The sequence below is a fragment of the Leucobacter ruminantium genome, from assembly GCF_017565705.1.
Taxonomy (GTDB): domain Bacteria; phylum Actinomycetota; class Actinomycetes; order Actinomycetales; family Microbacteriaceae; genus Leucobacter; species Leucobacter ruminantium.
In genome coordinates this window covers 1-56,035 of the sequence record NZ_JAGDYL010000006.1, presented here as the reverse complement: position 1 = coordinate 56,035, position 56,035 = coordinate 1, and the positions used below count along the sequence as shown (strand labels likewise).

Here is a 56,035-nt window from a genome sequence, read left to right as displayed (position 1 = left end):
AGTAGACCTTATCGCGCAGTTCGTCGGGCAGATACTGCTGGGTCGAGACCCCGCGCGGGTCGCTGTGGGGGTAGCGGTAGCCCTTGCCGTGCCCCATGCGCTTCGCTCCCGGGTAGTGGGCGTCGCGCAGATGCTTGGGCACGAGGCCGAAGCGGCCGGCCTTCACGTCGGCGATCGCCGCGTCGATCGCCGTGATGATGGCATTCGACTTCGGCGCGGTCGCGATGTAGACGGTCGCCTCGGCGAGCGGAATCCGTGCCTCGGGCAGCCCGATGAGCTGCGTGGCCTCGGCCGCGGCGACGGCGACCTGCAGCGCACGGGGATCGGCCATGCCCACGTCTTCGGCGGCGTGTACCATGAGACGACGGGCGATGAAGCGCGGGTCCTCCCCCGCCTCGATCATGCGGGCGAGATAGTGCAGCGCGGCGTCGGGGTCGGATCCGCGCATCGATTTGATGAAGGCGCTGATCACGTCGTAGTGCTGATCGCCGTTGCGGTCGTAGCGCAGCAGCGCGCGGTCGACCGACGCCGACACGATCTCGGCCGTGACGAGTGCGGGAGCAGCGGTTCCCTCGCCGCCCGCGCGAGCGCCGCTCCGCTCCTCCTCGTCGCCCTCGTCGTGCTCGTCGTCGCGGTTCTCGCCCGACTCGTCCTCGCCGGACGCGTCGCGAGGCCCAGCCGCGGTGCGCGCCGACATCGCGGCGGCCTCGAGGCTCGTGAGCGCGCGTCTCGCGTCTCCGGAAGCGAGCTGCACGAGCGCCTCGAGCGCCTCGTCTTCGAGGACCACCGAACTCGCGAGACCCCGAGCGTCATCGACCGCGCGCCGCAGCAGCGTGCGGAGGTCGTCGTCGGTCAGCGGCTCGAGTGTGAGCAGCAGCGAGCGCGAGAGCAGCGGGCTGATCACCGAGAACGACGGGTTCTCGGTCGTGGCCGCCACGAGCGTCACCCAGCCGTTCTCGACGCCGGGCAGCAGCGCATCCTGCTGCGCCTTCGTGAAGCGGTGGATCTCGTCGAGGAAGAGCACGGTCGCGACGCCGAAGAGATCGCGGTCGTTCAGCGCCTTCTCCATGACCGTGCGCACGTCTTTGATGCCGGCCGTGACCGCCGAGAGCTCGACGAATCTGCGCCCGCTCGAGTGCGCGATCGCCTGGGCCAGCGTCGTCTTGCCGGTGCCGGGCGGTCCCCACAGGATGATCGAGACGGCGCCGGCCCCCTGATCGCCCTCCGCCGCGAGCACGCGCAACGGGGAGCCGGGCCGCAGCAGATGCTGCTGCCCCACGACCTCGTCGAGGGATCGCGGACGCATCCGCACCGCGAGCGGGGCGGTGGGCGCAGGCAGGGCTCTCGAATCCACGCCCCCATGGTATCCGCCACCCCCGACAATGCGGCTGTGGCATAGTGGAGGGGTCTATTCCGTACGGTCGGCGCTGCCCGGCCCACACACGACAGGTGATCAACCGTGAGTGCTGCGAGCAATGAAACGCCCTGGGGCCGAGTCGACGAGGACCGCACGGTCTACGTGCGCGAGGGCGAGGGCGAACGCGCCGTCGGTTCCTTCCCCGACGGCACCCCCGAAGAGGCCCTCGCCTACTTCGAGCGCAAGTTCGCCGACCTCGAGGGTCAGGTGACGCTGCTCGAGGCCCGCATCGCCCGCGGCACCGCCGACGCCTCGGCCGCAGACACCGTCGCGAAGCTCCGCGAACAGCTCGTCGAGCCGGCCGCCGTCGGCGACATCGCCTCGCTGCGGGAGCGCGTCGAGAAGCTCACCGCGAAGACCGCCGAGCTCAGCGAGAAGCAGCAGGCCGAGCGCGAGGCCGCTCGCCAGGAGGCCATTGCAAAGCGCGAGGCCATCGCCGTCGAGGCGGAGCGCCTCGCAGCGCAGCCCGAGGCCTCGATCCGCTGGAAGGACACCAGTCAGGCGTTCGAGAACCTCTTCTCGGAGTGGCAGGCCTCGCAGCGCAGCGGGCCGCAGATCCCGAAGGCGCAGGCCGACGCGCTGTGGAAGCGCTTCCGCTCGGCGCGACAGTCGTTCGACTCGGCCCGCCGCGCCCACTTCGCCCAGATGGACGCGAACAACAAAGACGTGAAGCAGCGCAAGGAGCGCATCATCGCCGCCGCCGAGGCGCTCGCCCCGAAGGGCATCGAGGGCATCCCCGCCTACCGAGCGCTGCTCGACGAGTGGAAGGCGGCGGGCCGCGCCAGCCGCAAGCTCGACGACCAGCTGTGGGCGCGCTTCAAGGCCGCGGGCGATGTGCTCTACGAGGCGAAGGCCGCAGAGGTCGCGCAGACCAACGAGGAGTACGCGGCGAACCTCACTGCGAAGCAGGAGCTGCTCGACGGCGCCGACCCGATCCTGCAGGAGAGGGATCATGCGAAGGCGCGCAAGCTGCTCACCGAGGTGCAGTTGAAGTGGGACGAGATCGGCCGCGTGCCGCGCGAGGCCCTGCGCGAGGTCGAAGGTCGCCTGCGCAAGATCGAAGATCACGTCAAGCAGCTGGAAGACGAGCACTGGCGCAAGACGAACCCCGAGACGAAGGCGCGCAGCGAAGGCCTCAGGGGTCAGCTCGAGGCCTCGATCGCCGAGCTCGAGACCGAGCTCGCAGCCGCCCAGTCATCGGGCGACGCGAAGGCCGCGGCCGACGCCGAGGCCAAGCTCGAGACTCAGCGCTCGTGGCTGGCCGCGATCGGAGACTGATCTTCCTCCCCAGCCCGGGGATCGCGCCCTCGGGTGCGAGTTATCCACAACTCGCACCCGAGCGGTGGCGTGCCCCCGATGCATCGGAGAGCATGGGGACATGTCTGGCGTCCCCGCTCCCCCGATCCCGCCGAGGCTCGACCGCTGGCCCGCCGCGGTGCGGTCGGCCGAGCTGCTACGAGGCGCCGCCGTTCGCTGCGGGCCCGGCGTGCGCCTCATCTCCTGGCCCGAGACGCCGGCCGTTCGCGCCGCCGCGATCTCACGCGCCTTCGAGCACGATCGGGTCGCCGCGCGTCTGACCGCGGCCTGGATCTGGGGTGCCGCCCGCGAGCCGGGAACGCCGCTCAGGTTCATCGCGAGCCGCGGCAGGCTGCTCGGCGACATGATGCGAGTGGGGATCGCCGTGCACGAGTACCGCCTGGAGGGATCGGAGATCGCCGAGGTCGGCGGCCTCCGCGTCACCACTCCCGTGCGCACCGTCTACGATCTGCTGCGCGCCCAGCATCTCGGCAGGCGGGAGCTCGTCGCCTGCCGCTGCCTCCTCGGACGCAACGGGGTCCGCGCGGGCCTGAGCGCCTTCATCGCCGCCCGCAGCCGGCCGCACGATGAGCGGGTGCGCCTCCGTCTCGAGGATCTGCGACCGGGTGGCCTATCGGCCCGCCGACCCGTCAGCTCGTGATGCGGTAGACGTCGTAGACCCCGTCGATGCGGCGCACCGCGTTGAGCACGTGGTCGAGGTGGGTGGCGTTCGCCATCTCGAAGACGAAGCGGCTGATCGCGAGCCTCGAGCTCGACGTGTTCACCGAGGCCGAGAGGATGTTCACGTGATGGTCGGAGAGCGTGCGTGTGACATCGGAGAGCAGGCCGGAGCGGTCGAGCGCCTCGACCTGGATCTGCACGAGGAAGACGCTCTTCGACGTCGGCGCCCACTCCACATCGACCACGCGGTCCTGCTGCTTCTGCAGCTCCTGGAAGTTGTGGCAGTCGGTGCGGTGCACCGAGACGCCCTGACCCTTCGTCACGAAGCCCTTGATGTCGTCTCCCGGCACAGGGGTGCAGCACTTCGCGAGCTTCGCCAGCACGTCCGAAGCGCCCTTCACCACGACGCCGCTCGAGTCGGCCGCCTTGCTCGGACGGGGCGCGTCGATGATCGGAAGCGTCGAGAGCGCGGGCTCCGTCGAGGCCTGCTCGTCGAAGACGAGGGCGGAGACCTTCTCGATCACCGACTGGGCCGACACGTGCCCCTCGCCCACGGCGGCGTAGAGCGCCGTCACGTCTGCGTAGCGCAGCTGCAGCGCGACCTGCTGCAGCGCCTCCGAGTTCAGCACCTGGTGCAGGGGCAGCCCCTGCTTGCGCAGCGCCTTCGTGATCTCGATCTTGCCGGTCTCGGCGGCCTCCTCGCGGCGCTCCTTGGTGAACCACTGCCGGATCTTGTTCTGCGCGCGCTTGCTCTTGACGAAGTGCAGCCAGTCCTTGTTCGGACCGGCCTCGGGATCCTTCGAGGTGAACACCTCGACGACGTCGCCGTTCTGCAGCTCGGTCTCGAGCGGCACCAGCCGGCCGTTGACACGCGCGCCCATCGTGCGATGGCCCACCTCCGTATGCACGGCGTAGGCGAAGTCGACGGTCGTGCCGCCGTCCGGAAGCCCGATGACGCGGCCCTTCGGCGTGAAGACGTAGACCTCCTTCGCGCCGATCTCGTAGCGCAGGGCATCGAGGAACTCGCTCGGATCCTCGGTCTCCGCCTGCCAGTCGGAGATGTGTGCGAGCCACGCCATGTCGTTCGAACTCGGCGCCGAACCAGACTGGCGCTGCTTGTACTTCCAGTGGGCGGCGACGCCGTACTCCGCGCGCTGGTGCATCTCCACCGTGCGGATCTGGATCTCGACCGCACGCCCGTCGGGTCCGATGACGGTCGTGTGCAGCGACTGGTAGAGGTTGAACTTCGGAGTCGCGATGTAGTCCTTGAAACGACCGGGGATCGGCGTCCAGCGGGCGTGTACGGCCCCCAGCACCGCGTAGCAGTCGCGGATCGAGTTCACGAGCACGCGGATGCCGACGAGGTCGTAGATATCGTCGAAGTCGCGGCCGCGCACGATCATCTTCTGATAGATCGAGTAGAGCTCCTTCGGCCGGCCGGTGACCTCTCCGCGGATCCGCGCGTCGCGCAGATCGGCCTCGATCGAGCCGATCACGAGGCCGACGAGCTCGTCGCGCTGCGGGTTGCGCTGGCTCACCAGATTCTCGATCTCGGCGTAGAGCTTCGGTTTGAGCACCGCGAACGAGAGATCCTCGAGCTCCGACTTGATCGACTGGATGCCGAGGCGGTGAGCGAGCGGCGCGTAGATCTCGAGGGTCTCCTGCGCCTTGCGCTTGGCGGAGTCGCCCGGTACGAAGCCCCAGGTGCGGGCGTTGTGGAGGCGGTCTGCGAGCTTGATGACGAGCACGCGGATGTCCTTCGACATCGCGACGACCATCTTGCGCACGGTCTCCGCCTGCGCGGAGTCGCCGTACTTCACCTTGTCGAGCTTCGTGACGCCGTCGACCAGCATCGCGATCTCCTCGCCGAACTCGGCGGTGAGCTGCTCGAGCGAGTAGTCGGTGTCCTCTACCGTGTCATGCAGCAGCGCTGCGGCGATCGCCACAGGGGCGACGCCGAGATCGGCGAGGATCTGCGCGACCGCGATCGGGTGCGTGATGTAGGGCTCGCCGCTGCGGCGCTTCTGTCCGCGGTGCGACCGCTCGGCGACGACGTACGCCTGCTCGATGACCGAGAGGTCGGCGCGCGGGTGGTTGCCGCGCACCGTGCGCACCAGCTGATCGACCGCTCCCGGCGAGCCGCCGCGGGAGAAGATCCTGGGCACGAGGCGGCGCAGCGAAACAGTGCTGTTCGAGCTCGTATCATGCGTCGCCACGGCCCACCTCCTCGTCTCGAATTAAGCTACACCCTCTCCTCGGCGAGCTGCGAATCGGCGCGCGCCCCGCGATCCCTCGCCTTCAGCACGCGCTGGTCGTGGGCCTTCACCGAGGCGTCACCCGCGCGCAGCTGAGCGTAGACCGGAGCCGCGATGAAGATGGTCGAGTAGGCCCCGACAAGGATGCCGATGAAGAGCGCCAGCGAGATGTCGCGGAGGGTGCCCGCGCCGAGTACGAAGGCGCCGATGAACAGGATCGAGCCCACCGGCAGCAGCGCGACGACCGAGGTGTTGATCGAGCGGACGAGGGTCTGGTTCACGCCCAGATTGATCGCCTCCCCGAAGGTGCGGTCGCCGAGCGCGTCCGACCTCGTGTTCTCGCGGATCTTGTCGAACACCACGACGGTGTCGTAGAGCGAGTAACCGAGGATCGTGAGGAATCCGATCATCGCGGCCGGCGTGATCTCGAAGCCCGAGAGGCCGTAGATGCCCGCGGTGATGATGAGATCGTGGAAGAGCGCCGCCATCGCCGCGAGCGACATCTTCCAGGTGCGGAAGTAGATCGCCATGACGAGGGCCGCGAGCAGGATGAACACGATCAGCGCGATGACCGCCTGTCGCGTGATGTCCTGCCCCCAGGCCGGCCCGATGTAGGAGTAGGTGACCTCGCTCGCATCGATGCCGTAGGCCTTCGCCAGGGCGGCGGTGACCTCCTGGTTCTCCGAATCCGAGAGAGCCTCGGTCTGCACGCGGATGTCGGTCGGGCCGAGCTGCGAGATGCGGGGAGCGCTCGACGGCAGCACCTCGGACACTGCCCGCTGCGCCGTGTCGGGGTTGCGGTCCGTGCTCTCCGAGAGGTGCACCTGGAACTGGCTTCCGCCCGTGAACTCGATGCCGAACGCGAAGCCGCCGCGCATGATCGGTCCGAGAACCGAGATCACGATGAGCACCACCGAGATGAGGTACCAGGTCTTGCGGCGACCGATGAAGTTGATCGACTTCTCACCGGTGTACAGAGCGTTGCCGAAATCGGCGAATGAGCGAGCCATCTCTAGCTCTCCTTTCCGGTGGTGGCGGCGTCTTCCGGAACCCGGTCGCCCGAGCCGGCCGCCTCTGCGGCCTTCCGCTCGGCGATCGTCTGGCGACGCTCGGCCTCGGCGCGGCTGCGCTGGTTCTTCTTGCCCGCGCCCTTGCCCGAGACCTCCGGAGCGCGGAACTGCATGCGACCCCGGTAGACGGTTCCGAGCTGACGGGGATCGAGGCCCGAGAAGCGATGCCCCTCGCGGTAGAAGCGGGTGCGCGCGAGCAGCACCAGCATCGGATGGGTGAACAGCGCGACGACCACCACGTCGACCAGGGTCGTGAGGCCGAGCGTGAACGCGAAGCCCTTGACGTTGCCGACCGCGAGGATGAACAGGATCGCGGCTGCGAGGAAGTTCACGCCGTCGGAGGCGAGCACCGTGCGCAGCGCGCGCTTCCAGCCGTTCTCGACCGCGCCTTCGATCGAGTGCCCGTCGCGCAGCGCGTCGCGGATGCGCTCGAAGTAGACGATGAACGAGTCGGCGGTGAAGCCGACCGCGACGATGATGCCCGCGACGCCCGCGAGCGACAGGCGGTAGCCCTGCCGCCAGGAGAAGAACGTGAGCAGCAGATAGGTGAGCACGGCGGCGATGGCCAGCGACGCGATCGTGACCGAGGCGAGCGCGCGGTACTGGAAGAGCGAGTACACGACGACGAGCAGCAGACCGATGAGGCCCGCGAGCAGGCCGGCCTGCAGCTGGTTCGAACCGAGCGTCGCCGAGATGTCCTCCTGGCTCTGCACGGTGAATCCGATGGGCAGCGCGCCGAACTTGAGCTGGTCGGCGAGAGCCTTCGAGGACTCCTGGGTGAAGCCGCCGCTGATCGACGGGCGGCCGTCGAGGATCTGGCCCTGCATCGTCGGAGCCGAGAGCACCTGACCGTCGAGCACGAAGGCGAACTGGTTCTGGGGCTCGGGGGCACCGAAGAGTCGGGTGCTGATCTTGCCGAAGGTATCGGCGCCCTTCTTGTTCATGGTGAGCTGCACGACCCACTCGCCCGTGGTGGCGCCCGTCTGGGTCGTGGCCATCTGGGAGACCGCGTCGGTGATGACGTCTCCCCCGAGCTCCACGGGTCCGAGGATGTACTTCAGCTGACCGGAGTTGTCGCAGGTGATGAGCGGCCGATCCGACTGCGCGTTCCGGGCGTCGAGCGCCTCCTCGGAGTCGCAGGTGAAGTCGGTGAACTGCTGCTGCAGCGCCGGCGTGAGCCACTCGAGGTCGCCGGCCCCCTTCGGCAGCGGGTCGGGGTAGAGATCGGCGGGCTCCTCCTGCTCGGCCGTGTCCGAGCCCTTCTCCGCCTGATCCTTCTCGGCTTCCGCCTTCTCGGCCTCCTCGGCTTTGGTCTTCTCGGCCGCCGTCTCCTTCTCGGCCTCGTCCGTCTTCGCGGCGGCCTCATCCGCCTTGGCAGCGTCGCCTTCCTCCGCGGGCGAGGCCTCGGCGCCGTCCGCGGACTCCTCCGTCTGCGCGGGGGCGCTCAGGTCGACGGCGAGAACGGGTCGGAAGTCGAGCTTCGCCGAGGCCTCGATGCGCTGCAGCGTCGCCTCGTCCACCTTGCCGGGGATCGACACCGAGATGTTCCGGTTGCCCTGAGTGGTGATCTCGGCCTCGGAGACACCCGCGGCGTCCACGCGCTGACGGATGATCGACACCGCCTGCTGCAACTGCTCGCCGCTGACCGCCTGACCGTCGGTCTGCTCGGCCGCGAGCAGCACCTGCGTGCCGCCCTGCAGGTCGAGCGCCAGTTTGGGGGTCCAGGTCGCGTTGCTGCGGAACACTCCGAGGGCGATCAGACCGGCGAGGCCGACGACGATGACCAGGAGGAGGACCAGGGAACGGCGCGCTTTGCGCACGGCTGGTGTGGAGGCCAAAACGTAACTGCTTTCTCTACATGCGGAACTGGCCGCGGGCCGAGCGCCCGCGGCCGACGAGGCGTCAGGCCTTGGGCTTCTCCGAGCCGTCCTCGTCATCGGCGTCGCGATCGGCCGCGGGCTTCTCGGCGTCGAGGTCGATCACGGGCTCCGCCGCGGTCTCCTCGCGCGAGATGCGCTCGCCGAACTCCGGATCGTCGTCGGGCGCGAGCTCCCCCTCGCTCGCGTCGGCCTCGACCGGCTTCACGACCTGGGCGATGGCACTGCGGTGCACGACGATCGTCGAGTCGCCGCTGCGCACGGTCGCACGGTTCTCCTCCTCGTCGATCGACTCGATCGTCGCGAAGATGCCCGACTGCAGCATCACCTCGGCACCGGGCCGCAGCGAGTTCTGCAGCTCCTGCATCGCCTGCTGACGCTTCTTGCCGTTGCGGAACATGAAGAAGATCAGGACTGCGATGAGTCCGAACATGATGATGGTAATCGGGTCCACGGTGGTCCTTTCGAAGGGTGAGCGCGCTGTAGCGCACAGACCCGACAAGCTTACCCCGATCAGACTGAGAACAGGTGCTCGGGGATCTCGGCCCCGACGTGCTGCCACCCCAGACGCGTCGCCACGCGTCCGCGAGAGGTGCGCGTGAGCAACCCCGCGCGCACCAGGAAGGGCTCGACGACGGCCTCGATGGTCTCCGCCTCCTCGCCGACGGAGACGGCGAGATTCGAGAGCCCCACCGGCCCGCCGCCGAAGCGCTCGACGACCGCGGCGAGCACCTCGCGGTCGAGTCGGTCGAGACCGTGCTGGTCGACGTCGTACAGCGTGAGGGCGGCGCGCACGGACTCGGTGTCTCCCGGTGTCTCGTGCACGAGGCAGTAGTCGCGCACCCGGCGCAGCAACCGGTTCGCGATGCGCGGCGTGCCGCGGGAGCGGCCCGCGATCTCCTCGACGCCCTGATCCGAGATGTCGAACTCGAGCAGACGGGCCGCGCGGCGGATCACGCTCGACAGCTCGTCGTCGGAGTAGAACTCGAGGTGCGCCGTGAAGCCGAAGCGATCGCGCAGCGGGTTGGGCAGGAGCCCGGCGCGCGTGGTGGCGCCGACGAGCGTGAACGGCGACAGCTCGAGCGGCACGGAGGTCGCGCCCGCGCCCTTGCCGACCATGATGTCGATCTTGAAATCCTCCATCGCGAGATAGAGCATCTCCTCGGCGCTGCGCGCCATGCGGTGGATCTCGTCGATGAACAGCACCTCGCCGGGCGTCAGCGCGGAGAGCACAGCCGCGAGATCGCCCGCGTGCTGGATCGCGGGGCCCGACGTCTGGTGCAGCGGCTTGTCGAGCTCGGAGGCCACGATCATCGAGAGCGTCGTCTTGCCGAGGCCGGGAGGGCCTGCGAGCAGGATGTGGTCGGGCGTGTGCTGCCGCAGCGTGGCGGCGTCGAGCAGCAGACCGAGCTGGCGTCGCACCTTCGACTGCCCGACGAACTCGGCGAGCGTCGCGGGGCGAAGCGCGCCCTCGTACCCCTGCTCCGAGGGTGCGGCCTGCGGCGACAGCTCGCCGCTCATCGAGCCGCCCTCGCTCCCGCACGGCCGCCCTGCAGCAGCGCGAGCGCCGCCCGCAGCAGACCGGAGCTGTCGGCCGGGGCGCCGGCGCCGAGCGCGTCCTGCACCGCTTGCCCGGCATCCGATTCGCTCCAGCCGAGACCGACCAGGCCCTCCGTCACCGCAGCGGCCACGGCGGCCACGGGGTCAGCGGGTGCGGCCTCCGCGGATCCCTCGCCCGCGAAAGCGGCCTCGGGCAGCTTGCCCGCGAGCGAGACCGCGATGAGCTTCGCGGTCTTGGGGCCGATGCCCGAGACCTTGCGGAACGGCTTCTCGTCTTCGGCTGCGACGGCCCGCACGACCTCGCGCGGGCTGAGCGCCGAGAGCACGCCGAGCGCGCTGCGCGGCCCCACGCCCGAGACCGCGATGAGGTGCCCGAAGACCTCGAGCTCTTCCGGGGTCGGGAACCCGAAGAGCGTCAGCGAATCCTCGCGCACCACGAGCGAGGTGTGGAGAGCGGCCTGCTCCCCCGGATGGAACTGAGGGATCCTGCCGCTCGGCACCTCGACGCGCATGCCGATGCCGCCGATCTCCACCACCACCCAGCCGGCGCCGGCCGTCAGCACCTGTCCGCGAATCGAAGCAATCACAGTTTCAGCCTAGAGCGAGCCTCCGACATTCACGGCCTCGCCACGCGGATCATTCGAATAAATGTACGAACGGGCGGGAGCCGAGGTCCCCGCCCGTTCGTATATCGCGGTGCAGCCCCCGGATCAGGCCTCGACCGCGACCGCCTGCTTCGCACCCGCGTTGCGCACGGCGCGGTTCACGGACGACACGATGGCCTTCAGGGTGGCGCGCGTGGTGTCGGGGTCGATGCCGACGCCCCACAGCCGCTGCCCGTCGACCTCGAGATCGACGTAGGCCGCGGCGACGGCGTCTCCGCCGGAGCTCATCGCGTGCTCCACGTAGTCGAAGAGCGTGACCTCGTGGCCGGCCTCGTTCAGCGCGGTGATGAACGCGTCGACGGGGCCGTTGCCGCGGGCCGTGAGCTGCAGCCGCTCGTCGCCGCTGCGGTAGTCGACGGTCAGCTCGGTGACGCCGTCGCCCGCGCTCGTCGAAGCCGTGCGGAACAGCTCGTAACGGCCCCAGCGGTCGGAGGCCTGGTCGTCGGTCGGCAGGTACTCGTCCTGGAAGATTCGCCAGATCTCGTCGCTCGACATCTCGCCGCCCTCGCTGTCGGTGAAGGCCTGCACGACGGCGCTGAACTCGATCTGCAGGCGACGCGGCAGATCCAGGTGGTGATCGGTCTTCAGCAGGTAGGCGACGCCTCCCTTGCCGGACTGCGAGTTGACGCGGATCACGGCCTCGTAGGAGCGGCCCAGATCCTTCGGGTCGACCGGCAGGTAGGGAACGGCCCATTCGATCTCGTCGACCGACTTGCCCGCCGCATCGGCGTCCGCCTGCATGCGCTCGAAGCCCTTCTTGATCGCGTCCTGGTGCGACCCGGAGAAGGCGGTGTAGACGAGGTCGCCCGCCCACGGGCTGCGCTCGGGCACCCGCAGCTGGTTGCAGTACTCTGCGGTGCGGCGCACCTCGTCGAGGCGCGAGAAGTCGATCTGGGGGTCGATGCCCTGCGTGAACATGTTGATGCCCAGCGCGACAAGGTCGACGTTGCCGGTGCGCTCGCCGTTGCCGAAGAGGCAGCCCTCGATGCGGTCGGCGCCCGCCAGGTAGCCGAGCTCGGCAGCGGCCACCGCGGTGCCGCGGTCGTTGTGCGGGTGCAGCGAGATGATGACGTTCTCGCGGTGGTTCAGGTGCCGGCCCATCCACTCGATCGAGTCGGCGTAGACGTTGGGGGTCGCCATCTCGACCGTGGCGGGCAGGTTGATGATCACCTTGCGCTCGGGGGTCGGCTCGAAGATCTCGAGCACCTCGTTGCAGACCTCGACCGCGTACTCGAGCTCGGTGCCCGTGTACGACTCGGGCGAGTACTCGTAGTAGATGTCGGTGCCGGCGCAGATCGACTCGCTCTCGCGGCAGAGCTTCGCCCCGTCGGTCGCGATCCTCTTGATGCCCTCGCGGTCGGAGCGGAACACGACGTCGCGCTGCAGGATGCTCGTCGAGTTGTAGAGGTGCACGATCGCCTGCTTCGCGCCGATCAGCGACTCGTAGGTGCGCTTGATGAGGTGCTCGCGCGCCTGGGTCAGCACCTGGATCGTGACGTCATCGGGGATCGCGCCGTCCTCGATCAGCTGGCGCACGAAGTCGAAGTCGGTCTGGCTCGCCGAGGGGAAGCCGACCTCGATCTCCTTGTAGCCCATCTTCACGAGCAGGTCGAACATGATCCGCTTGCGCTCGGGACTCATCGGGTCGATGAGCGCCTGGTTGCCGTCGCGCAGATCGACCGCGCACCAGCGGGGGGCCTCGGTGATGCGCTTCGCGGGCCACGTGCGGTCGGGAAGATCGACCTCGATGATCTCGTGGAACGGGCGGTAGCGATGAGTCGGCATGCCCGAGGGCTGCTGCGTGTTCTTCATGGGCTCGAAAACTTTCTCGTCTGGGTCCTGGGTTCAGCCAACACGAAACTCCGCGACGAGTGAGGCCTGATGATCTAGGACTCGTCGCGGCAGCTAAGGAGAAGCGAGCCGAACAGCATGCGAACAGCATAGCATCAGCGAGGGATCGGGCCGCCACCGGCTGCGGGGTCGCCCGCGTCCGGCCCTGCGAGCACGGTCCGGAGTAGCCTGGAGGACATGCGAACCCTCACGCGCGCACTCGCCGTCTGCGCCGCGGCGGTGCTCCTCGCGCTCGGCCTCGGCACCGGTTCCGGAGCCGAGGCGGCCCGCGCCGATGTCTCGGACTTCAGCTACGACCGGTGGAGCGTCCGCTACCTCATCGAAGCCGACGAATCAGGCCGGGCGGTCGCGCACGTCACCGAGACGCTCACGGCGCGCTTCCCCGACTTCGATCAGAACCGCGGCCTCGTCCGCGGCCTGCCGATCGACTACGAGGGGTCCTCGACCGACCCCCGCGACTTCAGCGTGCGAGACGAGTCCGGCGCTCCCGTGCCGTTCGAGGTCGAACGGGAGGACGGCTTCGTCGCGGTGCTCACGGGCGACGACGGCTACGTCCGCGGCGTGCACACCTACGTCATCGAGTACACCCTGAGCGACGTGATCCTCGCGCGCGACGACGGCACCGCCGACGAGTTCTACTGGGATCTCACCGATTTCGAGCACGCGCAGCCCATCGACGCCTTCTCCGCCGAGATCGTCTTCTCCCCCGAGCTCGCAGAACGCCTGAACGGCGACGCGAGGTGCTATTCGGGCCCCGCGGAGTCGACGGGCGAGTGCGGGATCGCGAGGGACGGCGGTGCGTTCCGCGCCTCGGTCAGGGGGCTCGCGCCCTCCGAGGGCGTGACGGTCGCCATCGGCTTGCAGCCCGGCAGCGTCGTCCAGCCGCCGAAGCGCCTGCCCAACCCGGCCCTCGACGTGCTGCCGCTCGTGGTCGGCGGAGCTGCGCTCGCGACCTCCGGCATCGGCGCGGTGCTCACGGCAAGGATGATCGGGAGGCGCAGGGTCGCGCGCGGAATCGTCGTCGCGCAGTACGACGTGCCCGCGGAGCTTCCCCCGCTCATCGCCGCTCCCGTCGTCGGCGTCTCGAGGAGCGTCGTCCCCGCGGAGATCGTGCACCTCGCAGTCAGCGGTGCGATCCGCATCGAGGAGGGAGAGCAGAAGCGCGGCCTCTTCGGCACCCGCGAGGGTCGACCGGTGCTGCGCGTGGTGGATCCCTCGCTGGCCCGTGACGACTTGGATGCGAGAGCCATGCGCGCCATCTTCCCCTCGACGGAGCCCGGAACCGCGTTCGAGCTGCCGGAGGAGAGCGAGTCCTTCGCCCAGTCGATGTCCGGGCTCGCCGCGGCAGGCGCGGAGGAGGCTGCGGCCAGGGGGTACTTCACCCGTGAGCGCAGCGGCGCGGCGCGCGTACTCGGCCTCGTCTCTCTCGGCATCGTCGCGGTGCTCGCGGTGCTCCTCGTGCTGACGTTCCTGCTCCGCCCCTTCTCCGCGAGTCCCGTGATCTGCATCATCGCGGGCGTCATCGCGCTCGTGCTGGCGGTCGCCTCGATCTCGAAGCATCGCGTGCACACGCCGCTCGGCGCCGAGCGGCGTGAGTATCTGGAGGGTGTGAAGCTCTTCATCGGGGTGGCCGAGGAGGAGCGGCTCGGGGTGCTCCAGTCGTACAGCGGAGCCGAGCGCGGGCAGGACGGAACGGTCGACGTGATCCGCCTCTACGAGAAGCTGCTGCCGTATGCGATGCTCTTCGGCCTGGAGAAGGAGTGGGGTCGCGTGCTCGCCGTGAAGTACCGGGAGCAGCCGGGCTACGCGCCCCTGTGGTACCCCGGCGTCGCCGCGCACGGAATCGGCGACCTCGGCAGCACCATCTCGTCGTTCACGAGTTCGCTGCAGTCGTCGGTCAGCTACTCATCGTCGAGTTCCGGCGGCTCGGGCGGAGGCGGCTTCTCGGGCGGAGGCGGAGGCGGAGGGTTCTCGGGCGGCCGCTGAGGGATCGGCTGCAACCGGGGAGGTCAGCGTCGCGGGCTGTACCGCGCTCCCCCGAAGCCGAGGATGAGGTAGCCGATCACCGAGAAGAGCCACAGCAGGAAGAACGAGAACGCGCCGCCCTTGCCGAAGCGCTGCCCGAGACGGATCGCGACGAAGATGCTGAAGATCAGGTTCGCGATCGGCACGAGGTAGAGCAGGGTCATCCACGCGGAGTAGCCCGCGACCTTCACGAGGACGAACACGTTGACGATCGGGATGATCGCGAGGATCCCGGGATAGCCGGCCTTCGAGAATATGCGCCACAGCGCAATCGCGATCACGAGGTACCAGACGATGCCGAAGACGCCGTAGCTCTGGAACAGGGTGGTGAGCTGCGCCTGGTCGGTGATGTCGTTCACTGTGCTCCTTCTCGCGACGGTCAGAACCCGAGTCTACCGAGCGCCTTGGGGTCGCGCTGCCACTCCTTGAGCACCTTCACGCGCAGCGACAGGTAGACGCGGCGGCCGATCAGCTCCTCGATCTCGCGGCGCGCGCGCTCCCCGACGCCGCGGAGCCGGGAGCCGCCCTTGCCGATGACGATGCCCTTCTGGCTGTCGCGCTCGACATAGATGGAGGCGTAGATCTCGACGAGGCCGGGCTCGCCGTTCTCGCCCTCGCGCTCCTCGCGGTCGTCGACCGTGGCAGCGAGCGAGTGCGGCAGCTCCTCGCGCGCGCCCTCGAGCGCGGCCTCGCGGATCAGCTCGGCGATGCGGTCGTCCTCCGCCTCGTCGGTCGTCGTCTCGTCCTCGTACAGCGCGGGTGATTCGGGCATGAGCCCGAGCAGCACGTCGGAGAGCACGTCGAGCTGCTCCCGGGTGACCGAGGAGATCGGGACGACGGCGTCCCACTCGCGGAGCTCGCCGAGTCGGGTGAGCTGGTCGATGATCTCGCCCTGCGACGCCTCATCGACCTTGGTGAGGATCGCGACCTTCCTGGCGCGGGGGAAGTCGTCGATGCGCTCGTTGATGAAACGGTCGCCCGGGCCGAGCTTCTCATTCGCGGGCACGCAGAAGCCGATCACGTCGACGTCGCCGAGCGTGGCCTCCACGAGGGCGTTGAGCCGCTCGCCGAGCAGCGTGCGGGGCCGGTGGATGCCCGGAGTGTCGACGATGATGAGCTGGCCGTCGGGGCGGTGCACGATGCCCCTGATCGCCCGTCGCGTGGTCTGAGGCTTGGGGCTCGTGATGGCGATCTTCTCCCCCACCAGGGCGTTGGTGAGGGTGGACTTGCCGACGTTGGGCCGCCCCACGAAGGAGACAAAGCCGGCACGGAACGCCTCGCCCGCCGGGCCGATCCCGGATCCCTCGCCGCTCGCCGAGAGCTCTTCGGTCATTCGTGTTCCCCTTCGTTCTCGCCGATGCGCCTCGCCTCGACGGTCAGCAGTCGCTGACGGCGGCGCAGCATGCCCGCCGCGGTCAGCTCGATCCCCTCGACGACCACCCGGTCACCGGTCTCGGGCAGACGCCCGAGATGCTTGGCGACGAGACCGCCGACCGTGTCGACGTCCTCGTCGTCGAGTTCCACGTCGAAGAGCTCGCCGAGCCGCTCCACCGAGAGGCGCGCGCTCACGAGCAGCGAACCTCCCTCCTGCAGCTCCACCTCGGGCACCTCTCGGTCGTGCTCGTCAGAGATGTCTCCGAGCAGTTCCTCGATGAGATCCTCGAGCGTGACGAGGCCCGAGATGCCGCCGTACTCGTCGACGACGAGCGCGATGTGAGTGGCCTCGTGCTGCATCTGCCGCAGCAGGTCGTCGGCGCGCTGCAGCTCCGGCACGAAGAGCGCGGGCTTCATGATGCGGGTGATCGGCGCCGTCTCCGCCTCCTCCGGGCGTCGCAGCACGAAGCCGCTGGCGTCGCGCAGATAGGCGATGCCTGCGACATCGTCGACCTCTCCCGCGAAGACCGGCACTCGGGAGTGGCGGGAGGCGAGCAGCTGCTCGAGCGACTCGCGCACGGTCGCCTCGCTCGAGACGGTGACCATGTCGATGCGCGGCACCATCACCTCGCGCACGAGGGTGTCGCCGAACTCCACGAGCGAGTGGATGTAGTCGCGGTCGTCGGTCTCGAGCAGTGCCTGTTCAGCGGCCTGGTCGACCATCGACAGCAGCTGCTGCTCGTCGCGGATGCGAGCGGATCCCTGGCCCCGCCCCGGGGTCACGCGGTCGCCGAGCCTGATCAGACCCGTCGCGAGCGGACCGAGCACCACGCGCAGAGCGCGCACCGTGCGCGCCGTGACGCGGATGATCGCCTCGGGGTGGTGGGTGCCGACGGTGCGCGGGCTCGAACCGACGAGCACGAAGGTCATCGCCGTCATCGCGAGCCCCGCGACGACGAGCGTCAGCCACAGGTTGTCGAGGGAGTAGGCCAGCACGAGCGTGATGAGCACGGCCGAGAGCGTCTCGGCGAACACGCGGGCGAAGCCGAGCGCGTTGAGGTGGGCGCGCTCGTCCTCCGCGATCGCGCGGATAGCCTTTCCCACGCGCGGCGACTCCTCGGCGAGGGAGACGAGCTCGGCCCGCGACCGCACGCCGAGCGCCGCATCGGTCGCGGCGAGCAGGCCGCCGAAGCCGACGAGCAGGAGCGCGACGCCGATCAGCAGCGCCGCGAGTCCGACGCTCATCGGCCCCGCTCGCGCATGGCGAACGAGAGCAGAAGATCGCGCTGCAGACCGAACATCTCCGCCTCCTCGTCGGGAGTCGCGTGGTCGAAGCCCAGCAGGTGCAGCATCCCGTGCGTGAGCAGCACCGACACCTCCTGCGCCAGGTCATGACCCGCGGCCTCAGCCTGCAGCTCGGCTACCTGGGGACAGATGACGACGTCGCCGAGCAGCCCGGCCGGCGTCTTCGCGTCGACGCGGCCCGGGCGCAGCTCGTCCATCGGGAAGCTCAGCACATCGGTGGGGCCGGGCTCGTCCATCCACTGCACGTGCAGCTGCTCGATCGCCGCCTCGTCGACCATCATCACGCCCAGCTCGGTGTCGGGGTGCACGTGCAGCGACTCGAGCACGAAGGCGGCGAGGCGCTGCAGCCGCTCCTCCTCGACGGCGATTCCCGACTCGTTGTTGATCTCGACGCTCATGGGGCACCGTCCTTCCGCTGCTGTCTGCTCTCCTCGTAGACGCTGTAGGCGTCCACGATGCGCCCGACGAGGCTGTGGCGCACGATGTCGTCCGCCGTGAGCTCCGCGAAGTGCACGTCTTCGACTCCGCGCAGGATGCGGTTCACCACGCGCAGCCCGCTCGCGGCGATCGGCAGGTCGACCTGGGTGATGTCGCCCGTCACGACCATCTTGGAGCCGTACCCGAGGCGCGTGAGGAACATCTTCATCTGCTCCGGAGTCGTGTTCTGCGCCTCGTCGAGGATCACGAACGACTCGTTGAGGGTGCGCCCGCGCATGTAGGCGAGCGGCGCGACCTCGATCGTGCCGTTCGCGAGGAGCCTCGGCACGAGATCGGGGTCCATCATCGAGCCGACGGCGTCGAAGAGGGGCCTGAGATAGGGATCGATCTTGTCCTCGAGGCTGCCGGGCAGGTAGCCGAGCCGCTCGCCCGCCTCCACGGCCGGACGGGTGAGGATGATCTTCGCGACCTCGCGCCGCTGCAGCGCCTGCACGGCCTTCGCCATCGCGAGGTAGGTCTTGCCCGTGCCCGCCGGTCCGATGCCGAACACGATCGTGTTGCGGTCGATGGCGTCGACGTATGAGCGCTGTCCCGCCGTCTGCGGGCGCACGGCGTTGCCCCGCACAGTGAGGATCGGCTCGCTGAGCACCTGCGCCGCCGTCGGCCCGTCACCGCGCTGCACCATGCGGGTCACCTCCCTCACGTCCTGCCCCGAGACGGCGCCGCTGCGGCGCGCCACCTCGAGCACCTCGTTCACCACTTCCTCGGCCTGTCGCACCTCGTCGGCCGGGCCGCGCAGCGACAGCACCTCGTCGCGCACATGGAACTGCACGTCGGGGTGCTGGGCTTCGAGGTCGGCGATGAGCCGGTCCCGGTGCCCGAGGAAGGCGGCGAGGTCGACGCCGGTGAGCAGGACGGTGCGCTGCAGCTCAGGATCCAACGAGCGTGCTCTCCTCGAGATCTCCGGCGAGCACGTGCGCGTGCACGTGGAAGACGGTCTGGCCCGCGCTGGCGCCGTTGTTGAAGACGAGCCTGAACTCGCCGTTGGCGCGCTCGTCGGCGATCCGCTTCGCGACCGTCACCATCTCGGCGAGGGTCTCGGGGTCGCCTGCCGCGAGCTCGGCCACGTTCGCGTACTCGGTCGTCTTCGGGATGACGAGCGCGTGCAGTGGCGCCTGCGGCGCGATGTCGAGGAAGGCGATCACCCGATCGGTCTCCGCGATGATATCGACAGGGATCTCCCCCGAGACGATCTTGCCGAACACGGTCTCTGCTGCCATGCCATCCAGTCTACCGGGCGGTTCCCGTGCGGATCACCGGGGTTTCGGTTGCTGGCAGAATGGTGCCGTGCCCGCCTCCTCCGACTCCGAAGCCTCCGCAGGCTCGACCGCCTCCGCGGCAAGGCCGCGGAGGCTCCCGCGGGCGCGGATCTGGGCGCCGCTGCTCGGAGCGCCGCTCATCGGCCTGCTCGTGGTCGTCGGCCTCCCGCTCGCGAGCCCGCTCTTCCCTGCGGAAACCGTCGGCTCCTGCACGATCCAGGAGGGGCCTTTCACCGGCTCCAGGCGCAGCGGCATCGCGCCGAAGCAGTCGAGCGACTGCGGCACCTTCGTCTCCCGCAAAACGGTCGCGTGCACGAGCGACCCGAGCACCGAGCTCGCCCTGATCCCCGGATTCACCTACGACCTCGTCGTGCGCGGGCCGCGGATCCCGCCGTTCGCGGCGCCCGTGATCCACTCGGCGACGGTCTCGGCCGAGCAGAGGCTGCAGCTACCCGGCGACTACTCCGAACTGTTCGAGCCGCCGGAAGGGCTCGAACTCCCCGATGGGTACGCGGACGAGGCGGAACAGCGCACCGCAGAGATCCGCGAGGAGTTCGAGGCCGAGTGGGGCGTCGAGGCGCTGCGCGCCTTCGACTACGAGCAGCCGCCCTTCGACCCCAGGTGCGAGCTGGGCCGCAGCGTCATGACCTCGCAAGGGATCCAGCACGTGCAAAGGGAACGCGCCGAGTATCTGCTGACCCCGCCCGAGGGCGTGGTGCCGCGCGACCCGCTGCTGCCCTGCGAGGGCTTCCAGTGCGGCGATCCGCTCGAGGGGCTGCCAGGCGGGGAGTGAGCCGCTCCCGCGCCTACCAGCGGCCGAGAGCCGCGTTCAGTACCGCGATTGCCGCGGGGCCCGCGCTCGACGTGCGCAGCACGGTCTCCCCCAGCACCCGGACCACGGCGCCTGCCGCCTCGAGCGCGTCCAGCTCCTCGTCGGCGAAGCCTCCCTCGGGGCCGACGACGAGCAGGATCTCCCCCGCCACCGCGACATCCGCCCCGGCCGCCCAGGCGGTCAACCGTGCGCCGCCGCGGGGATGCAGCGCGACGACCGCGACCCCCTCGCGTCCCGCCGCCTCGCAGAGCTGGGCGAGCCGCACCGGCTCCGCAACGCCCGGCACCCGGGACCGCAGCGACTGCTTCGAGGCCTCCCGGGCGATGCGCGCCCACTTCGCGACGCCCTTCGCCGTCTTCTCCGCGCCCCAGCGGGAGACCGAGCGAGCGGCCTCCCACGGCACGATCGCGTCCACGCCGAACTCGGTGGCCTGCTCCACCGCGCGCTCGTCGCGATCACCCTTCGCAAGCGCCTGCACGAGCACGACCCGCTGCGCGGGCGAGGGATCCCTCCGCACGCTCTCGAGCCGCACGGTGAAACGATCCCTCTCGGCGCTCTCCACCGGCCCCTCGCCCACCGTGCCCAGGCCGTCGCCGACCATGATGCGCTCGCCCATGCGGAGCCGGCTCACCCGCACGGCGTGCCGCGCCTCCTCGCCCGTCACCTCGACGATCGCGCCGGCCTCGAACGCCTCCGGTGCGAGGCCGTCGGTGAAGTACAGATTCGCCACCCCTCAAGGGTAGCGGTCGCGCGTCTAGCGGAAGAAGCGGTCGCGAATCTTGCCGAAGAAGCTCTGCTGGAACTCACCCAGGTGAGGCGCGTCGTCCTTCCGCAGCGCGGCGAGCTGGCGCACCAGATCCTGCTCCCTCTTCGACAGCTTCGTCGGCGTCACGACCTGCACCGCGATCTTCAGGTCGCCGCGGGTGGTCGTGCGGAGCCCCTGGATCCCTCGCCCCCTGACCGTGATCAGATCGCCAGACTGCGTGCCGGCCTCGATCTCGACCTCGACGTCGCCGTCGAGACCCGCGACCGTGGTCTTGGTTCCCAGGGTCGCGTCGGTCATCGCCAGCTGCATCGTGCACAGCAGATCGTTGCCATCGCGGCTGAAGATGTCGTGATGGGTGACGCGGAACTCGATGAACAGATCGCCGTTCGGGCCGCCGCCAGGGCCCACCTCGCCGCCGCCGCGCATCTGCATGCGCGTGCCGGTGTCGATGCCCGACGGGATGTCGACCGGGATCGTGCGGCGCTCGCGCACGCGGCCCTTGCCGCCGCAGCTCACGCACGGGTGCTCGATGATCGTGCCGTAGCCCTGGCAGCTGCCGCAGGGATGCATCGTGACGACGTTGCCGAAGAGCGAACGCACCTGGCGCTGCACCTGGCCCTGGCCGCCGCAGACGTCGCAGGTCACCGGGTGGGTGCCCGGCTGGCAGCAGGATCCCTGGCAGGCCTCGCAGAGCACGGCCGTGTTCACCGTCACCTCGCGCTGCGAGCCGAACACGACCTCCTCGAGCGACACGTCGACGCGGATCATCGCGTCATCGCCGCGCTCCGAGCGCGAGCGCGGACCGCGCTGGCCTCCCCCGAAACCGCCGCCGAAGAACGTCTCGAAGATGTCGCCGAAACCGCCCATGCCGCCGGAGCCGTCGCCGCCCATGTCGTAGCGCTGCCGCTGCTCGGGGTCGCTCAGCACGTCGTAGGCGTGGGTGACTGCCTTGAACTTCTCGGAGGCCTCCTCGCTCGGATTCACATCGGGATGCAGCTCGCGGGCGAGACGACGGTACGCCTTCTTGATCTCTTCGGGCGTCGCCTCGCGGGAGACGCCGAGGGTCTCGTAGTGGTCGGCCACGATTCAGCTCCTCAGGGTGTGGATGTCGGTTCTGGTCCGCGCACGGCGGCGCGCGGAAGTCACTGGTGTCGGTTCACTGGTCTTCGCTCAACAGCCCGCGCTCACTGATCCTCGCCGAGCAGGCGGTTCAGGTAGCGAGCGACTGCGCGCACCGCCGCGATGTTGGCGGCGTAGTCCATGCGCAGCGGGCCGAGCACGCCGAGACGCGACGGAGAGACGCCCTCGGATTCGTAGTTCGACGCGATGACCGAGGCGGAGGCGAGACCGTACGGCGCGTTCTCGCGACCGATCGAGGCGGCCACCTCGCGCTCGTCTTGCACGAGCTCGTCGAAGAGGCGCAGCAGCGTCACCTGCTCCTCGATCGCCTCGAGCACGGTGTGGAGGGATCCCGCGAACTCACCGGGGCGCGACAGGTTCGCGGCGCCGGCGATCGCGATCTTCTCGCTGCGGTTGGCCCGCAGCTGCGCGTCGACCACCTCGAGCACGCTCCGCACGAGGTCTGCCTCGCCCGGGTGCACCCAGCCCTCCATCGTCTCCCCGAGGCGGGTGATCGCCACGATTCCCGCGTCCACATCGGCCCCGACGATCGCGCCGGCGATTCGCTCCCGCAGTCCGTGCACCCAGGCCTCGGTGACCTGCGACGCGGGCAGACGCGCGAGCTGCTGCTCCACCACCCCGCTGCCGAGGATCAGCACCGCGAGCACGCGATCCTCGCCGACCGCGACGAGGTCGATGTGCCGCACGACGGTGCGACGCAGCGACGGATACTGCACCACGGCGACCTGGTTCGTGAGCTGGGCGAGCAGTCGCACCGAGCGGGCCATCACATCGTCGAGATCGCTCGACTCGCTCAGGAAGCGCGTGATCGCGGTCTTCTGGGCGCTCGTGAGGGGGCGGATGCCCGCCAGCGTGTCGACGTAGAGGCGGTAGCCCTTGTCGGTCGGCACCCGACCGGAGGAGGTGTGCGGCTGGGCGATCAGCTCGTCCTCCTCGAGCAGGGCCATGTCGTTGCGGATCGTGGCGGCCGAGACCCCGAAGCTGTGCCTGTCGACGATCGCCTTGGAGCCGACGGGCTCGTTCGACGAGATGTAGTCGCTGACGATCGCGTGCAGCACGGCGAGGCTGCGCTCGGAGACGGCGCGCTCCGATCCCTGGCGTTCTGCCGCCATGCCGCACCTCCGCTCTCGTCTCTCGTATTCCGGCCGATGCTCGTTCCGGTGCTCGTCTCAGCAGCGGTGTCGATGCCCGTCTCGGCATCCGACTCCGCGCCGGGCCTCGCACCGCTTCGGCGCTCGTCTTGGCACTCGTCGATTCGGAGTGCCAGTCTACCTCACCTGCCCTCCTCCATCCGGGGCGAGGCGCGCGCGTTCGCGCTCCGCGATCCCTCGCGACTCGCTCCGGCCCGGCTGATCCCTCGCGGCTCGCTCGAGCCCGCCTGACCCCTCGCCTATTCGATCTGATGCCGCAACCCTCGCCCGGCACGCATCGTATTGTCCGGCACACATCCTCTTGGCAGTCAATACGATGTGGTTTGGGCGATACCGTATTCGGCGGGTGACTAGGTTGGGGGGCAGAAGCAGAGCGGGGCAGAAGCAGAGCGGGGCAGGCGCAGGGGCAGGGGCCTATCTCGGCCGTCGCGACCTTCGGCCCCGGGCAGATGGCGGGCGAGGGATTCGCCGTCGCGCAGCACTCAGTAGAGCTCGCGCAGCGGAGCGGCGTCGGGCGAGCGCGGCGGCTCGATGCCGAACGCTCGTAGCCGGGTGGCCAGCGCGCCGGGAGACCGCACGTCCTCCCACCCCAGCCTGATGACACGATAGGCGGTCACTCCGCGCACCCAGTCCTCGCGACGCTTTTCGTCGAGGAGCATCTCCTCGACGGTGCGCTCGCCGCGCATACCGGCGTCGAGATACTTCTGTTTGCCGTCCGCCTCGACAAAGACGCCGAACCCGACGAGTTCGAGGTCGACCCTCAGTTCCTCGCCGCGCGGGCCGACCACGCGCACCTGCTGAAGCACTGTGAACCCGAGCCGTTCGAGTTGCAGCCTGGTGAGGCTCTCCAACGCTGATTCCGACTGCGCGCTCGCATGGGCGAGCACCCTGAGCGCCCGCCTCTTCCCGTGCGAGCGCGGCAATCGCTCGAGACGCTCGCGCATCGACTCCCGCAGCACCGAGACGCTCCAGGGTTCGTGCAGCACCATGCGCCGCAGCGCCGCGTCGGCGCAAAGGAGTCCCGATTCGTAGCTCGCGCTGCGCGCCACATCCACGGCGGTGCGCACGAGATCCGTACACGCCAGCCCCGCGAAGCACACGACCTCTTCGGGCCTGAACGGACTCGTGTGCCGCTTCACCGGTCCGGTGCTCGCCGAGCGGCGATGCGTACCGACGAGTACATGGGCTCGGTCGAGTTGCAGACCGTGGAGCGGCAGACCGTGCACGGCAGCGGCTGAAGCGAAGGAGAACACCGGCGCGGTTTCGGCGACGGCGGCGACCGCGAGCAGGAGCAGCAGGTGCTTGCTCCGCGGCGTGAGGGTCTTCCACAGATCGCCCGCGACGTACCAGCCGCGGGTTATCAGGTGCAGGGCGCGGCGATCGACCTCACGGCGGATGCGTCGGTCGGTGCTGCCCGCCACAACGAGGTGGCTACGGTGTCGCAGAGCTGCCCGCAACTCGGCGATGGTGGGTTGACGACTCATGCCTCAACGGTCGAGCAGAACTCGACGTCGCGCATCTCTCCGCTGACGCAGAACCGCGGTTTTGTGGAGAAGTGGTTCGAAATCTCGCCTGTGGATGGACGTTGAGGGTCGTTGCGTCCCGACAGCACGTCGCACTCGGGCGGGGCCTCGCGACAGGATCCCTCATCGTCTCGCTCAGCACCCCGATCCCTCTCGGCACATATCGTATTGCCCGGTGAACATCGTGTTGACTGTCAATACGATGTTCGCCCGGCAATACAGTATTCCGCGGGCGAAGGGCGAGTGCAGTCAGCACTAGCGCCGGGGCGAGGGAACAGCGGAGCGAGAGCAGCGGAGCCCCGAGAGTCGCCGCCGCTCAGCCGGCGAGCAGGCGGTGCACGACCGTGTCGGCGAGCAGCCGGCCGCGCAGGGTCGGAATCACGCGGCCCGTGCCGACCGCCCCGGCCCCGCGCCCGGGCAGCGCGGCACGCCCGTCGATCAGCCCGTCGGCGATGAGCCCGGGCACGGCACGGCGCTCATCGGCGGTGAGCGCATCGGTCGGAAGCCCGTCGGCGATGCGCGTCTCGAGCAGGATCCGTTCCTCGCGCCGCGCCTCGGGCGTCAGCACCTCGCGGGCGTGCGCCGGCGAGACCCCCGCGGCGATGCGCTGGGCGTATGCGCCGGGGTGCTTGACGTTCCACCAGCGGGTGCCGCCGATATGGCTGTGCGCGCCGGGTCCGGCCGCCCACCAGTCCTCCCCCGTCCAGTACGAGAGGTTGTGGCGCGAGCGCGTGTCCGCCGATCGCGCCCAGTTGCTGATCTCGTACCACGAGAAGCCGGCCGCCGCGAAGCGCGCGTCGGCGAGCTCGTACATCTCGGCGTGCAGATCCTCGTCGGGGGCGGGCACCTCGCCGCGTCGGATCTGTGCGGCGAGCTTCGTGCCGCGCTCGACGATGAGCGCGTACGCGGAGATGTGGTCGGGCTCGGTCGCGAGCGCCGCGTCGATCGAGCGCTCCCAGTCGGCGAGGCTCTCGCCCGGCGTGCCGTAGATGAGGTCGACGCTCACCTGCAGGCCCGCCTCACGCGCCCACCGTGTCACGAGCGGCACCCGCTCGGGCGTGTGCGTGCGGTCGAGGGTCGCGAGCACGCTCGGCACTGCGGATTGCATGCCGAAGCTCACCCGCGTGAAACCCGCTTCGGCCAGCGCGCCCAGGTAGTCGGCGTCGACGGAGTCGGGGTTCGCCTCGGTGGTGATCTCAGCGCCCGCGGCGAGCCCCCACTCCTCGCGGATGCCCCCCAGCATCGCCGCGAGGTCGCGCGCGGGCAGCAGCGTCGGCGTGCCTCCTCCGAAGAACACGGTCGACACGGGACGGTGAGGGATCCCTCCCCGCCGCATCGCGTCGGCGCCGAACGCGAGCTCGCGCCGCACCTGATCGGCGTAGTCCGCCCGGCTCGTGCCGCCGAGTTCGCTCGCCGTGTAGGTGTTGAAGTCGCAGTAGCCGCAGCGCACGCGGCAGTAGGGCACATGCACGTAGACGCCGAAGGCGCGATCCTCGGCGCCGATGCGGGCGCTCTCGGGGAGCGAGCCGTCGGCGGGCGCGGGGTCGCCTTCGGGGAGGGCTCCGGCCACCCTATTCGCCCTGCTTGCCCGCCGGGCGGCTGGGGCGGCGCTGGTGGGTGGGGCGCGGGGCGGGGCGGGGCGCCTCGTCGACCTGCTCGGTCGCAGTGGGCTCGACCTGCTCGTCGATCTGCCCGGTCGCGGAGGGCTCCGCCTGCTCGGTCGCGACAGACCCATCGGTTCCGGACTCGTCGGGCTCAGTATCGCCCTCGGCCGGATCGACGACCTCGATCTCGGCGGTGAAGGCCGATTCGACCACGACCGCGTCTTCGACGGTCTCCTCCGCGGCGCCCCACACCTCGGCCGCATCGGAGTGCTCGGCCGCATCGGGGTGCTCGGGCGCCTCGGCGACCGGCTCGGCAGCAGACTCCGCCTGCTCGGCAACCGGCTCGGCCACCTCCGCCTCCGCCTCGGCCTGGACCGGCTCGGCAACCGGCTCGCCCTTTTCGGCTGTCGGCTCGGCCGCACCAGCCTCCGCTCGAGCGGCGTCGGATCCCTCGCCCGCATTGTCCACGACCGCGCCGGGTGCGAGCGCCTGCAGCTGTCGCTTCACGTCCTCGAGCGCGCTTCGCAGGTCGGAGCGCGCCTTCAGCCCGAGCAGTCCCGCGCGGGGCGCGGTCAGGAAGCCGCGGGCCACGGCCCAGACGGTATCGTCGTCCCTGCGCTCCACGGCGAAGCACTGCTCGCCCACGGCGCCGTTCTCGTCGCCGGTGCCCCACGCGAAGCCGACGCGCCGCTCCTCGTCGATCGTGTAGATCACGAGCACGCGCCGAGGGTTCTGGCCGGCGCCCGTGATCGTGGCGGTGGTGCCGGCGTTGAGGTAGGCCTCGCCGTCGGGGCCGAAGGTGTCCTCGCGCGGCGCGGCGGCCTGCACCCCGCCGTCGGCGTCGAACACGACGCCCTCGTACTCGTCGTCGGGGCCGCGCTCGATCTGGTCGACCCGCATACCGGCGCCGCGCTGGGCGCCCCAGGTCATGAGCACGCTCGAGGCGAGCAGGAAGCGCTCCTCCCCGCTGCCGAGTCGCAGCGCCTCCTCGTAGGGGGTGCTGCCCTCTGGCGGAAACCTCAGCAGGTCCTCCGCCTTCGAGGCGCCGACGGCCGCGTAGGCGACCGGCATGTCGACGTGACTGCTGCGACGGTTGCCCTCGATGCTCTCCCCTGCACCGTTCGACTTCATCTCTTCGAGGCCTCCTTGCCTTCGACGTCGCCGGAGAGCGCTGCGATGAAGGCCTCCTGCGGCACCTCGACGCGGCCCACCATCTTCATGCGCTTCTTGCCCTCCTTCTGCTTCTCGAGCAGCTTGCGCTTGCGGCTGATGTCGCCGCCGTAGCACTTGGCGAGCACGTCCTTGCGGATCGCGCGGATGGTCTCGCGGGCGATGACGCGCGCGCCGATCGCGGCCTGGATCGGCACCTCGAACTGCTGGCGGGGGATCAGCTTGCGCAGTCGCTCGGCCATCATCGTGCCGTAGTGGTAGGCGTTGTCGCGGTGCACGATCGCGCTGAACGCGTCGACCTTGTCGCCCTGCAGCAGGATGTCGACCTTCACGAGGTCGGCTTCCTGCTCGCCCATCGGCTCGTAGTCGAGGCTGGCGTAGCCCTGCGTGCGGCTCTTCAGGTGATCGAAGAAGTCGAACACGATCTCGCCCAGTGGCATCCCGTAGCGCAGCTCGACGCGCTCGCCCAGGTACTCCATGCCCATGAGGCTGCCGCGGCGGCTCTGGCAGAGCTCCATGATGGTGCCGACGTAGTCCTTGGGCGCCAGGATGGCGACGCGCACCATCGGCTCGCGCACGCTCGCGATCTTGCCGTCGGGGTATTCGGAGGGGTTCGTGACCGTCACCTCGGTGCCGTCCTCTGCGGTCACCTGGTAGACGACGCTCGGGGCGGTCGCGATGAGGTCGAGGTCGAACTCGCGGCGCAGACGCTCCGAGATGATCTCGAGGTGCAGCAGGCCGAGGAAGCCGCAGCGGAAGCCGAAGCCGAGCGCCACGGAGGTCTCGGGTTCGTACTGCAGCGCCGCGTCGGAGAGCTTGAGCTTGTCGAGCGCCTCGCGCAGCACCGGGTAGTCGGAGCCGTCGATCGGGTAGAGGCCCGAGAACACCATCGGCTTCGGGTCGGTGTAGCCGGGCAGCGCCTCGCTCGCGGGCTTCAGCTTGGTGGTGACGGTGTCGCCCACCTTCGACTGGCGCACGTCCTTCACGCCGGTGATGAGGTAGCCGACCTCGCCGACGGCGAGGCCCTTGGTCGGCACCGGTTCCGGCGACGACACACCGATCTCGAGCGCCTCGTGCTCGGCACCGGTCGACATCATCTGGATCTTCTCGCGCGGCGTCAGCTTGCCGTCGACCATGCGCACGTAGGTGACGACGCCGCGGTAGGGGTCGTACACGGAGTCGAAGATCATGGCGCGGGCGGGCGCGTCGGCCTCGCCGACGGGGTGCGGGATGCGCTCGACGACGCGATCGAGCAGCTCCTCGACGCCCATGCCGGTCTTGCCCGACACCTTGAGGATGTCATCGGGGTCTCCGCCGATGAGGTCGGCGATCTCGCCGGCGACCCGCTCAGGGTCGGCCGCCGGCAGGTCGATCTTGTTGAGAACGGGGATGATCTCGAGATCGTTCTCCATCGCGAGGTAGAGGTTCGCGAGCGTCTGCGCCTCGATGCCCTGGGCCGCGTCGACGAGCAGGATCGCCCCTTCGCATGCGGCGAGGGATCTCGACACCTCGTAGCTGAAGTCGACGTGCCCAGGCGTGTCGATCATGTTGAGGGCGTAGGCCGCTCCGTCGACGTCCCAGTGCATGCGCACGGCCTGGGACTTGATCGTGATGCCCCGCTCGCGCTCGATGTCCATGCGGTCGAGGTACTGGGCGCGCATCTCGCGCTCGGGCACCGTTCCGGTGACCTGCAGCATGCGGTCGGCGAGCGTCGACTTGCCGTGGTCGATGTGCGCGATGATGCAGAAGTTGCGGATACGCGCGGGGTCGGTCGACGCCGGCACTGGGGGGTTCACACTGCGAGGAGACATTGCGAGCAATTATCGCATAGCGGCGGCGGCACGATCGCGCGGCGCGATCCCTATGCCGCGCGACGCCGGTAGGCGAGGATCGCGAAGCCGGCGGCGGCGATCAGGATGCCGAGACACCAGACGAGCGCCGCCCATATGTCGCCGCTCACCGGCCGCTGCGCCAGCAGGCCCCGGATCGCGTCGACGATCGCCGTTACGGGCTGGTGCTCCGCGAAGAAGCGCACCGGCCCCGGCATGGTGCCGGTGGGCACGAATGCCGAACTCACGAAAGGCAGGAAGATCAGGGGGTAGGAGAACGCGACCGCCCCGTCCAGACTCTTCGCCAGCAGGCCGGGGATCACGGCGAGCCAGGTGAGGGCGAGGGTGAACAGCACCAGGATCCCGAGCACGGAGAGCCAGGCCCCGATCCCCGCGCTGCTCCGGAAGCCCATCAGCAGCGCCGCGAGCACCACCGCCGCGAGCGAGACGAGGTTCGCGATCAGCGAGGTCAGCACGTGCGCCCAGAGCATCGACGACCGGGCGATGGGCATCGACCGGAAACGCTCGAAGATCCCGGTGTTCAGATCCTGAAACAGCCGCATCGCGGTGTACGACACCCCGGACGCGACGGTGATGAGCAGCACGCCGGGCAGCAGGTAGTCGACGTAGGGCACGTCGCCCGTGTCGATGGCTCCGCCGAGCACGAACACGAACATCAGCATGATCGCGATCGGCATGATCGCGGTCGTGACGAGGGTGTCCGGGCTCCGCAGCACGTGGCGCAGAAGTCGCGCGTGCAGCACCCCCGTGTCGCGCAACAGGTGGTGGTTCATCTCGATCCCCTCTCCGACCCGTCCGCTCCGACGACGGCGAGGAAGACCTCCTCGAGCGTCGGCTGCTTCTCGACGTATTCGATCCGCGCCGAAGGCAGCAGCGCCCGCAGCTCGGCGAGGGTGCCGTCGGCGATGATCCGACCCTCGTGCAGGATCGCGATGCGGTCTGCGAGCTGCTCCGCCTCCTCGAGGTACTGCGTGGTGAGCAGCACGGTCGTGCCGCCGTGCGCGAGCTCGCGCACGGCCTGCCACACCTCCTGCCGCGCCTCGGGGTCGAGGCCCGTCGTCGGTTCGTCCAGGAAGACCACCGAGGGTGCCCCGATCATGCTCATCGCGATGTCGAGCCGTCGCCGCATGCCGCCCGAGTACTCGGATGCGCGCCGGTCCCCGGCCTCTTCGAGCGAGAACCGCCGCAGCAGTTCGCGCGCGGCCTCCACAGGGTCCGGGAGGTGGCGGAGCCGAGCCATCAGCACGAGGTTCTCGCGGCCGGTGAGCACATCGTCGACCGCGGCGAACTGCCCGGTCAGGCTGATCGACTCCCGCACGCGCGCCGCTTCCGCTCCGACGTCGAACCCGGCCACGGAGGCCGTCCCCGCGTCGGCGGCGAGGAGTGTCGCGAGGATCCTCACGAGCGTGGTCTTGCCCGCGCCGTTCGAGCCGAGCAGCGCGAGGACGGATCCCGCGTCGGCCGCGACGTCCACTCCGCGCAGCACCCGCAGCTCGCCGAACGACTTCTCGAGGCCCGCGACGCGGATCGCGGGAGGAGACGCCGTCATGGCCGCGTCTCCCCCGCGGCGTGCTCGATGGCCTCCGCGAGTCGGCGGCGCTCCTTGCCGATCCAGCGCGCCTCGGCGTAGTTCTCGAGGAAGGCGTCCGCGAACTCGACCGGATCCGCCCCCACGACGTCGCGGATGGCGGTGCCGTCGGCGGCGCTCTGCTCGAACAGCACGACGAGGTCGTCGAGCATCCTCACGAGCACCTCGCCCGACTCGACGCCGCCGAAGTACAGGAGGTACCGCTCGAGCGCCTCGGCCGATTCCCGATAGCCCGCGGGGAGCGCCCGCATGCGCGCCTTGAGGCCGCGATACTGCTTCTTCTGCTCGAGGGATCCGGTGACCCGCTCGATCCATGATGCCGCCATGTTCATTCTCCTTCTCGGTGAAGTGCTTCGATGTGCGCTGAGAGAAAGCTCCAGTTGCTCCAGAACTCGTCCAGATGCGCCCGCCCCTGCGCATTGAGGGAGTAGACCTTGCGCGGAGGCCCTTTCTCGGAGGGCGTCTTCTCGACGTCCACGAGGCCGCGCTGCTCGATGCGCAGCAGCAGCGCGTAGACGGTGCCCTCGGCGATCTCCGAGAACCCCTCGTCGCGCAGGCGGGAGGTGATCTCGTAGCCGTACGCGGGGTTCGCCGCGAGGATCGCGAGCACCACCCCTTCGAGTACACCCTTGAGCATCTCGGTCATCTGACGTCCCATACGCTCCCCATCTACTCAATGTCACTGACTACCACTACATAGTAACAATGAATAGTCGCGATGCAACCCTCCGTGTGAGGATTCCGCGAGGATCGCGGCACCGCCCCGTATGGAAACCGTCAGGATGACCCCCGGCACCGTCCGGAGGAGGTTCGATGGACGTGTGAACAGCACTTCGACCGCCTCCTCGCTCGAGCGGCGCCCCGCCGAGCAGGCCGAGCCGCGCGCCGGCCGATCCCGCGCCGGCCGATCCCTCGCCCGTTGGCTCCTCGCCGACACCGCGGAATCCCCCGGCAGGCAGACCGGCCCGCACGGCCGCCCCGAAGAGCACCGCCGCACGCACTGGTTGCGCGTCATGTGCCTCACCGGCGTCGACTACTTCTCCACCCTCGGCTATCAGCCGGCCATCGCCGCACTCGCCGCAGGCGCTGTCGCGCCGATCGCCACCGTCGTGCTGGTCGTCGTCACCCTCGCGGGTGCACTGCCGGTCTACCGGCGCGTCGCCCGGGAGAGCCCGCACGGCACCGGTTCCATCTCGATGCTCGCGAAACTGCTCCCCCGCTGGGGCGGCAAACTCGCCGTGCTCGTGCTGCTCGGCTTCGCCGCGACCGACTTCATGATCACGATCACGCTGTCGACCGCTGACGCGACCGCCCACCTCGTGGAGAACCCGTTCGCTCCGCAGGTGCTGCACGGCCGGAACATCGCAGTGACCCTCGTGCTGCTCGCCGCCCTCGGCGCCGTCTTCCTGCGGGGGTTCCGCGAGGCGATCCGACTGGCGACCGTGCTCGTGGCCGCCTTCCTCGCACTCAACCTGATCGTGATCGCCGTGGCGATCGCCCATCTCGCCGAGCATCCGGTCGCCATCGGCGACTGGTGGAGCACGCTCACGACGCAGCACGGCGACCCGCTCATGGTCATCGCGATCGCACTCGTCGTGTTCCCGAAGCTCGCCCTCGGCCTGTCGGGCTTCGAGACGGGCGTCGCCGTCATGCCGCAGATCAGCGGCGACGCCGATGACACCGAGGAGCGCCCCGCCGGCCGCATCCGCGGCGCGCGGCGCCTCCTCACCACCTCGGCGCTCATCATGAGCGGCTTCCTCATCGCCTCGTCGTTCACCACCGTCGCACTGATCCCTGCGGCCGAGTTCGAGCCGGGCGGTGCGGCGAACGGCCGCGCCCTCGCCTACCTCGCGCACGCCTATCTCGGAGAGGGCTTCGGTACGGCCTACGACCTCATCACGATCGCGATCCTCTGGTTCGCCGGCGCCTCGGCCATGGCCGGGCTGCTCAACCTGGTGCCGCGCTACCTGCCCCGATACGGCATGGCGCCGGCGTGGACGCGCGCGACGCGGCCGCTCGTGCTCGTGTTCACCGCGATCGCGTTCGTCATCACGATCCTGTTCCGGGCCGACGTGGACGCGCAGGGCGGCGCTTACGCGACCGGCGTGCTCGTGCTCATCACCTCCGCCTCCATCGCCGTGACGCTCGTCGCGAGACGCGCGCGACAGCGCGCCGCGACCGTCGGCTTCGGCGCCGTCACCGTCGTCTTCCTCTACACGACCGTCGCGAACATCATCGAGCGACCCGACGGCCTGAAGATCGCCGCCTGCTTCGTCTTCGGCATCGTCGCCGTGAGCTTCGTCTCGCGCGTGGCCCGATCCACGGAACTGCGCGCCACCGCCGTGCGCCTCGACGAGAGCGCGGCCGAGTTCGTGGACGCCGCACCGGGCGGGCGGGCTCGGCTCCTGGCCCACGAACCCAACGATGTGAGCCCCGCGCGCTACCGGCAGAAGCTGCGCCACGCGCGCATCGCCCACGGCCTGCCCGACGACGACGTGCTGTTCATCGAGATCGAGGTCTCCGACAGCTCCGACTTCGAGGACGAGCTGCTGGTGCGCGGCGTCGAACGGCACGGCTACCGGGTGCTGACGGCGCGAGGCAGCACCGTGCCGAACGGCATCGCGGCGATCGCCCTGCACCTGCGCCGCGAATACGGCTGCACGCCGCACATCTACTTCCGATGGACGGAGGGGCACCCGCTGCGCAACCTCGTCAGGTTCCTCCTCTTCGGGGAGGGCGAGATCGCCCCCATGACGCGCGAGGTGCTGCGCGAGGCGGAACCCGACCCCGCCGGACGCCCCTGGGTGCACGTGGCCTGAGCGCCGGGCCTGCGGTCGGTGGGAGATCGGCGAGGGATCCCTCCCCGGATCCCTCGCCCGAATACGCTGGAGTCGAGCGAGCGGAGGATCGACATGGCAACGCAAGGGGCGCTCAGCCGCGGCCGGCAGCTCTGGGGCACCGGTCTCGCGCTCGCGGGCGGCCTGCTGCTGCTCTGGCCGCTCAGATCGATCCACGCTCCCGAGACCATCACGGTCGAGGTGCTGAGCTATCAGCTGCTGGTCGTGATCGTCGCGCTCATCGGAGGGATCTGGCCCGCGCTCCTCGCCGCCGTGCTCTCCGGGGTCGTGCTCGACCTGGCCTTCATCGAGCCCTACCGCGAGATCACGATCGCGGAACCGATCCACATCCTCGCCCTGCTGCTGCACATCGCGATCGCGGTGCTCGTGAGCGTCGTGGTGGGCCGCAGCGCACGCACGCACCGGCGCCTCGAGGAGACCGTCGACGAGATCGAGTCGGTCGCGGGCTCCCACCGTCTGCGCGGCGCGCTCCTCTCCGCGCTGAGTCACGACCTCCGCCGCCCCCTCGCGTCGGCGACCGCTGCGGTCGGAGGGTTGCGAGCGGCGGGATCCGAGCTCTCGCAGGAGGACCGGCGGGAACTGCTCGACACCGCCGACGAGAGCCTCGCGGCGCTGTCGACGCTCGTCACCGACCTGCTCGACGTGAGCCGGGTGCAGGCCGGCGTGCTCACGGTCTCGCAGATCGTCACCGACCCTGTCGAGACGATCATGCTCTCCCTCGACGAGCTCGAACTCGGCCCGGACGAGGCGGAGCTCGAGCTCGGGCACGGCGATGCGCAGGCGCTCTGCGACCCGGTGCTGCTGCAGCGCGCCCTCGTGAACCTGCTCGCCAACGCGAGGCGCCATTCGCCGCCGGGCCGGCGGATCTCGGTCTCGACGGCCGCGGTCGGCGAGCGGGTCGAGATCCGCGTCCTCGACCGCGGACCGGGGATCCCCGCCGACCGCCGCGACGACGTGTTCGTGCCGTTCCAGCGTCTCGGCGATACCGACAACACCACGGGGCTCGGCCTGGGTCTCGCGCTCTCGCGCGGCTTCATCGAGGCCATGCGCGGCGAAATCGTGCCCGAGGAGACGCCCGGCGGCGGGCTCACCATGCTGGTGTCGCTGCCTGCGGCTCCCCGCGGTCACGAGACGGGGAGAGGGATCGGGGCGGCCGGATCGACGGGAGGCGCGCAGTGAAGATCCTCATCGCTGACGACGACCCGCAGCTGCTGCGCGCGCTCCGCATCACGCTCACCGCGAAGGGCTACGAGATCCTGACCGCCTCCGACGGGGCCGAGGCGGTCTCCGTCGCCGCCGAGCACCGCCCGGCCCTCGTGCTGCTCGATCTGGGCATGCCCCGGCTCGACGGAGTCGAGGCGATCCACGCGATCCGCGGCTGGTCGGAGGCCCCCATCCTCGTCGTGTCGGGCCGCGCCGGGGCGGCGGACAAGGTCGACGCCCTCGACGCGGGAGCCGACGACTACGTCACCAAGCCGTTCTCGATCGAGGAACTGCTCGCGCGCATCCGGGCACTCACGCGTCGGCTACCGGTGCAGGAGGCGGAACCCGCGGTGAGGCTCGGCGATATCACCGTCGATCTCGCGGCGCGTCGCGTCGTGGACACCTCGGGCGACGAACCCCGCACGATCCGCCTCACACCGACCGAGTGGCAGGTGATCGAGCTGCTGATCCGCAACGCAGGCAGGCTCGTCACCCGTCAGACGATCCTCACCAGCATCTGGGGCACCGAGCACGCGCGCGACACCGGCTACCTGCGCCTCTACCTCTCGCAGCTCCGGAAGAAGCTCGAGCCCGATCCCTCATCCCCGCGTTACCTGCTGACCGAACCTGGGATGGGCTATCGACTGGAGCTCGGATGACACGGCGGCGAGATCGGGATTCGGACGCCGCCATCTGCTAGAGTTGATTCTTGGCTTGCGTGTGGATCAATCCACACTCTCCGTGAGGCGCCCTCTCTCGCCGAGCGGAACACCACCGATCGACCTCCAACTGAAGGAACCAACCCAACGTGGCAAACATCAAGTCGCAGCTGAAGCGCATCAAGACCAACCAGAAGGCGACCGAGCGCAACAAGGCGTACAAGAGCGAGCTCCGCACCCTCGTCCGCAAGACCCGCGAGGCGATCGCGGCCGGCGACAAGACCGCTGCCGAGGCGAACCTGAAGGTCGCCGCGCGCAAGCTCGACAAGGCCGTCTCGAAGGGCGTCATCCACAAGAACCAGGCCGCGAACCGCAAGGCGAAGCTGGCCACCAAGGTCGCCGCGCTCTAAGACGACGGTTTCACCGACTGCTTCGAACAGGGGCTCCGCTGCGGCGGGGCCCCTGTTGTTTTCCACCCTGTCCGCCCCGTTGCGCGACGACCTTCGCCGCTGCCCGCCTATCGCCTGCCCTTGGCAGCGATGAAGCGGATGTAGCGCTCGAGCGCATACTCGGGGTCCCGGCTTCCGCCCTTGAGCCTCCACTCGGTCTCGGCCGCGAGATCGACGGCTCGGGCGAGGTCCTCCTCCCGCCAGCCCCGCACCTCGCGCAGGGCGCGGTCGACCTGCCAGGGGGCCATGCCCAGCTGCTTCGCGAGCTGACCGCCCGAGCCCGCCGCGCCGTAGACGCGGGCCATCGCGCGCACCTTCATGTTCACGGCCGCGAGGATCGGGATGGGGTCGGTGCCCGTCGAGAGCGCCTGACGCAGCAGCACGAGCGCGTCGGCCCCGCGCCCCGCCGTCGCCGCGTCCGCGACTTTGAAGCCCGTCGTCTCCACCCGCCCCTCGGTCGCGCGGCCGACCTCGGCCTCCGAGATGCGCTTCCCGACATCGGAGACCAGCTGCGCGCACGCGCCCGCGAGCTCGCCGATGCCGCCGGAGTAGGCGGCGGCGAGCATACGGGCGGCACCGGGCGTCACCTGCGCGCCGAGGCGGCGGAACTCCGCCTGCACGAAGCCGAGCCGGTCCTGGTCCTTCTTGATCTCGGGGCAGACGATCTCGACCCCGTCGCCCGCCCCGCCGCGCACGAGGTCGAGCAGCGCCTTGCCGCGCTGACCTCCGGCGTGCCGCAGCACGAGCGTCGTATCCTCGGCGGGCTGCTGCACGTACCGCTTCGCGTCTTCGAGAAAGGCGTCGGAGCACTTCTCGACGCCCTCGACGCGGATCAGTCGGGGCTCCGCGAAGAGCGAGGGGCTCGCGATGGTGAACAGCTCGCCCGCCGCGTAGGAGGCGGCGTCGATGTCGTGCACCTCGAGCTCCGGCGTCGCGGCCCGGAGGGCCTCGCGCACCGCCTGGACCGCACGATCGGCGAGGAAGGCCTCCGGGCCGCTCACCAGCACGATCGGGGCGGGTGCCGCTTCGGCCCACTCGAGCTGGGGGATCCTGTTCTTCGCTCCACGCGCTGCTGCCACCCCTCAACCCTACTCGGCGAGCGACGGCGCGTGCGCTCGCGCGGGGCCGGTCGGCGGAGCCCGGAGACCCGCCCGCGCCATCGTCGGTCCGCCCTTCGCGCTCGAACCAAAGCCTGAAGGCGCCGGACTCCCCCGCGATCACGATCGAACCATGCAGATCGGTGCGGAGCGTCTGCGCCCCCGCGTGCTCGAACGCGGCGAGCGTCTCGGGTGTCGGATGCCCGTAGCCATTGTCCGCTCCGACGGAGACGAGAGCGAGACGGGCCCCTACGGCGGCGGGCAGCGAGGGATCCTGATCGCGCGAGCCGTGGTGGGCGACCTTCACCACGTCCGCCCCGAGTTCTTCCCCACCGCGCAGCAGCGCGGCCTGCTCCTCGGCTCCGGTGTCGGCGAGCAGCAGAGCGGTGATCCCTCCGCTGCGCACTCGCAGCACGAGGCTCGCGGCGTTCGTGTCGGCCGGCACCGCCCCGGGGTGCGGCGCGAGCACCTCCCACCTCAGGGCGCCGTCTCCTCCCGAGAGTCCTGAGGAGCCGATGCGGGCTTCGAGCCCCGCCTCCGCGAGGCGCATGAGGAGCGGCCGCTCGTCGCCGCTCTCGGCGTCGGCCGGGGCGATGAGCACGGCGTCGGCGCGGTCGGCGACGGCGCTCAGGGCGCCGACATGGTCGCGGTCGTCATGCGTGAGCACGAGCAGTGCGATGCGCTTCACGCCGAAGCGCTCGAGGCAGGCGGTCAGCTTCTCGGGATCGTCGCCCGTGTCGACGAGCATCGTCTCGCGCGGCCGCTCGCCGTCTCGCAGCAGCAGCGCGTCGCCCTGGCCGACATCGCATGCGACGATGCGCCAGTCGCCCGGGATGCCGGCGGCCGAGACCAGCGGGACGATCGCCACCGGCCAGAGGAAGACGCCGAGCGCGCCGCACACGAGCGCCGCCGCGATGATCCGCGTGGGAGGCGCGAGGGGCCGCGCTCCGTGCCACGGTGCCCTGGCCGTCGCGCGATCCCGGGCGGAGAGCGCGATCCGTCTCGTGACGAGCAGCCAGGCGCCGAGCACTGCGAGCTCCACCGCTGCGAGCAGCAGCGCGCCTCCCCAGCCGCCCGGCCACGCCCACCGCGCGGCCGGGAGCTGCGACACGACCTCCGCCGTTGCGGAGATCCAGCGGGCCGGCAGGCTCGCGAGCACCACGCAGATCTCGCCGAGCGACGGTGCGACGGGCAGGAGCAGCAGCGCGATCAGGCCGAGGCCCGTGCCGAGCGGCGCCGCAGGCGCGGCGAGCGTGTTGGCGAGCACGCCCGCTGCGGGGATGCTCGGCTGCAGCAGGAGCAGGAACGGCCCGCAGGCGATCTGCGCGGCAAGAGCGACGGTGACCGGCAGCACCAGCCAGCGCGGCACGGCGAGTCGCCGGAGCACCGCCTGTTCGAACAACGGGGAGAGGAGGAGAATGCCTGCGGTCGCCGCGACGGAGAGCGCGAATCCGGGTTGGAGCGCCTGCCAGGGATCGGCGAGCAGCAGTACGATCATCGCGGCGCCGAGCGCGGGGAGCGAGAGCGCCCGCTTGCCTCCGAAGCTCGAGACGAGCATCACGACCGCCATGACCGCCGCGCGCTGCACGCTCGCGTCGGGGCCGACGACGATCACGAACCCTCCGAGCGCCGCCGCACCGAGCGGCACGCGCAGGCGCCGACCGAGGCCCAGCGCAGAGGCGGCCCATACGACCGCGCCGACCAGAATCCCGCAGTTCGCCCCAGCTATAATTATTACCAGAGGTGAGTGATATGACCAGGTCATTAGTAGTGCGGGAATACCTTCGCGTGTCCAGGGACGACAAGAAGACCGGTAAGTCTCCCGATCAGCAGCACGAGGAGAACTTGAGGGCATTCGCGCGCGAGGGTCTCGTGCCGCATGCCTCGGAGCCGTACCGCGACGTCGATCGAAGTGCGAGCCGCTACGCGCGCGGCGGACGCGAGGACTTCGAGCGGCTCGTCGCCGACCTGGAGGGCGGGACGTTCGACGCTGACGTGCTCGCGATCTGGGAGTCGTCGCGCGGCTCGCGCCGGGTGAGCGAGTGGTCCCGGCTGATCGAGCTCTGCGAAGATCGAGGGGTCAAGATCTGGGTTACGACGCACAGCAGGCTCTACGACCCTACGAACGCTCGCGACAGGCGATCGCTGCACGAGGACGCCGTCGACGCCGAGTACGAGAGCGACAAGTCCTCTGAGCGCATCCGTCGCAACGTCCGCGACGCGGCGAAGGAGGGCAAGCCCCACGGAAAGAATGTCTACGGGTACCTCCGTATTTACGACCCTCAGACTCGTGAGCTGGTGCGGATCGAGGAGCACCCGGAGCAGGCGCCGATCGTCAAAGAAGCCGCACGCCGGGCGCTCGCGGGAGAGAGCATGTACTCGATCGCGAAGAGCTTCAACGAACGGGGCATCGAGCCCCGTCGACCCAAGCGCAAGGAGCACCGCATGCACCACGGCTGGGATGGGGCGGCAATCAAGCAGATGCTCACTATGCCCGCGTACGCAGGCAAGCGCCAGCACCGCGGTGAGATCGTGGGCGACGCCGTGTGGCCGGCTCTGATCGAGTACGACGATTGGGTGCGACTGCAGGCAGCGCTCTCTCCTGCCTCACGCAAGCGACCCGGAGCCTTCCGGGAGTTCAAGCACCTGCTCAGCGGGATCGCGTTCTGCGACGTCTGCGGCTCCTCGCTGCGCGTCGGGAAGCAGAACGCCGGGGGCAAGAGACTCGTGCCGGTGCTCGACGCGGATGGTTCTCCCGTGCTCGACGCGGCTGGTCAGCCGGTGAAGCAGGTCGCCATGAAACAGCGCCTGGACAGGCAGATGCGACCGATGTTCGACGAGCACGGCGAACCGATGATGGTGATCGACCGGCCGCACTATTTGACGTACATGTGCCAGGGACTGCCCGGCAGGCCGGGCCCGGACGGGAAGAAGGGCTTCCACGTTGCGATGAAGATGGAGTCGCTCGACCAGATCGTGACGGAGCTCGTGCTCGCGCGGCTGGAGCGGCCGGACTTCGTGGCGGCCGCTGCTGGAAGGGGTAGCGGCAACGACGCCGAGCGCCGGGCTCTGCTCGAAGAGATCGACGGGCACCGCGAGTGGCTGGAGCAGGTCAGGGAGCGGGCCGAGCGCGAGCGCAACCTAGACCTGCTGTTCGACCAGCAGGCACGGGTCGAGCCGAAGATCGAGGCGGCGCAGAAGCGGCTGGAGCAGCTCAGCGAGGTCGACCCCTGGGTCCTCAAAGTGGCGCGCGAGGGCGCCGTTCGCCAGGCGTGGGAGAAGATGGATCTCATCGAGCGCAGGCGCGTCATAGGCGCTGTACTCGCCCCTCGTGTGAAGCGCGGTGCCCGCGGGCAGAAGGGTCTGCACCCTGAGCGTGTGGTGCCCGGCTGGAAGTAGCGAGCAATAAAGCGCACTGCCGGAGCCGAGAAAAAGGTGAGGGCCGCTCCGTGGTGTCCGAGTCCTGAAGCGGCCCCTTGAAAGGCAGTCGCAGCATGAGTCTTACGACTGGTCACAGGCTAGACGATCCGATCTACATCGCGAAGCGATGATCGGCACGGCGTGTCACGGTTTGTTGCTGCGCTCGTTGTGCGTGGTCGTTGCCGACTGTTGCTGCGCTCTCTGCTGCGCTTGCTTGCCCCGTGACTCCGCTCCCGCTGCGTCACGGAGAGGGCGACGAGACGTGTGGTCGCAGAGTCTTGTGACGTCTTGAGGTCCGCGGCTGCGCTCCCGCTGCGCCTCGGACGGTCGATGGGGAGGGAGAGCTCGTCGGGCATGAGGTTGCTCGGGCAGACGGGTGCATGGCGGTGGGTGACAGCGGGTGACAGCCTGTCACCCGCATTGTCACCCGTTCTAGCCGCATGATTCTGCGGTTTTTACCCCTATGGGTGACAGGTGACAGCATTTTTGAGTTATGACTATATTTAGAAACCAGCTCTCACGAAGTGTGATTTCTCTATATAAGGTTGAGCAGAAAATCTGTCACCCGTGTCACCCGGACGGCTACTTCCGCATGATTCCGCGGCAAAAGCGGGTGACAAGGGCTCTGCTCGTTTGTCACCCGTGTCACCCGCGCGGTCAACTTCCGCGTAATCATGCGGTAAAAGCGGGTGACAGCTGCTGTCACCCGCCGTAGATCGACCGCCCTCTCCACCCAGGCCGAGCACCCTCTGGAGGGAGGGATCCTCCTCCCCAACGGCGAGCGGGAGCGCCGCCCGGACCGCCACGGAAAATCTCGCGACACACTACATCTTGTGGTTGCGGCGTCAGGTAGACACAAGATATGCTTGAGGCAACAGAGACCTGAAGAACAATGCCCCCGCTTCGGCGGCGTCGGAGGAATGGAAGTGACTACCCACCGACGTAACACGAGTCCCACGTTTATCGCACACCCCTGAACATCCTCTCAAGCGGGAGGGCGCAAGGGCAGGTCCCAGGAGCCGGCAGGCGACTGAAGCACTCACCGCTCGGTGAGCGCTCGTCGCGCCCTTCTGCGGAGAGGCCGCCATCATGGCGGAGCGTAATCGGACAGTGCTCGTGGGCCGCGACGGCGAGGACCACCTCGACCTGACCCAGGCAGTCGTCTACACGGGCGTGTCCCGCGTCACTCTGATGCGTAGGATCGCCGACGGCAGGCTGCCGTCCCAGATCGTCAACGGCAAGCACCGCGTGTCCTCGGGAGACCTCGACGCGCTCTTCGGCCCGGCGCCTGTGCTCGCGGGCGCGCGAACGGCGGACGACTCCACCCTCCGCCTGTGGGCGAAGCGCGTGGCTGAGGCTGCTCCCCCGCTGCGACCTGAGCAGCGCGACGTCGTGCTCTCGGCGTTCGCAGACGCCCTCATCACGATCGGGGGCGAGTGAGATGACCGAGCAGACCGTGCCCGTCCAGTCGGGAGCACCGCCCGAAAAAGAAGAAGCCCCCGACACGAGTCGAGGGGCTCCCAAAGCGTTTGGCGGCGCTGAGATCAATACTACAGGAACCGAGGCGTTCCTGCCAGTTGTCGCAGCGACTTTCTCCTCGTCCCCGAGCAAGGACGCCGATACGCAGAACTCGGTCATCGAGAATGTGACCACGGTGTACCTGGACGGTCTCCTGGAGGCCGCAGCGCGCGGAGAAGCGCTCCCTCACCCGCAGGACATCGAGCGCGAACTCCTGGAGCAGGTGAACGCGAACCTGCGCCTCCTCAACGCGGGCCGGGCCGTTCGCGTCAGCCCCAGGGCCGACGCGAACGAGAAGAACCAGGCCCCGCTGCTGAAGACGCTGACGTTCAACCAGGTCGCGCGCATCCTGGTCTCCCTCCACGGCGTGCGCAGGCTCCTGGCCTCGCGCGCCCCCGGAGCCCGTCCCGACAAGCTCGACCCCGTCGTTGTCTGGGACCCGGAGCACGGCGTCTACAGTCCGAACGTGGAGCACGTCTTCGCGCTGGCTGGCGTGTACAACTCTTCAGGGGGCGCGAGCTTCATGAAGGACGTCGAGTCGGCGGTGCGTCGCCTCGCGCCGCGCATCAGGCGGGAGACGAGCGCGCTCTGGGCCCCCGTCGCGAACGGCGACTACGAGCGCGCCACGGGTGAGCTGCACCCGTTCTCGCCGGACCGCGTGTTCTTGTCCCGCTCACCCGTCGCATATGTGGCAGATGCGCAGAACCCCGTGATACACAACGATGACGACGGCACCGACTGGGACGTCGACTCGGGTCTCATGGAGATCGCGGATGGAGACGAGGAGGTCTACGGCCAGCTCTGGGAGGTCCTCGCTTCAGTGGCGCAGCCGCACATACGAACCAATAAGGCGGTGGCGCTCTACGACAAGGACGGCAATAACGGCAAGGGCACGATCGTCGCTCTGGCGACCGGTCTCGCCGGGGAGTCCAGGACGCTCGCTGCGAGCCTCTCGAACCTCGCGAAGGACGCTACTCTGCCCCTGATCTCCGGCAAGTCGCTGATCGCCTCCGACGAGAACGCGACGAACGACTTCGTCAGGAACGCCGAGATCATCAAGTCCCTCGCCACCCGGGACCCGATCCTGGTGAACCCGAAGTACGAGAAGCCCTACAACGAGGTATTCGAGGGAGCGCAGATCCACTGCATGAACGCGCTGCCGAAGTTCGGCGACCACGGCGGGAGCATGTGGCGCCGCTGGCTGCTGATCCCGCTCACGGCCCGCTTCGAGGGCCGCGAGCGCAAGTACATCAAGGACGACTACATGCACCGCCCTGAGGTGCTGCAGTACGTCATGCGCCGGGCCCTGGAGATGGACTTCACCGGTTACAGCGAGACCTCCGTCTCGGCGGCCCTGCTGCTGGAGGCGAAGAACGATAACGACCCGGTGCGCCTGTTCTGGGCCGAGCACCGAGACGAGTTCGTGTGGGATCTCCTGCCGCTGGAGTTCCTGTTCGAGGTCTACAAGGGCTGGTTTGCGCGCAACAAGCCGAGCGGCCACATGGTCGACCGCAAGTCGTTCGACGACAGCATCAGGGCGGCCGTCGCCGACGGCCCGGGCGACTGGGTCGACCTCGGCAAGGGCGAGAAGATGAAGGCCTCGACGCGAATGGCGGGGCGGGAGCCGCTCGTCGTGGAGTACCAGCACCGCAACGTATTCGAGATGCCCGAGAAGTGGAAGCGCGATTTCCCGAAGGGCATGCAGTTCCGCAACGTGCTGTACCGGGACCGTGCTGCTCCGCTCACTGCTGCTGTCTCGCCGGCCCACGCGCTCGCTCCTGCTGCCGACCCCGTGGTCGCCGCGGCCGAGGCGCATCTCATCCGCTGCGAGCGCCTCGCTGCAGACGAGGAGGCTCTCTGGGAGAAGCGCGCGGTGGAGGGCGAGGGCGTCGCCGATCCTGCTCATGTGCCCGAGCACGCCCGGATCATGCGCATCGGCTCCTCGTGCTCGTGCGGCGCCGCGCCGCAGCGCGCGTACGACCCGACCGAGATCGCTCGCGCCGAGAGCATCGCCCTCGCGGTCGTCGCAGCGCGGGCAGACCTCGACGAGCTGCTGTCGCCGACCGGGTAGGGGCACCTGCTCCCGACCTCACCAGCAACAAGAAAAAGAGAGAGAGAACATCATGACTGAGAACACCGACCACGAGAGTCTCGCCGTCCGCGCGAAGCTCCGCCCCGACGACGAGAGGAGCCTGTGATGGACGAGCGCACTGTCTTCCTGCTGGTGATCACCGTGCTGAGCCTGGGCGCGCTGGGCTGCTTCAGTGCCGCGCTGTACTTCTGGGCCGCCCAGGGCGGCCACCTGCGCGCCGCCGAGCGCCTGGAGCGGCGCGCAGCTGCCGCCTCTGCCCGTCCTGCCCGCCCCTCGTCCTCCGCTCCCGCTGCGCACGAGGATTGAGCACAACCAAACCACCACACCAACCGAGCTCTCACGAGCACGACTAGACCAACTACCTGAAGGAGAGACGACATCATGAGCTTCGACTACGCGGCGCTGGACGCCGAGGACCAGAAGAGCACCGACCACGAGCAGGACGAGGATTTCTCCGAGGCGGAGGAGCTCGCGCAGGATGTTGCTGCGCCTGCTGCTGTGCTTCCCCCTGCCCAGCCGAGCACGAGGCGACGCACGAGCAAGCGTGCCCTCACCGAGGAAGAGCGCCTGGAGCGCGCTCTCGCTCAGGTCGAGACCCTGCAGGCCAGGGTGACCGCGAAGCGCGAGGAGCGCCGCTCCCGGCTCGTCGAGGACCTGTACCGCCTGCACAACATCGTGGAGAGCCCGGGAGACCTCGGCGAGGCGAAGAGGATCGCCGAGCTCCGGCGGGCGCTCGGGCTGTGAGCTCCACGCGTGCAGACCCGCATGAAAACAGTGACCCCGAGGTGCGATGCCTCGGGGTCACTTGTTTGTCTCTAGCTTCTCCGAGGCCGCGGTCAGTCGCCGCCTGGCGACGGCTCAGCTGCGTCGTACATCGCCTGGAGCTCCGGGCCGGCGAAGAGCGGCTCTGAGTGGTGGTCGTCCTGCTCGCTCTGATCGCCCTGCATGGGAGCAGCCGACAGCATCGCTCTCGGCTTGAAGAAGCGGCACTCGCGAGTGTGCTGCGCCCAAGGCGTGACGCCGCAGTGCGCGAGGATAAGCCGGTCTGCTTCCTCGCTGCTGATCTCGCCGCGGATCTTGCGGCGGACGATCTCCCGCGCGACGGGGTCGGTGACTTTGTGACCGCCAGCGCCGAGGACGCCGTCGGCGGCGGCGAGGCGGGCGTCGACTCCTGCCTCTGTTATCGGGGTCGCGGGAGCGCTCCTGCTCTCGTCGTCCTCGGCCATGGCGCGGTCTCCTTCTCTTGTCGTTTCGTGCAATGCACCAGTGCCTGTAGTGCGACGCTGTGCTGTGCTTGCTGGCACCAGCAAGCACAGCACACGCCTCATGCTCCGGGGGTACTCAGTACATGGATCGTCGGCTGCGGCTCCAGGTGGCGCGCCTTCCTCGCGCGCTGCTCGTCGAACGAGACGCGCACGATCCCTGAGGGGTTGTCCTCGGTCTCCTCCGGGAAGAAGATGTTCTCTTCCGGGACTATGGCGAAGCGGGCCTCGAACTCGCGGCTAGTCGTGATGCCGTCGGCCCGTCGCTCGCGCAGCACTGCGTGCTTCTCGACGCTGATTCCTGGGCGCGCCCCAGAGGGGTCGCCCTCCGAGCCGTGCACGAGCATCAGCGTGTTGACACCGCGGTGGCTGTGCCTCTCGTGCCTGCGCGGGTCGTTGCGGGTGATCCAGCCGCTGCGGGTGCGCTTCGCGTAGCCGCGAGGGCCGTTGATCCCTCGCAGGTGCGCCAGCGCCGCGTGGATGGCGTGCGGCTTGTCGTAGCCGATCAGCAGGAGCTGCCGGGAGCCACGATTGTCCGTGTAGCTGAGGTCGTAGACCGTCGCCGAGGAGACGACGGCCCAGTCGGGGCTTGCTGCTTTGCCGTCGGGGGTCTTGCTGGTTTTAGTCATGGTGCTCTTTTCTCTCTGTGCTTGGTGTTGCTGTTCTTCTGTGCGCGCGATGCGCTCATCACCGCCCCCTCCGCTCCCGCTGCGGGGTCGGAAAGCGCAGCGAGGACCACGCCGGTTCTTTCGCGACGGGTCAGGAGGACCACGCAGCGGCTCCGCTCCCGCTCCGCCGCCAAGGGGTCAGGACGTGGTCCTCGGGCTTTGTTTCGTGGTGGTCCTCGCAGAGCGCTCTTGCGGCTGTCTTGGTCGCTCTTCTGCCCGCCCCTCTCTGCTGCCGCTCCGAGGGGCATTCATGATCGGTCGTAGCGGGCTGAGTCTCAGTGCGCGAGCCAGAGCCGCCAGACGAGGCCGGCGAGCAGCCCCGGGACGCAGGCGAGGGCGAGCGCCCCTGCTACCAGCAGCGGTGTCTTCGCTCGTCCACGGCTCTTCTGTTGTCCCTCTGGGCCCGAGTGGGTGCCGTACTTCTCCTTCGCCCGCTCGATCAGCTCGTCGAGGGTCGCTGTGCCATTGATGTACTCCTCGTCCTCGGCGAGTTCCTCCTCGTCGGGGTAGAACCCGTCGAGCGCATGGCTGCCGCGCACTATTCGTACCGCCCGGCGCCTCCGCTCCCGCTCCGTCGCCGAGAGAGGCGGAGTATTCTCGTCGCTCATGAGCGGTCCTCCTGCTCGTTGTCTTGGTCGTCGATCCGCGTCCTCTGGGAGGGGCTCACGAGCAGATCCGCATGCGGGCGGGTTAGTCTCCGTTGCCCCACATGAACTCGCCCGTCTCGTGGCTGATGCCGCAGGCGTCCCAGTCGAGGTCGTCGATCGTGATCGGCGTGTCTTCGGGCTCGATCTCAGGCGCCGCCGAGATGGGCGGGGTGTTCATGCTGCTCATGAGGGCTCATCCTGCTCGTTGTACTGGTCGTCGAGGGCCGCGTCGATGTCGAAGCCGACAGAGCCGTAGAGCGGGTGCCCAACCGGGTAGGTGATCGAGTAGTTCCGCCCCTGGCTGATCGCGATCGCGCGGCCGGGCTGGTGCGCGGGCGGTGATGGTTGGGCGGGCAGAGCGTCGTCTGGTTCACTCATGAAGCTGCCTCGCGCGCGAGGTCGGTGCCACCTCTCCGCTCCCGCTCCGAGGCCTGCGCGGCGCGTCTCGCGCCTTCCTCGTAGACCTCGTCATCGTGCTGTCCCTGCTCGGGCTCTTCGTGCTGTTTTGCTTGGTAGCTGGGGTGCCTGCGCATCGCCGCTTCGCGGGTGTTGCCGCTGCTCGTTTCGTTGCTCGTGCTGGTGCTCATGTGGGTGTCTCCTCGTGGTGTCGCACCTCCCGCACGGGTGGTGCTGCTGGCGTGTGCTGCGTGTGTGCGCGTGCGTGCTCACACCCTTCTCACATCCCCACCCGGCGGGGGCTATGCCCCCGCACGACGGGAGGTCCCCTCCCTCGTGCGGGGTGGTGGTCTGCGTCGGTCAGCGGGTACCGCAGGGCGATCGCAGAGCACCGCGCGAGCGTCACGCGTGACGCGAGACAGCGTGTGTTCTGCAGCACCCGTGTCAGGGTGCGCAGACGTGCGCTGCTCAGCGAGCCGCGACGTGCGCAGCACGGTGCGGCGAGCGTGTCATGACGAGCCGCGAGGGTCGGCATGACCACGTCGCGATCGAGGAACCGTACAGGTTCCGAGAGCGCGAGGTGAGCAGGTGGTCGAGGAGGGCGCAGCCTTCCCGCAAGCAAAGGAAGTGGATGTCGAGCGTGAGCGAGACAGACACGACCGGCCTGACTGTTGAGTTCGAGCGCAGCGAAGAACGTAAACGGTCAGGTTGCTTGCCAGTGCTTAGTCACCTAAAATGGATCCCCGAGGCGCCTGCGTACGAAGTAGCAGGCGTCCGGGGTGACAGTGCAGGTGACTAAGCACTCGGAGGGCGCAGGCGATGAACGAAGAGAAGAGCAAAGAGCGCCCGACGTTTGGCGAGGATGTCGCAGCGGCAGCGCAGGCGTCCGACACCGCTCAGGCGGGCCCGAGCGGAGCGAAGGGTGCGCCAGCCGACGCGCGCAGCGCGGCGACCAGTGCAGCTCGCGAGGTCGTCGCCGTCAGGCTGTCAACCGAGGAGCTCGCGGCTCTCGACGAGGTGCGCGAGCAGCTCGGAGGGAGCCGTTCCGACGCGTTGCGCGCGTCGGTGACGAGTGTGCACGAGGCGCTCGCGTCGGGCTCGGTGGATAAAGTCGACGACGTGCTCGCGAAGCGCATGTCGCACCGCCGCAGCGTCGCTTTGCACGAGGACTCTGCTGCTCTCGTGGCGCTGCGCGAGTCGCTGCAGGACGTGTCGAAGCGCTACGCCGAGCAGACGTTCCAGCTGCAGCGCATCGGCAACAACTGGAACCAGATAGTGAAGCTCGCGAACAGCGGCGAGGCTGTGCCGGTCGACGCCGTGAACCGCGTCGGGCGCGTGCTTGAGGCGCTCCTGAAGGCGATGCAGCGTGATGCGCAGCGCGACTCCAGCGTGCAGTACCGCGCGCTCAAGGGGGTGAGCTGACATGCCTGTTATCGTCGTGAGCTCGACGGAGGTGGCGGCGCGTCTGGCGCGCTACACGGTGAAACCGAAGCCCGGGCAGACCGCTGCTGATCGCGTGCTGCATGTCGCGGGCAACTACTGCCGGCCGGAAACAGTGGCAGTCGACTTCGCGGTGACGCGCAGGCGCTTCGGCACGCAGGGCGCTGTGCGTACCTCGCCGTCCCGCTACGCGCTGCCTGAGGCTGGCGAAGTGGCGACGCACGTGCGCGTCACGCGCCCCAACGGCCGCCGCGTCTGGCGCGAGGCCCGCGACGGCGAGATGGCGACGCACGTCTGTCATCCCGGTGCCCTCGTGCGCCAGGCCGAGGCGCGGCACCTGATCATCTCGTTCGGCCCTGACGAGGTGAACCCCGACGACCCGGATCAGGTGGCGTATGCGTTCGCGTTCGTCAACGACATGATGCGCACGGACTACCCCGGCGAGCAGTTCATGGCGACCGGGCAGGCCGACGGCAAAGGCGGCGCGTTCCACGTGCACGTGGTGCGGAACGCTACTTTGTACGCCGACCAGGAGGTCGACGGGAAGCTCTACAAGGCGGGCTCGAAGCTTGCTGGAGGGCTTACTGATGTCGACGCGATGCGCGACCGGGCTGACAAGTTCCTGGCCGAGCACGGCGCGCAGTACGGCCTGGGGCCGCAGCGCCTGCCCTCTACTGCTGAGCGGAAGCGCGAGAAGCGCAGCAGCCGCGACCGCCGCATGGCTCGCAACGGCGAGAAGTCCAATCACGACATCATCCGCGACGCATTCGAGGCAGCGATGGCTGATCCTCGTGCGGTCGATCTCGCGGGCTTCACCGAGGCGATGGCCGAGCGAGATGTCCTCGTGTTCGAGCGGATCACGCGCGCGGGCACGCCCCGGGAGAAGCGGGCCTTGTCGTACCGGCTGCCGGGCATGCCGCAGAACGTCCGCGGCACTACGCTGGGCGACCACTACGCGCACGAGAGCGCCATGGAGCAGCTGGCCTGCAACAGGGCCGGGAAACCGCGCGAGAGGCGTCCTGAGCGCGTGCAGGCGGGTCTCCCCCGGCCTGTCGCTGCGCTTACGCCTGCTGAGCTCGCAGAGATCCGCAATGACGTCCTGGCGTTCGCGCGTGACGAGCAGCTCGACCGCATGGAGGAGGAGTTCGCGGCTGCCCTCGCCGTGGACTTCGACGCGGCTGGTGAAGCGTATGACACCGGAGACCACGAGACGGTGCTGAGGCTTGCAGCCGAGCTCAAGTCTGATCCCGCCGGCTGGCGGAAACGCCTGGAAGACCAGGAGAAACGAGACGCTGCGAAGCGGGCGCGGGACGACGCAGCGGCTGATGCCCGGATCGCCGAGCGCGCTGCGCAGGCGGCGGCCGAGCAGGCCGCCGCTGATGCCGAGGCCGACGCTCGTGCTGCAGAGCGTCGCGAGCGTCTCGCCGCCCTCGCCGCAGAGCAGACGGCCCGCAGCGAGGCCGAGAAGGCGAGAGTCGCTGCGGCGCTGGCGGAGCGCGAGGCGCGGCTTACTGAGGCCGACGCTACGCCCTCGATTCCGCTCGTAGACGAGGAAGAAGCGGGCGATGCTCAGCCCGTGGACTCCGCTCCCGCTGCGTCCACGGAGGAACCTGAGGAAGACCAGGGGCTGCTGGATCAGTCGCCCGAGGAGATCGACGAGCTGCTGGACCGCTACGCGCCCAGCGAGCCTGCTGCTGAGCCTGAAGCGCCAGTCGCTGCGAGCCCCTCCGCTCCCGCTACGGGGCCGGTGACGCCTGATTTGACGCGCCAGAGAGCAGAGCAGAAGCCGAAGCGCACTGTCTCTCCTCGCGTGCAGGCGGTGCTGGACGCGCTGCCGGAGTTCGAGCGCACGGCGCTGCTCGCCCTCTCCCAGGGGCACCGCATCGACGACCGCACGGTGCCGAAGGGCCTCGGCGACAAGTTCCTGCGCGACCACGGTGGGAGCATGAACCCGCTGGTGTACGAGCAGATGATGCTCCGCGAGAAGAAGAAGCGCACTGCTGCGTGGCTGCACGAGCTGGGGCGCTACGACGCCCGCGACGCGACGCGCGACCAGATTTCGCGCGGCGTCTACGAGATGGTCGCCGAGGAAGAGGCTGTGTTTCTTGAGGGCCACGAAGAGGACGAAGCGCAGTTCGAGTAGCGACTCGTGCCAAGCTCGGTTACTTCTCGGTCAGAAGCTGGTAGAAGCTCACGTAAACCTCGGTCGAGGTTCGGTGATTTTCACCTCGTGTCAACCTCGGTCGAAACTCGTGCAGACCTCGGTTACTTCTCGGCCAGAAGCCGGTGAACGCGCCGTTGAACCTCGGTCGAGACTCGGTGCAAACTCGTGCCAACCTCGGGTGGTCATTTCTCGGTCAAACTTCGGGTGAATCTCGCGTCAACGTCGGTCGTATCTCGTGCCAACCTCGGTGATTTTCCCGAGGCACGAAACCTCGGTCGTAGCTCGGTCAAGAGCGCGTTGAAACTCGGTGTTTGCTCGGTCATTTCTCGTGTCGATTGGCGTTGAAACTCGGTCAAAACTCGGTTCAACCTCCGTCGAAACTCGGTCTCTTCTCGGTTCGCGTGGTCCTCGGCGTGGTCCTCGGGGGTATGAAAAGCATGGTCCTCCGGGGTCGCAGTGAGAGACAGTGAGATGACCGCCGATCGCGATCTGGTCCACCTTGTTCTGAGCTCGTCGGGGCGAGTGGTCCTCCGCGAAGGGAGGGTGCTCGGGTGTAAAGCAAAGACCCCGCAGCGTGATGCTGCGGGGTCTCTCGTGATGCTCGGCTCAGCAGCTCGGGACGATCGCCACGGAGGCGTAGGATCCCGGCTCGACGGGGCTGTGGTACTTCCCGGTGATGAAGCCACCGTCGGGCTGCACGTCCTCCGGCGCGAAGCACCATGCGAGGCGCTGGCCCTCGTGGTCGACGAGCTCGAACGCCATCGGCAGACGGGCCCTGCCGTCGGTGCCCTGCAGGCTGTCTACTGCTTCTGGCGAGACTGCGCCTGCTACTGAGACCGTGACGACGCTGCTCACGATCCCCGGCTCCTCGCTGACGTACAGCGACGCGAGCTCGGGCGCTGCGCTGTGCTGCTGGACGTAGTCGGCCTCCGGGATCTCCGCGCGGGAGTCGACGTCTATGCTTGTCAGCTCAGCCGAGGCCGCCACCGGCACACATGAAGGGTCGGCATAGCGCGTGGCGGCTGCAAGGAACTCGGTGCTGACCTCGACGCGCTGCCCGGGCCCAAGGAAGCGCTCGACGTGCTCGTAGACACCGCAGACGACGCCTGAGGCGTCGCTGTACTCCAGCGCGAGCGTCGCGGACTCCCAGTGCTCGTCGCTGGTGTTGGCGAACGCTGTCGCGATGCGGACGCCCTCGCCGCCCTGATACATGATGAGCTGCCCGGGGTCGACGATGCTGTTGTCGGCCGTTGGCACACGGAGGTCGTCTGAGCTGTAGACGGTGCTCGTCATTCCCCCGATGGCGCCGAACAGCATCGGGACGAGCATCGAGACCCTGAAGAATGACAACACGAACAGCGCCGCCGTGGCGATGAGGCCGCCGAGCGTGAGACCGGTGCCACCAACCTTGTGGATTATGAACGAGGCGATGACGAGCCCCAGCGCGATCAGGAAACCGACAGGGTCGAAGATGATGGCGATGCTGTCCTCGGACATCTTGGCCTTGGCGTCATCCACGGAGAGCCCCTCATAGCCGAAGGCGTTGCCGATGCCGAGGATCTCCCAGGCGGCCCAGCACAGCACGGCCATGCTGAGTACGCCGGTGACGACGTCGTGTGTGTCGAACCGGCGCCGCTTGGGGCGCTGGCTTTGCCCCTGCTGCCGCAGGTGCTGCATCAGCGGGTGGTCGGGTGGCAGCCCAGGAGGCGGCGTTCTGGACATGCTCTGGGCTGCGCTCAGTCAGCGATCCAGTTGCCGTCGGTGTCGCGGACGAACCCGTCGACCTCGCTGCTGGTCACGGTGATGGTGCCCGACTTCATGATGGAGAGCTTCACCTCGGCGAGCGTCTCGACATCGCCGCCCGCGAGGACGGGGAATGTGAACACCGTGCCCCCGTCGTCCGCGGGTGATGCCGCGCAGGAGTCGACGATCGTGAGCAGCCGATTGTCCGACGTGATGTAGCTGCCGGGCTCGGGCGCAGACTCGTCCAGCTCGGACGCTGGGCTCGCGGACGACAGCACGGACCACTCCGGCTTGGGCTTGTACTCGGAGGCGAGGTACGCCTCGTACGCCTCGGGGAGGTCCTGGAGGAAGTAGGAGTCCGCAGTGTCGATGAACTTCTCGATCTGTTCCATGCTGGGGCGGTCCTGGAAGACGAGGCTCGTGTCGCCGGTCTCGTTGATGTAGTCGGCGATCGGCTCGATGGCGTAATCCCGGAGGCTGAGCTCCTCGCCCTCGCGCCACTCGGCCTCGGTCTTCGTGGGCTTCGTCAGGACGACCTCGCCCTCACCCGCGTAGGTGATCGACAGGTCGACCGCGCAGTACTTCGCGCCGTCGAGCTCGCGCGGGGTGAGTACAGCCTCCGTGACTAGCGGCTCGGCGTCGCCGCCGAGGGCGCTGACGAGGCCTTCGGGCAGGCGGATCAGCAGCTCGCCGCTGTCGGAGCCGTAGCGCGGCGTCTGGAACTCGAAGACGCCCTGTTCGGGCGCTGCGTCGATACCCGCGCTAGTTTGGCCCCCGCCCGAGCAGCCTGTCAGGGCGAGCAGCATCGCTGCCCCCGCAGCGATGCTCGTGACGGTCTTCTTCGTTATCTGGGCGCGCATGGCGTGGCCTCATTTCCTGCTCGTGCGTGTCGCCTGCAGGTCGGGCCGTTGGGGGCTGGAGTCTTCCGGCGCTGGCGAGGCGACCGGGCGGGGGCTCCCGTCTCTGCTTAACGAGCATCATTCCTACTCGTCTACGAGCAAATCTTAGCGTAACCGGAACGCTTCTGTGCCTGGTACGCACACGTTCCGGTTGGAACGCTGGATAGCTATGGGGGAATCTCTGAGGCACCGGCTCGGTGCGGGGCTGCGGGCGCAGCGCGAGCACTGGACCCTGACGCAGGAGCAGCTCGCGGAGCGGATCGGCGTCACGCCTCGCTACTTGGCCGCACTGGAGCGCGGCGAGCGGAACGTGACGATGGACACGTTCGACGAGTACGCGAAACTCCTGGGCGTAGACGCAACCGGCCTGCTCGCGGGAGAAGTCAAGGACAAACTCCCTGCGGTGCGGCAGCGGCCTGCCGATGCGAACCCGAAGGGTCGGCGGAAGCCTCAGTAGGCTCAGCACTGGGAACGGAGACTGAACAGAACCATGAGTGACGGCAACAAGACGCCACTGGGGCGGATGATCGAGTCCGGTGCAGGCGCACTGGGCATAACCGCAGGCGCGACTGCAGGCCTGTTCGTCGGCGGCCCGGTCGGAGCGGTGGCCGGCGCGGCTGCCGGCGCGCTCCTGCAAGACAGCATGAAGGCCGTCGCGGGAGACGTCGCCGCACGCTTCACCGCAGAGACTGAGCAGGAGCGCATGGGGTCGGTGTACCTGCTCGCGCGGGAGAAGATCACCGAGCGCCTGAACGGTGGGCAGCCTCTTCGCTCAGAGAGCTTCTTCAGGCCTCGGGAGCGCAAGAACGGCAAGAAGCTGCGCTCCGAGGCCGATGAACTGCTGGAGGGCACGTTCCTCGCGGCTCGGAAGGCGTACGAGGAGCGGAAGGTGGCGCTGCTCGCGAACTTCTACACGAACATCGTCTTCCGCGACGACATCGACTCGGGCCACGCGAACTACATCCTGTCCTTGATGGAGTCGCTGACGTACCGGCAGCTCATCACGATCTTCATCATCGGAAACCGCCAGCAGACAGGAGGACCCCTCAGCCTCGTGCGCGACAAGGACTTCAGGGGCGGTGAGACACTGGACTCACTCCAGGTCGGCGTGCTCTACGAGCTCTTCCAGCTCGCGAAGCTCGACCTCGTGGTCGACGCTGGGTCGGGGTACATCCTTGGCGTCGCCGACATCAAGCCCTCCTCCCTGCAGCTCCAGGGCACCGGTGCCCAGCTCTACAACCTAATGACGCCGATGAGCCTCGACTTCGACGAGTACGGCTACTTCCTCAACGCTTTCAAACCGGACTTCCTGACGCAGCAGACTGGAGCGGCGCAGTAGACGCAGCACTGCCGGAGCGCGATTATTCGCGCACCGCGAGAGCTCGCGCGACGGCGGTAGCAGGGCGTCGAGCGCGCCTGCGGCGCGGCGCTCGGGAGGCAGGCGACCCCTCCTCCGCGAGGCTGCTCAGGCCGTGGGAGTGGCGGAGCATGGCACGGCTGCAGCCAGCCGCAGCGTGCCGCGAAGCCCCCTCAGCCCTCGTGCGAGCACGCTCTGGGAGGAGGGGCCCCCGCCCGGGAGGAGCTCGAACAGGGGCTGTAATGCGCGTTTCAGGAGCTCGCGAGGGCAAAACGTACCACTTAGAAATGCTTCGTGGTACGTTTTTTCGGCTAAGTGGTACGTTTTGTCGGCTAAGTGGTACGTTTTTTAGACATTTTTTGTTGATTTATCAAGGAATATATAGAAAAACGTACCGGGAGTTCCACGAAATAGTGAACCATATACACGCACATGCGCACACACACGCATGTAAAGACTTTGAAAATGGCGGTACTGCTGGTACGTTTTGGGTAAAATCCCTGGTCAGCGTGCATTTGTGGCCGCTAGAAGCGTAGCTATTACGATTTCTTCGCGGTACGGTCCCCAGTGACATTTTCGCGGGATGCCACTCATTTACGCCCTCCGACCAGGGGTTTTGTCTATTGTTCCTCGGAATGAAAACGTAGCCGGAACGAGCACCGCTTCGTGGTACGTTTTGCGGAACAGCCCTGCTGAGCCGCCTCAACTGGTCGTAGATGTTGGGTCGCGCCGGCAGTGCGCAAATGCAGATCCGGTGAAAAGAGAGACCCCGTGGCCGAAGCCACGGGGTCTCTCACGAACGAAGAAGGCGACTGACCCGAGGGGAACAACCCCTCTCGCCAGGCTCCGTCCCGGACCGCGCTGTGCACGGTCCAGCCCTCGCCCTGCTTAAGAGCGGCAGCTCTCGTCTCCGTTCTCAAGCAGGGCGAGGGCTCTGAGTACATCGCGAGCACCTGGTCGCATGTTGACCCGGGCCGGGCTTTGCCCGGCCATCCGCGGACAACGTCGCAGAGCGATGCACAGAGCTTCGTTTCTGCTCATATACGAGCAGAAACGAAGCTCCTTCACGCCCTGCCGGAGAGCAAGGAATACCTGGTCAGAGGACTGTTTTCGCGTGATATACGAGCGAATCTCTGATAAGCTTGAACGAGGCACCCCCGGGCTTTAGGAGCCCGGGCCAGGGATGACCTCCACGACGCAAGCAGCAACGAGACCTCAGTCATCTTGTTGATCTCTGTCGCCGTTCTCCGCATCTGAAGCGGCCGGCGGCGGAATAAGCGGCTCTTCGGATTTGAGAGTGTAGGCCGATCGGTGAGTACGCCTGGGTAGAACGAAGACCTCGTAAGAGAATCAGGGTGTTCAACGTCCATCGTTCTCTCACGAGGTCTTCGTGTTTAACGCTACCT

General features: G+C 68.7%; 52 protein-coding genes and 1 pseudogene (1 of these 53 cut by a window edge). 18 read left to right on the top strand and 35 right to left on the bottom strand.

The features are described 5' to 3' along the window. On the bottom strand, window positions 1–1,306 hold the 5' portion of the coding sequence (locus tag J4H91_RS04790) for a replication-associated recombination protein A (RefSeq protein ID WP_208045282.1). Its footprint begins 80 nt before the window's first position; 1,306 of the gene's 1,386 nt are visible here — the first part of the coding sequence; the start codon lies at window positions 1,304–1,306; the stop codon falls past the left edge of the window. A gap of 153 nt (window positions 1,307–1,459) precedes the next feature. On the opposite strand from J4H91_RS04790, the gene J4H91_RS04785 reads away from it, so the two are divergent. Both J4H91_RS04785 and J4H91_RS04780 read left to right on the top strand, forming a co-directional pair. Beyond that, window positions 1,460–2,695, top strand: coding sequence for a DUF349 domain-containing protein (locus J4H91_RS04785; RefSeq protein WP_208045125.1), 1,236 nt, complete (start codon window positions 1,460–1,462; stop codon window positions 2,693–2,695). Between the two features lie 100 nt (window positions 2,696–2,795). After that, a complete protein-coding gene (locus J4H91_RS04780; protein ID WP_208045124.1) occupies window positions 2,796–3,374 on the top strand; it encodes a hypothetical protein in 579 nt (192 codons plus the stop codon). Here J4H91_RS04780 and J4H91_RS04775 read toward each other — a convergent pair. The 7 genes from J4H91_RS04775 to leuA form a co-directional block, all read right to left on the bottom strand. Further along, window positions 3,364–5,610, bottom strand: coding sequence for a RelA/SpoT family protein (locus J4H91_RS04775; RefSeq protein ID WP_208045123.1), 2,247 nt, complete (start codon window positions 5,608–5,610; stop codon window positions 3,364–3,366). The two genes, J4H91_RS04780 and J4H91_RS04775, sit on opposite strands and share 11 nt — an antisense overlap. A 26-nt stretch (window positions 5,611–5,636) precedes the next feature. Then, window positions 5,637–6,659 carry a protein translocase subunit SecF gene (gene secF, locus J4H91_RS04770; protein WP_208045122.1) on the bottom strand — a complete coding sequence of 341 codons (1,023 nt, stop codon included), beginning with the start codon at window positions 6,657–6,659 and terminating at the stop codon, window positions 5,637–5,639. A gap of 2 nt (window positions 6,660–6,661) precedes the next feature. Then, window positions 6,662–8,557, bottom strand: a complete 1,896-nt coding sequence (gene secD / locus J4H91_RS04765; protein ID WP_208045121.1) for a protein translocase subunit SecD — start codon at window positions 8,555–8,557, stop codon at window positions 6,662–6,664. A 64-nt stretch (window positions 8,558–8,621) separates the two neighbouring features. Next, a complete protein-coding gene (yajC, locus tag J4H91_RS04760) occupies window positions 8,622–9,050 on the bottom strand; it encodes a preprotein translocase subunit YajC (protein WP_341783442.1) in 429 nt (142 codons plus the stop codon). Window positions 9,051–9,109: 59 nt separating this feature from the next. After that, window positions 9,110–10,117, bottom strand: coding sequence for a Holliday junction branch migration DNA helicase RuvB (gene ruvB, locus J4H91_RS04755; RefSeq protein WP_208045120.1), 1,008 nt, complete (start codon window positions 10,115–10,117; stop codon window positions 9,110–9,112). Then, complete coding sequence (gene ruvA / locus J4H91_RS04750) at window positions 10,114–10,743, bottom strand: Holliday junction branch migration protein RuvA (protein ID WP_208045119.1); 630 nt, start codon at window positions 10,741–10,743, stop codon at window positions 10,114–10,116. The genes ruvB and ruvA overlap by 4 nt, the downstream gene beginning before the upstream one ends. A 123-nt stretch (window positions 10,744–10,866) precedes the next feature. Continuing rightward, window positions 10,867–12,633, bottom strand: a complete 1,767-nt coding sequence (leuA, locus tag J4H91_RS04745; protein WP_208045118.1) for a 2-isopropylmalate synthase — start codon at window positions 12,631–12,633, stop codon at window positions 10,867–10,869. A gap of 216 nt (window positions 12,634–12,849) precedes the next feature. Here leuA and J4H91_RS04740 point away from each other — a divergent pair, with 216 nt between their 5' ends. Then, window positions 12,850–14,658, top strand: a complete 1,809-nt coding sequence (locus J4H91_RS04740; protein WP_208045117.1) for a DUF2207 domain-containing protein — start codon at window positions 12,850–12,852, stop codon at window positions 14,656–14,658. Between the two features lie 23 nt (window positions 14,659–14,681). Here the strand turns inward: J4H91_RS04740 and J4H91_RS04735 are convergent, their stop codons facing one another. From J4H91_RS04735 to J4H91_RS04710, 6 genes are read right to left on the bottom strand one after another with little or no spacing between them, the layout of a single operon-like run. Next, window positions 14,682–15,056 carry a DUF5684 domain-containing protein gene (locus J4H91_RS04735; protein ID WP_208045116.1) on the bottom strand — a complete coding sequence of 125 codons (375 nt, stop codon included), beginning with the start codon at window positions 15,054–15,056 and terminating at the stop codon, window positions 14,682–14,684. Window positions 15,057–15,076: 20 nt separating this feature from the next. Next, window positions 15,077–16,030 (bottom strand): GTPase Era, encoded by a 954-nt coding sequence (gene era / locus J4H91_RS04730; protein ID WP_243752641.1) that lies wholly within the window; start codon window positions 16,028–16,030, stop codon window positions 15,077–15,079. Further along, window positions 16,027–17,316: a hemolysin family protein gene (locus tag J4H91_RS04725; protein WP_208045115.1), complete on the bottom strand. Its 1,290-nt coding sequence runs from the start codon at window positions 17,314–17,316 to the stop codon at window positions 16,027–16,029. The genes era and J4H91_RS04725 overlap by 4 nt, the downstream gene beginning before the upstream one ends. Next, the gene (gene ybeY / locus J4H91_RS04720) at window positions 17,313–17,774 is read right to left on the bottom strand and encodes an rRNA maturation RNase YbeY (protein WP_208045114.1); all 462 of its coding nucleotides are present in this window, start codon (window positions 17,772–17,774) and stop codon (window positions 17,313–17,315) included. Before ybeY ends, J4H91_RS04725 begins: the two co-directional genes overlap by 4 nt. Further along, window positions 17,771–18,754: a PhoH family protein gene (locus tag J4H91_RS04715; protein WP_243752640.1), complete on the bottom strand. Its 984-nt coding sequence runs from the start codon at window positions 18,752–18,754 to the stop codon at window positions 17,771–17,773. Before J4H91_RS04715 ends, ybeY begins: the two co-directional genes overlap by 4 nt. Continuing rightward, entirely contained in the window at window positions 18,744–19,094 is a 351-nt protein-coding gene (locus J4H91_RS04710) for a histidine triad nucleotide-binding protein (protein WP_208045113.1), read from the bottom strand. The genes J4H91_RS04715 and J4H91_RS04710 overlap by 11 nt, the downstream gene beginning before the upstream one ends. A 67-nt stretch (window positions 19,095–19,161) precedes the next feature. Here J4H91_RS04710 and J4H91_RS04705 point away from each other — a divergent pair, with 67 nt between their 5' ends. Next, complete coding sequence (locus J4H91_RS04705) at window positions 19,162–19,926, top strand: hypothetical protein (RefSeq protein WP_208045112.1); 765 nt, start codon at window positions 19,162–19,164, stop codon at window positions 19,924–19,926. A gap of 13 nt (window positions 19,927–19,939) precedes the next feature. On the opposite strand, the gene J4H91_RS04700 is transcribed toward J4H91_RS04705, so the two are convergent. From J4H91_RS04700 to J4H91_RS04650, 11 genes are all read right to left on the bottom strand, one after another. Continuing rightward, the gene (locus J4H91_RS04700) at window positions 19,940–20,695 is read right to left on the bottom strand and encodes a 16S rRNA (uracil(1498)-N(3))-methyltransferase (RefSeq protein ID WP_208045111.1); all 756 of its coding nucleotides are present in this window, start codon (window positions 20,693–20,695) and stop codon (window positions 19,940–19,942) included. A 24-nt stretch (window positions 20,696–20,719) separates the two neighbouring features. Then, window positions 20,720–21,814, bottom strand: coding sequence for a molecular chaperone DnaJ (dnaJ, locus tag J4H91_RS04695; RefSeq protein WP_208045110.1), 1,095 nt, complete (start codon window positions 21,812–21,814; stop codon window positions 20,720–20,722). Window positions 21,815–21,915: 101 nt separating this feature from the next. Then, on the bottom strand, window positions 21,916–22,983 hold the full coding sequence (gene hrcA, locus J4H91_RS04690; RefSeq protein ID WP_208045109.1) for a heat-inducible transcriptional repressor HrcA: 1,068 nt from the start codon (window positions 22,981–22,983) through the stop codon (window positions 21,916–21,918). A 521-nt stretch (window positions 22,984–23,504) separates the two neighbouring features. Then, window positions 23,505–24,506: a hypothetical protein gene (locus J4H91_RS04685; protein WP_208045108.1), complete on the bottom strand. Its 1,002-nt coding sequence runs from the start codon at window positions 24,504–24,506 to the stop codon at window positions 23,505–23,507. 355 nt (window positions 24,507–24,861) lie between these two features. Next, complete coding sequence (hemW, locus tag J4H91_RS04680; protein ID WP_208045107.1) at window positions 24,862–26,115, bottom strand: radical SAM family heme chaperone HemW; 1,254 nt, start codon at window positions 26,113–26,115, stop codon at window positions 24,862–24,864. A gap of 1 nt (window position 26,116) precedes the next feature. Continuing rightward, the gene (locus tag J4H91_RS04675; RefSeq protein ID WP_243752639.1) at window positions 26,117–27,280 is read right to left on the bottom strand and encodes a DUF1990 family protein; all 1,164 of its coding nucleotides are present in this window, start codon (window positions 27,278–27,280) and stop codon (window positions 26,117–26,119) included. Beyond that, complete coding sequence (gene lepA / locus J4H91_RS04670; RefSeq protein WP_208045106.1) at window positions 27,277–29,130, bottom strand: translation elongation factor 4; 1,854 nt, start codon at window positions 29,128–29,130, stop codon at window positions 27,277–27,279. Before lepA ends, J4H91_RS04675 begins: the two co-directional genes overlap by 4 nt. Window positions 29,131–29,180: 50 nt before the next feature. Then, window positions 29,181–29,942 (bottom strand): ABC transporter permease, encoded by a 762-nt coding sequence (locus tag J4H91_RS04665; RefSeq protein WP_208045105.1) that lies wholly within the window; start codon window positions 29,940–29,942, stop codon window positions 29,181–29,183. After that, window positions 29,939–30,718: an ABC transporter ATP-binding protein gene (locus J4H91_RS04660; protein WP_208045104.1), complete on the bottom strand. Its 780-nt coding sequence runs from the start codon at window positions 30,716–30,718 to the stop codon at window positions 29,939–29,941. The genes J4H91_RS04665 and J4H91_RS04660 overlap by 4 nt, the downstream gene beginning before the upstream one ends. After that, window positions 30,715–31,083: a DUF1048 domain-containing protein gene (locus J4H91_RS04655; RefSeq protein WP_208045103.1), complete on the bottom strand. Its 369-nt coding sequence runs from the start codon at window positions 31,081–31,083 to the stop codon at window positions 30,715–30,717. Before J4H91_RS04655 ends, J4H91_RS04660 begins: the two co-directional genes overlap by 4 nt. Before the next feature lie 2 nt (window positions 31,084–31,085). After that, window positions 31,086–31,415, bottom strand: a complete 330-nt coding sequence (locus J4H91_RS04650; RefSeq protein ID WP_208045102.1) for a PadR family transcriptional regulator — start codon at window positions 31,413–31,415, stop codon at window positions 31,086–31,088. Window positions 31,416–31,770: 355 nt separating this feature from the next. On the opposite strand from J4H91_RS04650, the gene J4H91_RS04645 reads away from it, so the two are divergent. From J4H91_RS04645 to rpsT, 4 genes are all read left to right on the top strand, one after another. Then, a complete protein-coding gene (locus tag J4H91_RS04645) occupies window positions 31,771–33,576 on the top strand; it encodes an APC family permease (RefSeq protein WP_243752651.1) in 1,806 nt (601 codons plus the stop codon). Between the two features lie 93 nt (window positions 33,577–33,669). Next, window positions 33,670–34,794: a sensor histidine kinase gene (locus tag J4H91_RS04640; protein WP_208045100.1), complete on the top strand. Its 1,125-nt coding sequence runs from the start codon at window positions 33,670–33,672 to the stop codon at window positions 34,792–34,794. Further along, window positions 34,791–35,477, top strand: coding sequence for a response regulator (locus tag J4H91_RS04635; RefSeq protein WP_208045099.1), 687 nt, complete (start codon window positions 34,791–34,793; stop codon window positions 35,475–35,477). Before J4H91_RS04640 ends, J4H91_RS04635 begins: the two co-directional genes overlap by 4 nt. A 149-nt stretch (window positions 35,478–35,626) precedes the next feature. Further along, window positions 35,627–35,887, top strand: a complete 261-nt coding sequence (gene rpsT / locus J4H91_RS04630) for a 30S ribosomal protein S20 (RefSeq protein WP_208045098.1) — start codon at window positions 35,627–35,629, stop codon at window positions 35,885–35,887. A gap of 107 nt (window positions 35,888–35,994) precedes the next feature. On the opposite strand, the gene holA is transcribed toward rpsT, so the two are convergent. Then, window positions 35,995–37,005, bottom strand: coding sequence for a DNA polymerase III subunit delta (gene holA / locus J4H91_RS04625; RefSeq protein ID WP_208045097.1), 1,011 nt, complete (start codon window positions 37,003–37,005; stop codon window positions 35,995–35,997). 151 nt (window positions 37,006–37,156) lie between these two features. On the opposite strand from holA, the gene J4H91_RS15475 reads away from it, so the two are divergent. Continuing rightward, window positions 37,157–37,531, top strand: coding sequence for a hypothetical protein (locus J4H91_RS15475; RefSeq protein WP_243752638.1), 375 nt, complete (start codon window positions 37,157–37,159; stop codon window positions 37,529–37,531). Between the two features lie 87 nt (window positions 37,532–37,618). On the opposite strand, the pseudogene J4H91_RS04620 reads toward J4H91_RS15475, so the two are convergent. Beyond that, a pseudogene (locus J4H91_RS04620) lies at window positions 37,619–38,788 on the bottom strand (ComEC/Rec2 family competence protein); the annotation flags it as partial. Here J4H91_RS04620 and J4H91_RS04615 point away from each other — a divergent pair. The 5 genes from J4H91_RS04615 (at window position 38,776) to J4H91_RS04595 (ending at window position 44,797) form a co-directional block, all read left to right on the top strand. Then, complete coding sequence (locus tag J4H91_RS04615) at window positions 38,776–40,422, top strand: recombinase family protein (protein ID WP_243752637.1); 1,647 nt, start codon at window positions 38,776–38,778, stop codon at window positions 40,420–40,422. The pseudogene J4H91_RS04620 and the gene J4H91_RS04615 sit on opposite strands and share 13 nt — an antisense overlap. Before the next feature lie 1,110 nt (window positions 40,423–41,532). Beyond that, window positions 41,533–41,883 (top strand): helix-turn-helix domain-containing protein, encoded by a 351-nt coding sequence (locus tag J4H91_RS04610; protein WP_141886125.1) that lies wholly within the window; start codon window positions 41,533–41,535, stop codon window positions 41,881–41,883. Window position 41,884: 1 nt separating this feature from the next. Next, on the top strand, window positions 41,885–44,032 hold the full coding sequence (locus J4H91_RS04605; RefSeq protein WP_208045095.1) for a DNA primase family protein: 2,148 nt from the start codon (window positions 41,885–41,887) through the stop codon (window positions 44,030–44,032). 126 nt (window positions 44,033–44,158) lie between these two features. Beyond that, complete coding sequence (locus tag J4H91_RS04600) at window positions 44,159–44,359, top strand: hypothetical protein (RefSeq protein WP_208045094.1); 201 nt, start codon at window positions 44,159–44,161, stop codon at window positions 44,357–44,359. Window positions 44,360–44,434: 75 nt separating this feature from the next. Then, window positions 44,435–44,797: a hypothetical protein gene (locus J4H91_RS04595; protein WP_208045093.1), complete on the top strand. Its 363-nt coding sequence runs from the start codon at window positions 44,435–44,437 to the stop codon at window positions 44,795–44,797. A gap of 92 nt (window positions 44,798–44,889) precedes the next feature. Here the strand turns inward: J4H91_RS04595 and J4H91_RS04590 are convergent, their stop codons facing one another. From J4H91_RS04590 to J4H91_RS04565, 6 genes are all read right to left on the bottom strand, one after another. After that, a complete protein-coding gene (locus tag J4H91_RS04590) occupies window positions 44,890–45,279 on the bottom strand; it encodes an antitoxin VbhA family protein (protein WP_208045092.1) in 390 nt (129 codons plus the stop codon). Window positions 45,280–45,377: 98 nt separating this feature from the next. Next, the gene (locus tag J4H91_RS04585) at window positions 45,378–45,944 is read right to left on the bottom strand and encodes a hypothetical protein (RefSeq protein ID WP_208045091.1); all 567 of its coding nucleotides are present in this window, start codon (window positions 45,942–45,944) and stop codon (window positions 45,378–45,380) included. A gap of 314 nt (window positions 45,945–46,258) precedes the next feature. Next, window positions 46,259–46,591, bottom strand: coding sequence for an antitoxin VbhA family protein (locus J4H91_RS04580; protein ID WP_208045090.1), 333 nt, complete (start codon window positions 46,589–46,591; stop codon window positions 46,259–46,261). 82 nt (window positions 46,592–46,673) lie between these two features. Then, on the bottom strand, window positions 46,674–46,817 hold the full coding sequence (locus J4H91_RS04575; RefSeq protein WP_208045089.1) for a hypothetical protein: 144 nt from the start codon (window positions 46,815–46,817) through the stop codon (window positions 46,674–46,676). Next, entirely contained in the window at window positions 46,814–47,008 is a 195-nt protein-coding gene (locus J4H91_RS04570; protein ID WP_208045088.1) for a hypothetical protein, read from the bottom strand. Before J4H91_RS04570 ends, J4H91_RS04575 begins: the two co-directional genes overlap by 4 nt. Continuing rightward, window positions 47,005–47,217 carry a hypothetical protein gene (locus J4H91_RS04565; RefSeq protein WP_208045087.1) on the bottom strand — a complete coding sequence of 71 codons (213 nt, stop codon included), beginning with the start codon at window positions 47,215–47,217 and terminating at the stop codon, window positions 47,005–47,007. The genes J4H91_RS04570 and J4H91_RS04565 overlap by 4 nt, the downstream gene beginning before the upstream one ends. Window positions 47,218–47,845: 628 nt before the next feature. On the opposite strand from J4H91_RS04565, the gene mobC reads away from it, so the two are divergent. Continuing rightward, window positions 47,846–48,448 carry a plasmid mobilization relaxosome protein MobC gene (gene mobC, locus J4H91_RS04560; protein ID WP_208045086.1) on the top strand — a complete coding sequence of 201 codons (603 nt, stop codon included), beginning with the start codon at window positions 47,846–47,848 and terminating at the stop codon, window positions 48,446–48,448. Between the two features lies 1 nt (window position 48,449). Beyond that, entirely contained in the window at window positions 48,450–50,609 is a 2,160-nt protein-coding gene (locus tag J4H91_RS04555) for a relaxase family protein (RefSeq protein WP_208045085.1), read from the top strand. Between the two features lie 627 nt (window positions 50,610–51,236). Here the strand turns inward: J4H91_RS04555 and J4H91_RS04550 are convergent. Together J4H91_RS04550 and J4H91_RS04545 are read right to left on the bottom strand one after the other, a co-directional pair. After that, entirely contained in the window at window positions 51,237–52,307 is a 1,071-nt protein-coding gene (locus tag J4H91_RS04550) for a hypothetical protein (RefSeq protein WP_208045084.1), read from the bottom strand. Between the two features lie 59 nt (window positions 52,308–52,366). Beyond that, a complete protein-coding gene (locus tag J4H91_RS04545) occupies window positions 52,367–53,233 on the bottom strand; it encodes a hypothetical protein (RefSeq protein WP_208045083.1) in 867 nt (288 codons plus the stop codon). Window positions 53,234–53,441: 208 nt separating this feature from the next. On the opposite strand from J4H91_RS04545, the gene J4H91_RS04540 reads away from it, so the two are divergent. Beyond that, complete coding sequence (locus J4H91_RS04540; protein WP_208045082.1) at window positions 53,442–53,729, top strand: helix-turn-helix domain-containing protein; 288 nt, start codon at window positions 53,442–53,444, stop codon at window positions 53,727–53,729. Between the two features lie 33 nt (window positions 53,730–53,762). Further along, window positions 53,763–54,611 carry a hypothetical protein gene (locus J4H91_RS04535; protein WP_208045081.1) on the top strand — a complete coding sequence of 283 codons (849 nt, stop codon included), beginning with the start codon at window positions 53,763–53,765 and terminating at the stop codon, window positions 54,609–54,611. Window positions 54,612–56,035: the final 1,424 nt, after the last annotated feature.

Excerpts from the sequence above, each read along its gene's own strand:
- J4H91_RS04780 (WP_208045124.1), top strand. The coding sequence starts at position 2,796 with ATGTCTGGCGTCCCCGCTCCCCCGATCCCGCCGAGGCTCGACCGCTGG.
- secF (WP_208045122.1), bottom strand. The coding sequence starts at position 6,659 with ATGGCTCGCTCATTCGCCGATTTCGGCAACGCTCTGTACACCGGTGAG.
- ruvB (WP_208045120.1), bottom strand. The coding sequence starts at position 10,117 with ATGAGCGGCGAGCTGTCGCCGCAGGCCGCACCCTCGGAGCAGGGGTAC.
- leuA (WP_208045118.1), bottom strand. The coding sequence starts at position 12,633 with ATGAAGAACACGCAGCAGCCCTCGGGCATGCCGACTCATCGCTACCGC.
- J4H91_RS04740 (WP_208045117.1), top strand. The coding sequence starts at position 12,850 with ATGCGAACCCTCACGCGCGCACTCGCCGTCTGCGCCGCGGCGGTGCTC.
- era (WP_243752641.1), bottom strand. The coding sequence starts at position 16,030 with ATGACCGAAGAGCTCTCGGCGAGCGGCGAGGGATCCGGGATCGGCCCG.
- J4H91_RS04725 (WP_208045115.1), bottom strand. The coding sequence starts at position 17,316 with ATGAGCGTCGGACTCGCGGCGCTGCTGATCGGCGTCGCGCTCCTGCTC.
- ybeY (WP_208045114.1), bottom strand. The coding sequence starts at position 17,774 with ATGAGCGTCGAGATCAACAACGAGTCGGGAATCGCCGTCGAGGAGGAG.
- J4H91_RS04710 (WP_208045113.1), bottom strand. The coding sequence starts at position 19,094 with ATGGCAGCAGAGACCGTGTTCGGCAAGATCGTCTCGGGGGAGATCCCT.
- hrcA (WP_208045109.1), bottom strand. The coding sequence starts at position 22,983 with ATGGCGGCAGAACGCCAGGGATCGGAGCGCGCCGTCTCCGAGCGCAGC.
- J4H91_RS04685 (WP_208045108.1), bottom strand. The coding sequence starts at position 24,506 with ATGAGTCGTCAACCCACCATCGCCGAGTTGCGGGCAGCTCTGCGACAC.
- J4H91_RS04675 (WP_243752639.1), bottom strand. The coding sequence starts at position 27,280 with ATGAAGTCGAACGGTGCAGGGGAGAGCATCGAGGGCAACCGTCGCAGC.
- lepA (WP_208045106.1), bottom strand. The coding sequence starts at position 29,130 with ATGTCTCCTCGCAGTGTGAACCCCCCAGTGCCGGCGTCGACCGACCCC.
- J4H91_RS04665 (WP_208045105.1), bottom strand. The coding sequence starts at position 29,942 with ATGAACCACCACCTGTTGCGCGACACGGGGGTGCTGCACGCGCGACTT.
- J4H91_RS04660 (WP_208045104.1), bottom strand. The coding sequence starts at position 30,718 with ATGACGGCGTCTCCTCCCGCGATCCGCGTCGCGGGCCTCGAGAAGTCG.
- J4H91_RS04655 (WP_208045103.1), bottom strand. The coding sequence starts at position 31,083 with ATGGCGGCATCATGGATCGAGCGGGTCACCGGATCCCTCGAGCAGAAG.
- J4H91_RS04650 (WP_208045102.1), bottom strand. The coding sequence starts at position 31,415 with ATGGGACGTCAGATGACCGAGATGCTCAAGGGTGTACTCGAAGGGGTG.
- J4H91_RS04645 (WP_243752651.1), top strand. The coding sequence starts at position 31,771 with ATGTGCCTCACCGGCGTCGACTACTTCTCCACCCTCGGCTATCAGCCG.
- J4H91_RS04640 (WP_208045100.1), top strand. The coding sequence starts at position 33,670 with ATGGCAACGCAAGGGGCGCTCAGCCGCGGCCGGCAGCTCTGGGGCACC.
- J4H91_RS15475 (WP_243752638.1), top strand. The coding sequence starts at position 37,157 with ATGCAGATCGGTGCGGAGCGTCTGCGCCCCCGCGTGCTCGAACGCGGC.
- J4H91_RS04615 (WP_243752637.1), top strand. The coding sequence starts at position 38,776 with ATGACCAGGTCATTAGTAGTGCGGGAATACCTTCGCGTGTCCAGGGAC.
- J4H91_RS04610 (WP_141886125.1), top strand. The coding sequence starts at position 41,533 with ATGGCGGAGCGTAATCGGACAGTGCTCGTGGGCCGCGACGGCGAGGAC.
- J4H91_RS04605 (WP_208045095.1), top strand. The coding sequence starts at position 41,885 with ATGACCGAGCAGACCGTGCCCGTCCAGTCGGGAGCACCGCCCGAAAAA.
- J4H91_RS04600 (WP_208045094.1), top strand. The coding sequence starts at position 44,159 with ATGGACGAGCGCACTGTCTTCCTGCTGGTGATCACCGTGCTGAGCCTG.
- J4H91_RS04595 (WP_208045093.1), top strand. The coding sequence starts at position 44,435 with ATGAGCTTCGACTACGCGGCGCTGGACGCCGAGGACCAGAAGAGCACC.
- J4H91_RS04590 (WP_208045092.1), bottom strand. The coding sequence starts at position 45,279 with ATGGCCGAGGACGACGAGAGCAGGAGCGCTCCCGCGACCCCGATAACA.
- J4H91_RS04585 (WP_208045091.1), bottom strand. The coding sequence starts at position 45,944 with ATGACTAAAACCAGCAAGACCCCCGACGGCAAAGCAGCAAGCCCCGAC.
- J4H91_RS04580 (WP_208045090.1), bottom strand. The coding sequence starts at position 46,591 with ATGAGCGACGAGAATACTCCGCCTCTCTCGGCGACGGAGCGGGAGCGG.
- J4H91_RS04575 (WP_208045089.1), bottom strand. The coding sequence starts at position 46,817 with ATGAGCAGCATGAACACCCCGCCCATCTCGGCGGCGCCTGAGATCGAG.
- J4H91_RS04570 (WP_208045088.1), bottom strand. The coding sequence starts at position 47,008 with ATGAGTGAACCAGACGACGCTCTGCCCGCCCAACCATCACCGCCCGCG.
- J4H91_RS04565 (WP_208045087.1), bottom strand. The coding sequence starts at position 47,217 with ATGAGCACCAGCACGAGCAACGAAACGAGCAGCGGCAACACCCGCGAA.
- mobC (WP_208045086.1), top strand. The coding sequence starts at position 47,846 with ATGAACGAAGAGAAGAGCAAAGAGCGCCCGACGTTTGGCGAGGATGTC.
- J4H91_RS04555 (WP_208045085.1), top strand. The coding sequence starts at position 48,450 with ATGCCTGTTATCGTCGTGAGCTCGACGGAGGTGGCGGCGCGTCTGGCG.
- J4H91_RS04550 (WP_208045084.1), bottom strand. The coding sequence starts at position 52,307 with ATGCAGCACCTGCGGCAGCAGGGGCAAAGCCAGCGCCCCAAGCGGCGC.
- J4H91_RS04545 (WP_208045083.1), bottom strand. The coding sequence starts at position 53,233 with ATGCGCGCCCAGATAACGAAGAAGACCGTCACGAGCATCGCTGCGGGG.
- J4H91_RS04540 (WP_208045082.1), top strand. The coding sequence starts at position 53,442 with ATGGGGGAATCTCTGAGGCACCGGCTCGGTGCGGGGCTGCGGGCGCAG.
- J4H91_RS04535 (WP_208045081.1), top strand. The coding sequence starts at position 53,763 with ATGAGTGACGGCAACAAGACGCCACTGGGGCGGATGATCGAGTCCGGT.